Origin of the sequence: Aestuariivirga sp. (genome assembly GCF_020252395.1) — a bacterium.
GTDB lineage: Bacteria > Pseudomonadota > Alphaproteobacteria > Rhizobiales > Aestuariivirgaceae > Aestuariivirga.
In genome coordinates, this window is the sequence record NZ_JADCDB010000004.1 from 112,405 (window position 1) to 167,529 (window position 55,125).

Here is a 55,125-nt window from a genome sequence, read left to right on the forward strand (position 1 = left end):
ATGGGGCTGTTCAAAGCCGAGAAGCAGACGATGATGGCCTTCAACAGCCTCGCCGTGGCGGCCACGAGACCCGGAAAGATCTCCGCCGCGCTGAAGGAATTGACGGCGGTGGCCATTGCCGTCGCAAAGGGTTGCGAGGACTGCATCATTTATCATGCGTCCGCGGCCAGGAAGCACGGCGCCTCGCGCGAAGAGTTGATTGAGATGCTTGCGGTTTCGGTTGAGATGTCGGGAGGACCTGGTGCTGTCTATGCCGCAAAGGCGCTGGAGGCATTTGACCAGTTGACATGATTGTTTGATGTTCGCTCGTTCAGTCGCGCCCTTCGGCCGCGGGCAAGGGATATGGGCTTCCCGCGCTGGCCCGGCCGTTCAAGCGTTCCTCCCGTCGAGGGTCAGAGGGCCATGACGAACTGATTGCTGAAACCGGCAGATGAACCTTGAGCTTGGCGAAGGCCATTTCGATGGGATTGAGGTCGGGGCTGTATGGGGGCAGGAACACGAGCCGGGCGCCACATGCCTTGATGGCTGCTTCAGCGCGGGCAGTCTTGTGACTGGAGAGATTATCCATCGGTTGTGAACAATTCCCAAGCCGTTGATTTCGGACTTTGATCGCATCGCTTGAAGTCTTCGATTCTGCAGGAAAGCGGGGCGTCGATCGTGGTTTCCTTGCAAGTTTATTCTGCGATTCACTGAGGTCGCGATGCGTGATTCACTCTGCCGGCAGATCGGCGGAGGATTGGGCGATGAAGCCACGTGAGCGGCGCGGGACGGGCGAGATGGACTTGTTCCGGTCACGCCTCGGCCAGATCATCAACATTGAACCATGAGTTCGATCGAGCGGTCGAAGAAAGCCAAGGCCGAGGGCCACCGCGCCGCCGGGCAGGGTTGAGCCAGTTACCGGCCTGACGGAAGCTCAGCCTCCGCCTTGGTGAGCAGCCGCCAGCCGGCCACGGCAAAAATCAGTTCGATCACCGTATAGGCCACCAGAAGCGGGTGCGGCCAGCCGTCCACCAGAATGCTGAGGATGCGGCCAGCCGTCCACCAGAATGCTGAGGATGCGGCCCAGCGCCAGCCCAACCATGAACACAACGAGGCTCCAAAGGGCCGGAATACGCAAGCCCGGCATGAAGGCGCCTGCGGCCCAGAAGCAGGCAAGCGCCAGGTAGAGACCCATGACCGCACGGAAAACATGGCGGATGTTGACCGCCGAGGCATCGATGCCGAACAGCCACCCGAGGCTCCGCCCGGGGGACAGACCGTAGGACAGGGCAATCGGGGTGAGCCCGAGGGCGGTCACCAGCAGGAACAGACTCTGGGCGCGGCCTTTCTGCAACTTGCAGCCTCTTCACCGAACGGTTTCTCGGACCTTTCAGAACGCAAGACTGTAACGATGGACCCTTGCCAGCAACCTCTTTGCAAAGCTGCTCCGCACAAGGAAAATGAGCGGGGCGCGCCGGCGCATGAGCTTAGGCCCGCGGCGTCACGTTCCGATCCACGCCACGGCCAGCACCGCGCCGCAGGTGGGGCGCAGCAGGCGCGTGGCCTCCTCGATGTGGCTGCCGGAGGTGGCCACGTCATCGACGAGCAGCGCCGGACCGGAGATCGTCTCCGTCAGCGACATGCGCGCCCGGCGGACATTGTTCTTCGGGTGCGAACTGCCACCACCACGCGGCAGGCTGAGGCAGGACAGCACCGGCAGCCCGGTGAGCGAGCCCAGCGACCGGGCGATCTCGAGCGACAGGCAACTGTCACCGGCGCTGTTGCCGCAGGGCACGGGAACGATGAACTTGAACGCCGACAGGCCGACGAAATGATTGATTTCGCCAGCCATGCGCGATGCCACGGCGTGGCTCAGTTCCAGCGGAACATTCTGCTTCAGGGCCTTGAGCGCGGCGATCTGATAGGTGCGGATCGGCAGCCGCCAGCTTTCGAAGGTGAGATAGCTGATGCCGTTTCTTTCGCGCAGCGCGCGCCGCCGCACCAGCGTGTCGAGGAGGAAGCGCATCGATGGCTCCTCGAAACCGTGAACTTCCTGGTGGGTGGGCTTGAAACGGCGGCTCAGCGTCTCCGCGCGCCGGCTGATGGCGGTGACGTCGCGAGCCGAGAAGTAGACGAAGTACTGCTTCGTATCCATCGGGCTGAAGGGCGTGGCATTGACCACGAAGACCTGCATGCCGCCATCCGGATGCGGCCGGATCACCTCATAGGGCGGCGGCGAAATGCCGGTGTCGAGCGCCTTGCGGAACAGAAACGACGCGGCATCGCCCGACTGCAGCCCGATGTCGCCCACGCGTTGGCCGACGAGATCGGCCACCTTGCGGCCAACGGTTTCGGCAAGCGATGCGCTGATGGCGAGAATCTTCAGCCGGTCATCGACAAGCCCCACCAGGTTGGGCGATATCTCCACGCTGGCGGCCACCTCGGCCAGGGTGGCGACGGCGGACACATGCTCGCTGTCATCGTCGAGAGCCGCGAAATGCGGATCGAGCTTCTCCCGGCTCAGCTGCGCCGCCTCCCTTACCGCCCTGAGCCGCGCCTCGGAAAGCCGCTTCACGCCGGACGTGCCGAGAATGATGAGCGAGGTCGTGTGCCTCCCGGTCACCGAAACCGGCGCCCGCACGAACAGGGTGCAATTCGAAATCCCCAGCGATGCGGCGAAGTTCCGGTAGAACCGCTCGGTCCCGGCGGCATATTTCACCACGAACTGATCGCGCTCATAGGGGGCTTTTTCGAGATCGAATTCGAAGACCCGGAAGCGGTAATCGATGCCATAGCTGGCGAGGAGACGGGTCCGCCCCTCTCGGTGATAAGTGAGGATTGCCGCCTGCCCACCGCAGATTCCGGCCGCCGTCGCGCAGATACGCTCGAGAATGACAAGCGCGCTCTCTTCCGGTTCGACATCCTCCAGCTTCATTGTCGGCACTTTCCCCGAACCATTATGGGATTGATTACAATCAAAGGCTTCGCGTTGACGCAAGGCGCGATTATGGCGGGTGACGAAAAATCATGCAACGGCGCCGACAAGGGGCGGCAACCCGGCGCGCTGCCCGGAAGATGGTCATTTGCAACCCTCCTCCCCCGGTCTGGGAAAGGCGGTGCGGGCTACATCGCGGGCTGTTCGATGCCCCTGGCGGCGCAGGCGGCCTTGACGGTGTTGTAGAGCAGGCAAGCGATGGTCATGGGACCCACGCCGCCCGGCACCGGGGTGATGGCGCCCGCCACCTTTTCGCAGGAAGCATAGTCGCAGTCGCCCACGAGCTTGCCCTTGCCGTCGCGCTCGATACGGTTGATGCCCACGTCGATCACCGTGGCGCCCGGCTTGAGCCAGTCGCCCTTCACCATCTCCGGCCGGCCCACGGCGGCGATGACGAGGTCGGCGCGCCGCACCACGGCGGGCAGGTCACTGGTCTTCGAATGCGCGATGGTGACGGTGCAGTTCTCGGCCAGCAGCAGTTGCGCCACCGGCTTGCCGACGATGTTGGAGCGGCCGATGATGACGGCCTCGATCCCGTCGAGCTTGCCCAGCACGTCCTTGGCCAGCATCACGGAGCCCACCGGCGTGCAGGGCACGAGCGCGTCCTGGCCGGTCGACAGCTTGCCGACATTGACCACATGGAAGCCGTCGACATCCTTCGCCGACGAGATAGCGGCCAGCACCTTCATCGTGTCGATGTGCCTGGGCAGCGGCAACTGGACGAGGATGCCGTGGACGGCGGGGTCGTTGTTGAGCTTGTCGACCAAGGCAAGCAGGTCCTTTTCAGGCGTCCCGGCCGGGAGCTTGTGTTCCCAGGAGTTCATGCCGGCCTCGACCGTCTGCTTGGCCTTGTTGGCCACATAGACCTTGGAGGCCGGGTCCTCGCCCACCAGCACAACGGCAAGGCCGGGGGTGAAGCCATGCCTGGACTTCAGGCTGTCCACAGCCTTGGCGATGCGCCCCCTGAGGCCTTCCGCGAAGGCCTTGCCGTCAATAACTTTCGCCATATTCAATTTTCCTTCCCTGCATTCACTTTCCTGGCAATCCATGCCTCAAGTTCTGCAGGATTTCCAGTGACCAGAATTGTCTTGTTGCGCTCGGTTTCGCCCGAAACCAGTTCGAACGCCGACTTCGGCATCCGGCAGGCCTTGGCGAGGGTCTCGATAACCGCCTTGTTGGCACGCCCATTGTCCGGCACCGCCGTGACCTTCACGGCCAGCGACACCGTGCCGTCAGAGGTTACATGGAGGCCCGAAACCTCGTCCCGCGAGGATTTGGGCGTAACGCGCAGGCTGAGAAGCAGCCCGCCCTTGCCGGGGCGGAGCGGCGAGTTCACGGCGTGAACACACTCATAAACAACTCCGGGATGAACCTCTGGAGGAACAGAATACCCAAGAGCACGATCACCGGAGAAACATCAAGCCCCCCCAAATCGGGCAAAATCCGCCGGATGGGCCTGAATACTGGCTCTGTGAGCCTGTCAAGCACGTGACCGAATTGCCGGACATAAGGATTCGAGCGGTTGACGATCCCAAAGGCGACGAGCCAACTCATGACGACCATAGCAATGATGACGTAAATATAGAGCTGAAGGATCGTCATGATCAGCCACAGAATGGAACTCATCGGAAACAGCCTCTTCACCTAGTGTTGTTCAGATGTAGGCGCAGGGCCGCCTCCAAGCAAGCTTGACGCTGCCGCGGCTGCGGACTAGAACCCGCTCCGCCTGTGGACACAGCCTTGAAAAGGGGCGGTAGCTCAGTTGGGAGAGCGCGGCGTTCGCAATGCCGAGGTCAGGGGTTCGATCCCCCTTCGCTCCACCAGGCACTGCCCTGAAATCGGTTTGCAGCCGTTCCGTACCGGTTGGCCTGTGACAGCGGGAAGAGGGCATCGCGCGCGCCGGTGGCATCGCTTGCGGCGCCAGCAACCGTGCGCCAGATGCAGATACCCGCGCAGCTCTCCGCCCTCGGATGCCGATGACCGTGAGGTCCGGTTTCGCCGGACATGCAGTCCCCGGCGGCCGCCGGAAGCTCGGCAACGATCGCGGCTTCCTGTCCGAGACCTGGCAGCGCGAGCGCTTTGCGGCGGCCAGGATGGTGGACATGGGCTGGGTGCAGGAAAACCACTCCTATTCGGCCGACCATTTCGTGCTCAAAAGTTTGCATCTGAAGTGCGCGCCTGGTTTCGGCGGGTTTCGCGCATGGATTTCTGACGCTCGAACCCGGCGTGCAGGTGCTCTACAAGGCATCGGCGCCCTATGCGCCCGGCTGCGAGCGCAGTATCGCCTGGAACGACCCGGCGCTGGCCATCGACTGGCCGCTGCCGCTGGGCCAGCAGCCGCGCCTCTCCGGCAAGGATGCGGCAGCACCCGTCCTTGCCGCAGTCGCGGCCGGCCTCCGTTTCTGAGCCCGGCGATGGTTGCGAGAGCCCGCATCGCCGCCTTGTTTGCCAGGCAGCCGTACTGCCGGGGCCTTGCGGCCTGATGCGCCTGCTGGTCACGGGACGCTCCGGACAGCTCGCCATGGCCCTGGCGGAGCAGGCAGCGGCGCGCGGCGGTTTCGACCTGCTGGCCCTGGGCCGGCCTGAGTTCGACCTTGCCGCCCGGGGGCCGTCCAAGATGCGCATCCGCGTGGCGCATGACCGCCGTGACGGTGGAGGCCTGAAACTCAGCGGTTGTAGTCCGGCGGTTCCTTGTCCCAGGCGGCGGGCGTCTGGCCCATCTGATAGCCGCGATCGTAGAGCGCCCTCATGTAGGGGCTGTCGAACTCGCTCTTCGCCTTCATGGTGAAGTCCGCCGGGATCGAGGTGAGGTTGAAAACCACGCCGTCCTTCTGGGACTGCGCATACATGCGGTAGGCGTCGCCGATCGACTGGTTCTTGATCAGCGTCGAGATCGAGCGCGCGGCGATCGCCAGCGTCTTGGTCTCGGTCTTTTCCGCCTGCGGCGCGAAAGAGCCATTCATAATGATGTAGAGGCTGCGCTTGCGCGGGAAGTTCAGCGCCTTGTCCACCTCCTTCAGCGAATTCTGCGCCGAAACGAGGAAGGCCTGCGTGGTGGTGCCGCCGTCGACGTGAAGCTCTTCGTAAAGCTTTCCGTCGGCCGTCACCTTGATGAGCTGCGGCGGGAACACGCCGGGAATGGCCGCACTCGCCACCAGCACGCTGCGGAACAGCTGCAGCCGGTCCGGATTGCCACTCGCCGCGATCGCCGTCATGTCCCACACCACGGGGCGCTGGGCATCGAGATTGGTGGTGCCCACGAGCAGGCGGCGGCCCTTGCCGTGCTCGATGGCGATCTTGTCGAGCAGGTCCAGCGTCACGTATTTCGCCACCAGCGCCTTGAGCGGACTGTTGTCGGTCATCGACGAGCCGAAGACGCCGCTGATGGCGCCCTTTTTCTTCATCACGTCCTTGTCGTCGATGGTGGTGTAGATTTCTTTCAGCTTGCCGTCATAGGCGGAGCCGAGAAAGGCATAGGGTGCGGACAGCGCGCCGGTGCTGATGCCGGTGACCACCTCGAACTTCGGCCGGGTGCCGGCTTTAGTCCAGCCATTGAGAATGCCGGCCCCGAAGGCGCCATCACCGCCGCCGCCGGAAATCGCCAGATAATAGGCATGATCGAGCGGAATCGAGGGATCAGCTTTGTGCGCCACCTTCAATTCGGCGAGACGCTCCGCCGAGGCCTCGTTCAGCTTCTTTAACTCGGCATCGCCCCAGTAGCGGATGCCCTTGTAGCCGACGGGCGTCGCATAGGAATTGACTGGCGCATCGTCGAGGCGGGGAACACTGGTTCCGCAGGCAGTGAGCGTGAGCAGCAGCGCAGCGGCGAAGAGCAATCTCAAAGACCGGGTGATCATGATCTGGCCCTCTGTTGGAAGAGCTGTCACTTGTCAACCGGCAAATGACAGCGCCCGCACCGGCGCGCCGTATGGCGGAAAGGCGGGTCACAGCGGCTCGCTCGAGGTTTCATCGAGACCAATTTTCGGCTGAAGAGCGTTGGCGGCAGGCTTCGCGCCACGCCGCCCGGCTGCTTTTCCCGCTCCGCAAAGCCGCCGATTGCATGGGCGGGCAAGCTGCCCTATCATCAGGATTGGGTACCGAGGCCGCCCAACGACAAAAAAGAGGCGGCCCGACAGGGATGAGATGGCACAAGATCAGGAAGAGGCCGGCGGCTTGGCTTCCGTGAAGCCTGACTTTCTCTCCGGCGAAGAGGCCGGGGCCGGCGGCGGTTTTCTGCCGCCGCTCGAGATCACCGTCGACGTTCCCGAATTCCGTTATACCAAGCTCAGCAGGATCGTGGCCGAGCACGTGCTGCCCCAGCTGGTGGCGCTGCATGCGCCGCCCGAAGGCGAAGCGCCGGCCATTCCGCTGCGCACCGCCGAGATCGCCCAGCTGGCGCAGCTGCTGCTCGGCCCCGAGAATGACGACGCCGCCAATTTCGTACTGAAGCTGAAGGACGGCGGCGTGTCGCTCGACGATCTCCATGCCGAACTGCTGGAGCCCGCGGCCCGCCTGCTCGGCGAATTGTGGACCGACGACAAGGCTGATTTCCTAGACGTGACCATCGGCATGTCCAGGCTGCAGCGGCTGGTCCATGTGTTCGAGGGGCTGGGCCAGTTCCCGGATTACGACGAAAAGCGCCGCGTGCTGCTGGCCGCCGCACCGGGCGAGCAGCACAGCCTGGGCAGCACCATCGTGCAGAAGTTCCTGCGCGCAGGCGGCTGGCATGTGTGGAGTTGCCACACCCGCCAGATCGGCGAGCCCGCCGAGATCGTGGCGAAGGAGTGGTTCGGTGTCGTCGGTTTCTCGGTCGGCTCCGACGTGCATGTGCCCTCGCTGAAGGAGGCGATCGCACACGTGCGGGAACGCTCGCTCAACCCGAGGATCGGCATCATGATCGGCGGCTCCGCCGTGGCCCGCCACCCGGAACTGGTGGACGAAGTGGGGGCCGACGGCACGGCGGCCAATGGGCCCGCCGCGGTGATCCTCGCCAAGAAGCTGCTGGCCGGGGCACTCGTCTGAGCTTGCATCGGCCGCGCGATGCGGCATGCTTTCCGCTATGACCACGCGCCGCTTCACACCCACGGCACTCCACAACACGCTGGGCAGCCACCCGCCGGCCCTCGCCATTGCCAGCGGCGACACGGTGATCGCCGCCACCGCCGACGCCCATGGCTTCGACCGGCACGGCGGCAAGATCGCCGAAAAACCGAACCCGATGACCGGACCCTTCTTCATCGAGGGTGCGGAACCCGGTGATGCGCTGCTGATCGCGATCCGCGACATCGCCATGACGCGCGGCACGGGCTGGACCTTCGATGTGCTGAGCCCGAACGTGGTGGACCCCGCGGCGGTGCTGCGCTTGCGCGAGCGGCGCAAGGTGGACTGGCTGATCGATGCGGAGAAGGGTCAAGCCCGCTTGGCGGAGCCGCCGCCGGCGCTCGCCAACTGGTCCGTCGCAGTGGAGCCGATGATCGGCTGCCTCGGCGTTGCGCCCGATCTCGGGCAGGCGATCTCGACCGCCACCAGCGGGCGCCATGGCGGCAACATGGATTACCGCGGCTTCAAGGCCGGGGTCGAAGTTATGTTCCCCGTCGCCGTACCAGGTGCGCTGTTCTTCCTGGGCGACGTGCATGCCCAGCAATGCGACGGCGAGATCGTGGGCACCGGCATTGAGACGGCGGCGGAAGTGACCTTCACCGCGCGCGTGCTGAAGGGCCAGAAGATCGGCTGGCCGCGCGGCCTGAACGAGGCTGAGATCTTCACCATCGGCAACGCGAGGCCGCTGGACCAGGCGCTGCAGCACGCCACAACCGAGATGCTCGACTGGCTGATGGCGGATTACGGGCTCGACGAAGTGGCGGCGAGCCATGTGATGGGGCAGTGCGTGAGATATGACGTAGCGAATGTGTTCAACCCGGCCTATTCGGTGGCGTGCCGCGTGGCGCGGGCAGTGCTGCCGTAAATCATGGCCGGGACGCGCCCGGCCATCCATTGCCCGGCGGAAAGGGATACACGGGACAAGCCCGCGTATGATGAAATTCGGAGATTCGCCGCAGCGAGCCGCGCTCACCCCGCCGCGCTCATCAGCCCCTTCAGCGTCTCCAGCGTATCCGCCTCGTTGGCCGGCTTGTCCCATCTGATGCGGGACACGCGGGGAAAGCGCATGGCGATGCCCGACTTGTGGCGGGTGGACGGCTGGATCGCGTCGAAGGCGATCTCGAGCACCAGCTTGGGCGTCACCGAGCGCACGGGGCCGAAGCGGTCGATGGTGTTCTGGCGCACGAAACGGTCGAGCTGAACCAACTCTTCATCCGTGAAGCCGGAATAGGCCTTGCCGACGGGGACCAGCACCGCCTGCCCGTCCTTCTCCGTCCAGGCGCCGAAAGTGTAGTCCGAATAGAAGGAGGAGCGCTTGCCCGAACCCTTCTGCGCGTAAAGCAGCACGCAGTCGGCGGTGAGTGCGGCGCGCTTCCACTTGTACCAGTGGCCCTTGGGGCGGCCGGCGAGATAGGGGCTCGTGCGGCGCTTCAGCATCAGGCCCTCGATGCCCTCCTCGCGGGTGGCCTCCCAGCGCGACTTGAGTTCCTCCTTGCTGGCAAAGCTCAGGACTTCGGAGAGATCGCTGTGGGCGGGGCCGAACTGGCGGCGCCATTTCTCAAGGCGCCCGCGCCGGTCCGTGAAGGGAAGGCCGCGCAAATCCTCGCCGCCGATTTCGAGCGCATCGTAGAAGCGGACGTGAACGGGATATTTCGTGAGCATGGCGCGCGTCACAGTCTTGCGGTTGAGGCGCTGCTGCAGGTCGGAGAAAGGCGCCACCTCGCCGTTCCGCACCACCAGCAGCTCGCCGTCGAGCACGGCGTCGAATTTGAATTGGTCCACGAGTTCGGGGAAGCTCTGCCCGATGTCATCGCCGGTGCGCGAGAACAGCCGCGTGGCGCCGCCCTTGGCCGCGACCTGGATGCGGATGCCATCCCACTTCCATTCGGCGGCGAAGTCATCGAGGTTCATCGCCTGCCAGTCCGCCTCCTCCAGCGGGTGCGCCAGCATCAAGGGGCGGAAGATGGGCGTGGCGGCGAGCGGCGGGCGCCCGGCCTTCTGCTCCAGCCAGGCAAAGAGCTCCGTATACGGAGGAGCGACGCCGTGCCACAGCTCCTCGATGTCATCCACCGATTTGCCGAAGGCATCGGCCACCGCCTGCTTGGCGAGCCGGGCCGAGACGCCCACGCGCGGGGCGCCGCCGAGGAACTTGAGCAGTGCCCAGCGGCCCGTGGCATCCAGCCGGTCGAGCCATTGCGTGAGGAGCGCCGCGTGCCCGCCCCTGCCCGCCTTCGACAAGGCCGCGACGATCTCGGACAGGCGCGGCGCATCGCCCCCGGCCTCCGTCACCGGCCAGATGAGCGCCACCGTCTCCGCCGTGTCGCCCACGTCGTCGCGCGACATGCGGAAAAGTTCGGGGTCGAAACGGCTCGCGCCAATCTCGGTCAGCACGCGGCGCAGCGGGAAGGAGATGGGAAGGCCGTTGGTGAGCGCGGCAAGCGCATAGCCGCGGTCCGGATCGGGCGTCGCGAGGAAGTAATTGCGCATCAGCATCAGCTTGGCATTGCGCGCCGGTGTGTAGGTGAGGCGGTCGAGGAGCTGCGAGAAGGCCTTCATTCGGCATCATCCTCGCGGCCAACAAGGCGCAGCGCGCGCGCCACGATCTGGCGCTTGGACAGCTCATGCACCAGCGCCTCCTCGCGGCCATGGGTGACCCAGACCTCACGCGCGCCCGTCCCGGTGACGGTGCGGATCAGCTCCGGCCAGTCGCAATGGTCCGAGATGATGAGGGGAAGTTCGACTCCGCGCTGGCGCACGCGGCCCCTGATGCGCATCCAGCCCGAGGCGAAACCGCTGAGCGGATCGGCGAAGCGGCGCGACCAGCGGTCGCCCAGTGCGGAAGGCGGCGACAGCACGATCTCGCCCGCGAGCTTGCCGGGCGCATCGGCCGCATTCGGCACGTCGCCGAGATCGATGCCGCGCGAGACGTAATAGTCCGTCATGGAACGCAGCGCGCCGTGAAGCCAGATGGGGCGGTCATAGCCCGCCTGCCGGATAAGCTTGATCAGGCGCTGGCACTTGCCCAGCCCATAGACTCCGATCTGGTGCGTGCGCTCGGGGAAGTCAGCGAGCGAGGCGAGCAGCTTCTGCACTTCCGCCCAATCGGGCTCATGGCGGTAGACGGGAAGGCCGAAGGTGGCCTCGGTGACGAAGAGATCGCAGGGCACGAGTTCGAAGGGATCGCAGGTCGGGTCGGCGCGGCGCTTGTAGTCGCCCGAAATCACGGCGCGCTGGCCCCGGTAGTCGATGACGATCTGCGCCGAGCCCAGGATGTGGCCGGCGGGGACGAGCGTCACGGTGACGTCCTTCACGGTCAAGGGCTCGCCATAGGCCAGCGCCTGCGCCTGGCCGAGCTCGCCCAGGCGCAGGCGCATGATGGCGAGCGTCTCGGCCGTGGCCAGCACCGCGGCGTGGCCCGCGCGCGCATGGTCGGAATGGCCATGGGTGATGACGGCGCGCGGCGCCGGCCCCGCAGGATCGATGAAGAAATCGCCGGGCGCGCAATAGAGGCCCGAGGGGCCGGGCCGGAGCCAGCTTTCGAAGGGAGGGGACGCCATGACGCCGCAGTGTCACGTGGCGCGGGATATTTCGCAATGGGAAGGGCCAAATGAAACCGGGGGGCCCCGTCAGGGACCCCCCGCAGAAAAGGGTATCCGGGTACGCAGTACATGATCCCGGATCGCCGTGGCGCAAGTCCCACCCGGTCCCCGCTCGCCATATGCGGATCATGGGCCAATGCCGTTTCCAAACAGTTTCGAGTTTGCGAAGAAAGGCTTAACGGGCGCGGACGGGCGTTCCAGCCCGGCACAGCCTCAGGCAAGCCAGCAGTCGAGGAAGCGGGAGAGCCAGTCCTTCACCGGCGCATCATGCAGCAGATTGCCTTCGAGATGTGCTGCCGCATTTTGCGCATTTGGCAGCACGAAACGGTGCGCACCCGTGACACCCCAGCGGTGCATGGTGAGCCTGGTCACCTCCGGGTGGAACTGGAGGCCATAGGCCCTGCCGTTGAAGCGGAAGGCCTGGTTTTCGAAGATCTGCCCCGTGGCAAGCCTCACGGCATCCTTCGGCAGGGTGAGGCCTTCGCGGTGCCAGTGATAGACCTTCTGCGGCCAGGGGCCGTGGGCGCTCCCCTCCTCTGTCGGGATCAGGTCGTAGTAGCCGATCTCCACCAGGCCATCTGCATGAGGCCCGACGCTGCCGCCCAGATGTTTCGACAGCATCTGCGCGCCGAGGCAGATGCCGAGGAACGGCTTCTGCTCCTTCAGCGCCACGCCGATCCAGTCGATCTCGCGGGCAATCCAGTCATCGCTGTCATTGGCGCTCATCGGGCCGCCGAGGATCACCGCCCCGGCGTGGTGCTTCAGGGTTTCGGGCAGCGGGTCGCCGAGGGAATGGCGGCGGATGTCGAGGCGGTAACCCTTCTCCTGCAGCATGCGGCCGATGCGGCCCGGCATCGAGGCCTCGGTGTGGAGCAGGATGAGGACGTCAGGCATCGCGCTAAAGCTCCGCCGGAGCGGGCGCGCCCTGCCGGGTGCGGCCTTCCAGCAGGATGATGGCAAGTCCCGAGGCCATGATCAGCGCCATGCCGGCAATGGCCAGCCAGTTGGGGAACTGCCCGAAGACCAGGATGCCGGATAGGCCGGCCCAGATCATCACCGAATAGCTGAAGGGCGCCACCACGCGCGCCGGCGTGCGGCTGTAGGCCATGAAGACGAAGGAGTGCCCGCACATGAGGAAGAAGCCGGCGATGAACATCAGCCAGGCATGGCGGAATGTGGGCGCGACCTGCGTCTCGAACAGCAGCGACAGGGCGAGGCCGCCGAGCATGACAATCAGCAGGGTGGAGAAGGTGACGGCCAGCGCCGGCGTGCGCGGCGGCACCTTGCGCGAGAGGATGTCGCGGCCCGCAACGCCCACCGCGGTGAGGAAGCCGAAGACCGCGAAGGGCGAGGCCGCGACGCCGCCGGGCTGCGCCACCAGCAGGGCGCCGGTGACGCCGAAGCCGATCAGCAGAAGGCGGAGCCCGCCGACCTTCTCGCCGAAGAGGAGCCACATGCCGAGCAGCACGGCGAGCGGCGAGATCTGGGTGATGGCGGTGAGATCGGCGATCGGCATGTGGGCAAGCGCCGTGATGAAGCACAGGATGGCGAGGAGCTCGCTCGACGACCGCAGCACGACCCAGGGGTTGAAGGCCTTGGGCAGGTGGCGGATCAGCCCCATGAACCAGATCGCCGGCAGGCACCAGATGATGGCCGCGATGCCGCGCATGACGAGGACCTGGAAGGGCGGCGCATCGGCCAGCGCCAGCTTCATGCAGGTGTCATTGGCGACGAAGCCGCCGGTGGCCAGGATGATGGCGGCAATGCCGCGGAGGTTCTGGGAAATGGCCATACGGTCCGGACAGGCGTTTGAGTGATTCGGCGTAAGATAGAACAGAACGGCGGCGCGGGGCGCCGCATTTTCCGCAAACCGGCCCATCGGATGGATCAGATCGTCTTATATTAGGTAAATAGTCCTTGACAGCGCGCGCTCCCTATGCTAGAAAGGCGCATTCTTCCGAAATGGGCCAGCAGGCGGGCCTCAGACCGGAAGGGTAATCGGAACGCGCAGGTAGTGGACGCCGTTCGTGTCGGCCGGCGGCAGCCTGCCGGCGCGCATGTTGACCTGGATCGAGGGCATGAGCAGCGTGGGCGCGGAGAGGGTGGCGTCCCGCGTGGTGCGCATGTTCACGAAGTCGTCCTCGGAGATGCCGTCATGGACGTGGATGTTGTGGGCGCGCTCCTCGGCCACGGTGGTCTCCCAGGCAAAGTGCTTGCGGCCGTCCTTGGGAAGGTAGTCATGGCACATGAAGAGGCGGGTCTCCGGCGGCAGCGCCATGAGGCGGCGGATGGAGCGGTAGAGGATGCGGGCATCGCCGCCGGGGAAATCGGCGCGCGCCGTGCCGTAGTCCGGCATGAACAGCGTGTCGCCGACGAAGATGGCATCGCCGATGCGGTAGGAGACGCAGGCGGGGGTGTGGCCCGGCGTGGCGATGACCTCGCCTTGCAATGTGCCGATGGCGAAGCGGTCGCCATCCCAGAACAGGATGTCGAACTCGGAGCCTTCGCCCGACACATCGATAGCATTGAAGACCGGGCGGAAGATCTTCTGCACCTCCTTGATGCGCTCGCCGATGGCAACCTTGGCGCCGGTCTTGATCTTGAGGTAGGGCGCGCCGGAGAGGTGGTCGGCATGGACGTGGGTTTCGAGGATGAGGGTGATAGCGAACCCCTCCTGCTTCGCCCTGGCAAGGATGGCATCGGCGGAGGTGACATTGGCCTTGCCGGACTTGTGGTCATAGTCGAGGACGGGGTCGATGACGGCGGCCTGTTTCGTTTCGGGGTCGCCGACGAGATAGCTCACCGTGTTGGTTGGCTCATCGAAGAAGGCGTGGATGATGGGTTTCGGCATGACCGGCATCTCCTCGGACACGAAATTCCTTGACAGTATATTAGAGAATTCTAAATTATCAAGCATCGAAATGGAGGAACCGATGGGCACGCTGATGCTCGACCGCTCGCTGGAAGGATTCGCGGAAAAGGCCACGGAAGCCGCGCAGATGCTGAAGGCGCTGAGCAACGAGAAGCGCCTGATGATCCTGTGCAAGCTGCTGGAACACGGCGAAATGAGCGTCAACGCGCTTATCGGGCACGTGGGGCTCTCGCAGTCCGCTTTGTCGCAGCACCTTGCCCGCATGCGGGAGGAGAAGATCGTCGGCACGCGGCGCGACGCGCAGCAGATCTTCTACCGCGTGGCCGACCCCCGCGTTCGCAAAATACTTGGTACACTGAAGAATGCCTTTTGTTGAGGACCGATCGCATGCCGCCCAAGCCCATCACTCCCGCGGACGCCAAGAAGCTGGTTGACGCTGGCGCACTCCTTGTCGACGTGCGCGAAGTAAACGAATACACCGAAGAGAATATTCCTGGCGCGCGCAACGAACCGCTGTCGCGCATCGCAGGCAGGGAGATTACGGGCGCGCCCGCCGTGGTGTTCCACTGCACGTCGGGCGCACGCACGCGGATGAACGCCGCGGCGCTGGCGCGGGCGGCGGATGCGGAGGTCTATATCCTCGACGGCGGCATCGAGGCGTGGAAGGCGGCGGGGTTTCCGGTGCAAAGGGGGTAGCAGTTCCTCCGGCTACTGATGAAATGCCGCCTCAACCTTAAGGGTCAAAGGCTGCGAGTCAGGAACACGCTGTTCGGATCGGGCTTGTAGTCGCCGAAGGGCGGGCACTCGGTGAAGCCGTGCGATTTGTACAAGGCTACGGCGGGTTCGAAATAGCTGAAGGAGCCTGTCTCGAGGCTGAGGCGGGTCAATCCACGCGCGCGGGAGGTTGCGATGATGTGCTTCAGCATGGCGCTGCCCACGCCGCGGCGCCTTGCTGCAGACGCCGTGTGCATCGACTTTACTTCGCCGTGCGTGTCGCTGAGCGGCTTCATGGCGCCGACGCCGAGCAGCGTGTCGCCATTCCAGGCGGCCCAGAAGTCGATCTCCGGGGCCGCGAGCCGCGAGACGTCGAAGACGTGGGCGCTGCCGGGTGGCGTCACCTCGTGGCATTTGTCGAAGTGGTAGCGGAGGAGCGCGGTGATGCGGTCGTTGGACAGGTCACCTTTCAAGATCTTCATGGTCTGCGCCTCCCGGGAGGATGGTAACGTGGTGCCGCCGAAATTTCATTGCTGATTTTGGGGCTGGCTGATTCCTGTCTTGCGCGACGCCCCTCAATCTGGCATGAAGAGATAGGACAGCGACACTGTCCTTTCGCGGTGTTAACAAAGGCAAGTGGACCCCGGATGATCCGGAATGCGACCACCAAGACCCTGAAAGCGACGGCCAAACCGGCCGGCGATGCCGCCCGGCTGCCGCGCGCTACGCTCCGCAAAAGCAACTGAGGGCGAGCGCTCGGGGCCAGGATGCCCAGGAGTTCGATCGCCCAGAAGGGTCCGGCGCCACCCGAAGGCCCCGCCCTTAAGGCCCAAGATCGACACCCCTGCGTATCAGACGATTGAGACCTTCCGGGTTCATGACGGCCCGGGGGGCAAGAATGGGATGAGGACGAGCAAGGAGTTGGCCATGACCATTCAATACCGGCCAGAAGGACTTCCCGAGGCGCATGGGCTCTACGACCCGCGTAACGAGCATGATGCCTGCGGCATCGGCCTCATCGCCAATATCCACAATGTGAAAAGCCACCGCATGGTGGCCGATGGCCTGTCCATCCTCAAGAACCTCGAGCATCGCGGCGCTGTGGGCGCCGACCCCAAGGCCGGCGACGGCGCCGGGTTGATGCTGCAGATCCCGCATGCCTTCTTCGCGGAAGAGGCCGCGCGCATCGGCTTCGAACTGCCGGCCGCCGGGCATTATGGCGTGGGCCAGCTCTTCATGCCGCGCGAGCCCGTCTACCGCCAGGACATCGAGCGCATCTGGTGGGAAACCACGCGCGAGGAAGGCCTGAAGGTTGTGGGCTGGCGCGACGTGCCGGTCGATTCCTCCGTGCTCGGATATTCGGTGAAGGGCACCGAGCCCTTCCACCGCCAGGTCTTCATCGGGCGCGGCCCCACCATCCGCGACGAGGCGCATTTCGAGAGGAAGCTCTTCGTCTGCCGCAAGGTGGTGTCGAACCGCGTCCTCGAAGTGCTGGGGCAGAAGGCCAGGACCTACTACCCGGTCTCCGTCTCCGCCCGCACCATCGTCTATAAGGGCCTCGTGCTCGGCAAGGACCTGGGCGCCTATTACCGCGACCTGGAGGATCCACGCCTCGAATCGGCCTTCGCCATGGTGCACCAGCGCTTTTCGACCAACACCTTCCCCAGCTGGCCGCTGGCGCACCCATACCGCTTCGTCTGCCACAACGGCGAAATCAACACGGTGCGCGGCAACTATAACTGGATGGCCGCGCGCCAGGCCAACATGCGCTCCGACATCCTGGGCGAGGACCTCTCCAAGCTCTGGCCGATTTCCTATGAGGGCCAGTCGGACACGGCCTGCTTCGACAATGCGCTCGAATTCCTGACCATGGGCGGCTACTCCCTGCCGCATGCCATGATGATGCTGATCCCCGAGGCGTGGGCGGGCAACCCGCTGATGGACGAGGACCGCCGCGCCTTCTACGAATACCACGCAGCCCTCATGGAGCCATGGGACGGGCCGGCCGCCATGGTGTTCACCGACGGCAAGATGATCGGCGCCACGCTGGACCGCAACGGCTTGCGCCCCTCGCGCTACATGACCAGCGATGACGGGCGCATCCTGCTCGCCTCCGAAATGGGCTGCCTGCAATTCAACGAAGAGAACATCACCCACAAGTGGCGGCTGCAGCCCGGCAAGATGCTGTTGATCGACCTCGAACAGGGCCGCATGATCTCGGACGAGGAGCTGAAAAAGCAGCTCTCCACCGCGCATCCCTACAAGGAATGGCTGAGGAAGACGCAGATCGTGCTGCGCGACCTGCCCTCCTCCAAGACCAAGCGCGCGAAGTCCACCGTGGCGCTCCTCGACCGCCAGCAGGCCTTTGGCTATACGCAGGAAGACCTGAAGGTGCTGATGGCGCCGATGGCCCAGACCGGCCAGGAGGCCGTGGGCTCCATGGGCAATGACGCGCCGATCTCGGCCCTGTCCGACCGGCCCAAGCTGCTCGACACCTACTTCAAGCAAAACTTCGCCCAGGTGACGAACCCGCCCATCGACCCGATCCGCGAAGAGCTGGTGATGTCGCTCGTCTCCTTCATCGGGCCGCGCCCCAACCTGCTCGACCTCAAGGGCACATCGGCGCATATGCGGCTTGAAGTATCGCAACCGATCCTGACGAACGAGGAGCTGGAGCGCATCCGCACCATTGGCGCGGTGGCCAACAATCCGTTCCGCACGGCAACCATCGACATCACGTACGATGTGGCGAATGGCCATGAATACATGGAGGCCGCACTCGACTCCGTCTGTGCGCTGGCCGAGCGCGGGGTGAAGGACGGATACAACATCATCATCCTGTCCGACCGCGCGGTCTCCGCAGAGCGGGTGCCCATTCCGGCGCTGCTGGCGACGTCGGCCACGCACCACCATTTGATCCGCAAGGGCTTGCGCACCTCGGTGGGGCTCGTGGTCGAAACCGGCGAGGCGCGCGAGGTGCACCAGTTCTGCGCGCTCGCGGGCTATGGCGCGGAAGCCATCAACCCCTATCTCGCCTTCGAGACGCTGGAGGACATGCTCCCCACGCTCGAGGAGAAGATCACGGCCTATGAGGCGGTGAAGCGCTACATCAAGGCGGTCGACAAGGGCATCCTGAAGGTGATGTCCAAGATGGGCATCTCGACCTACCAATCCTATTGCGGCGCGCAGATCTTCGACGCGGTGGGCCTCTCGTCCGATTTCGTGAAAAAGTATTTCACGGGCACCTCCTCGCAGATCGAGGGCGTGGGCCTGCTGGAGATCGCCGAGGAGGCATTCCGCCGCCACGAGGATGCCTTCGGCGAGAACCCGGTGTTCCGCGCCGCGCTCGACGTGGGCGGCGATTATGCCCAGCGCATCCGGGGCGAGGCGCATGTGTGGAATGCCGAGACCATTTCCAACCTGCAGCACGCCGTGCGCGGCAATTCACAAGACAAATACATCGCTTTCGCCAGAGCGGTGAACGAGCAGTCCGAGCGGCTGAAGACCATGCGCGGGCTGTTCCGCATCAAGACGGCGGAGGAGATGGGCCGCAACCCCATCGATATCTCCGAAGTCGAGCCCGCGGCCAACATCGTCAGGCGCTTCTCGACCGGGGCCATGTCCTTCGGCTCGATCAGCCGCGAGGCGCATACGACGCTGGCGATCGCCATGAACCGCATCGGCGGCAAGTCGAACACGGGCGAAGGCGGCGAAGAATCAGACCGGTTCAAGCCGCTGGCCAATGGCGATTCGATGCGCTCGGCGATCAAGCAGGTGGCGAGCGGACGCTTCGGCGTGACGGCCGAATATCTCGTCAACTCAGACATGATGCAGATCAAGATGGCGCAGGGCGCCAAGCCCGGCGAAGGCGGGCAGCTGCCCGGCCACAAGGTGGATGCCACCATCGCCAAGGTGCGCCATTCGACGCCGGGCGTCGGCCTCATCTCGCCGCCGCCGCATCATGACATCTATTCGATCGAGGACCTGGCCCAGCTGATCTTCGACTTGAAGAACGTGAACCCGGCGGGCCAGGTCTCCGTCAAGCTCGTCTCCGAGGTCGGTGTCGGCACGGTCGCGGCGGGCGTCTCCAAGGCGCATGCGGATCATGTGACGATCTCGGGCTATGAAGGCGGCACGGGCGCATCACCGCTCACCTCCATCAAGCATGCGGGCCTGCCCTGGGAGATCGGCCTGGCCGAGACGCAGCAGACGCTGGTGGCCAATGACCTGCGCGGCCGCATCGCGGTGCAGGCCGATGGCGGCATCCGCACCGGGCGCGACGTGGTGATCGCGGCCTTGCTCGGAGCCGACGAGATCGGCTTTGCCACGGCCCCGCTGATCGCGGCCGGCTGCATCATGATGCGCAAGTGTCACCTCAACACCTGCCCCGTGGGTGTCGCCACGCAGGACCCGGAGCTGCGCAAGCGCTTCAAGGGCCAGCCGGAGCATGTGATCAACTACTTCTTCTTCGTCGCCGAGGAACTGCGCGAGCTGATGGCGGCGATGGGGGTCAAGAGCTTCGACGAGCTCGTCGGCGAGACCTCGTGGCTCGACCAGACCAAGGCCATCGCGCATTGGAAGGCGCGCGGCCTCGACTTTTCGAAGATCTTCGCGCGGCCCGACGTCAATGGCCCCATCGCCACCAGGAAGGTGAGCGCACAGGACCATGGCATCGACAAGATTCTCGACCGGAAGCTCATCGCCGAAGCTGCACCCGCGCTGGAGCGCGGCGAGAAGGTGGTGATCAAGGCGAAGATCCACAATTACGACCGCACGGCGGGCGCCATGCTGTCAGGCGAAGTCGCCAGGCTCCATGGCCATGCCGGGCTGCCGGAAGACACCATCACGGTGAAGCTCGACGGCATCGCCGGGCAAAGCTTCGGCGCGTGGGGCGCGAAGGGCGTGACGCTGGAACTGACCGGCGAAGCCAACGACTATGTCGGCAAGGGCCTGTCCGGCGGCAAGCTGATCGTGCGGCCCAAGGAGAAGATCGGCTTCGTGCCGGAGAAGTCCATCATCGTCGGCAATACCGTGCTCTATGGTGCGATCACCGGGGAATGTTATTTCCGCGGTGTTGCGGGCGAGCGCTTCGCGGTGCGGAACTCCGGTGCCATCGCGGTGGTCGAGGGTGTGGGCGACCACGGCTGCGAATACATGACGGGCGGCGTTGTCCTCGTCATCGGCGAGACGGGCCGCAACTTCGCGGCGGGCATGTCGGGCGGTGTCGCCTATGTGCTCGACCAGGCGGGCGACTTCGCCAAGCGCTGCAACCTCGCCATGGTCGACTTGCAGCCGGTTCCGGCGGAGGAGAGGGCCACCGAGAAGCTGCTGCATGCCACGGGTGACCTGCACAACCACGGCCTCGTCGACGTGACCTCGCACATGGACCGCATGGATGCCGAGCGCGTGCGCGAGCTGCTGACGCGGCATATGAAGTACACGGGCTCGACCAGGGCCCGGGACATTCTCGACAACTGGGGCCACTACCTGCCGAAATTCGTGAAGGTGATGCCGGTCGAATATGCCCGGGCGCTGAAGGAACTCGAGCAGGCGCAGAAGGACAGCGACGGCACGACGATCGGCGTGAAGAGGAGCGCATAAGATGGGAAAGATTACGGGTTTCCTCGAGATCGAGCGGCAGGACCGGAAGTATACGCCGGCCGCCGACCGGGTGCGCCACTATAACGAGTTCGTCATTCCGCTGTCGGCGGAAGCGGTGAAGAACCAGGCGGCGCGATGTATGAATTGCGGCATTCCGTTCTGTCACAATGGCTGCCCGGTGAACAACCAGATCCCGGACTGGAACGACCTCGTTTATCTCGGCGACTGGGAAGAAGCGTCGCGCAATCTTCACTCGACCAATAATTTCCCCGAATTCACCGGCCGCGTATGCCCCGCCCCCTGCGAGGCCTCCTGCACGCTGAACCTCGAGGACACGCCGGTCACCATCAAGACCATCGAATGCGCCATTGTCGACAAGGCGTGGGAGCATGGCTGGATCAAGCCTGAGTCTTACCGCGAGAAGACGGGCAAGAAGGTGGCGATCATCGGCTCGGGCCCTGCAGGCCTTGCCGCCGCGCAGCAGCTGGCGCGCGTCGGCCACAGCGTGCATGTGTTCGAGAAGAACGCCAAGGCCGGCGGTCTTCTTCGCTACGGCATTCCCGACTTCAAGATGGAAAAGCACCTCATCGACCGCCGCATCGCACAGATGGAGGCGGAAGGCGTGACTTTCCATTATGGCGTTCACATCGGCGTCACCCAGGATGCGCAGCAGCTGGTCGACAGCTTCGATGCGGTGATCCTGGCGGGTGGCTCCGAGACGCCGCGTGACCTTCCCGTGCCGGGGCGCGAGCTCGGCGGCATTCATTTCGCCATGGAATTCCTGCCGCAGCAGAACCGCCGCGTGGGCAAGGAGCCGCAGATCGACAACCGCCCGATCACGGCGGAGGGAAAGCACGTCGTGGTCATCGGCGGCGGCGACACGGGCTCGGACTGCATCGGCACCTCGGTGCGCCAGGGCGCCCTCTCGGTCGAGCAGCTGGAAGTGATGCCGAAGCCGCCGGAGAAGGAGAACAAGCTGCTCACCTGGCCGAACTGGCCCTTGAAGCTGCGCACGTCCTCCTCTCACATGGAAGGGGCGGACCGCGAATTCTCGGTGCTCACCAAGTCCTTCTCGGGCGAGAACGGCCAGGTGAAGACGCTCAACTGCGTGCGCGTCGATGGCGGCATGAAGGAGATCCCCGGCTCCGAATTCGAACTCAAGGCAGACCTCGTGCTCCTCGCCATGGGCTTCGTGCACCCCGTGCATGAGGGGCTGCTGAAGTCGCTCGAGGTGAAGCTCGACGGCCGCGGCAATGTCGATGCCAATGTGATGAATTACAAGACCTCGGCGCGCAAGGTGTTCTCGGCCGGCGACATGCGGCGCGGCCAGTCGCTCGTCGTCTGGGCCATCCGCGAAGGCCGCCAGGCCGCGCATGCGGTGGATCAATTCCTGATGGGATCGACAACGCTGCCGCGATAATTCCGCTTCTTCCGCGCATGCGGACGCAAAGCTGTGTCCCGGCCTGCGCCGGGACGCCGGCATCAGGGCGGCGGCGCGGTGAAATCATCCGCGCGGCCGGCCGGCGCGGCCTCGGGACTGCCCAGCTTGAAGAGCTTCTCCGCTCCGCTTCCCGTTGGCGCGATGTCGCGCAGCGTTTTCAGGGCCGCATCCGGCCCAAGCCCGGCTGCCGCCAGCAGGATGGCATTGGCGGTGACGCCCTCGGGCCGCACCATATAGGGCGCGCTGTCCATCACCGACTGGCCGAACAGCGGCACGGCATTGGACTTCGCCTCCAGATCGGTCTTGGCGGCCTCGGGCGCGTCGAACAGCGAGGTCTTGCCGCCCTGCGGAGTCTGATCGGCCCGTTCGGCGGCGTCGAGGGCAGCGAGCACTTTCCCGGCCATCAGGTTGTCGCCGGCCTTGAAGAAGGAGATGCCGTCACCCCCGCGCAGCTTGACGATGCTGGCGGCGCCGTCAGCAGCCGATTCCATATAGGGGCCGCCGGAGCTGGCGAGTTCCTTGCGCAGATCGAGGAAAATCATGCCGCGCTTTTCGACTTCGGCTTTCTGCGCGCCGGCGACCGTCTGCATCGCGGCATCGTAGTCCGGATCGCGCATCGGCGGCGGCGCCACCCAGATGACGCGCGCGTTGGACGCCGCCAGCTGGTCCAGCAGCAGGTTCACCTGTTTTGCATAGGCCGCTGTCCATTCCGGCGTGCCGAAATCATAACGGTTGCCGCCATCGCGGATCGTCTGCCGGTCATTGGCGCCGAGCATCACCACGATCGCGTCATAGGCATTGCCGTCGAGAATTTTCGGCAGGGTGGCGGCCCAGTCATAGACCTCCGGCCGCGCGAGACCCGATTCCTCGTTGACGCGGATCGAGACATCGTAATTGCCGCCGGGCTCGCTGACGCGGGCGAGGCCGGCGCCAAGGGCCCCGCTCAACGCATCGCCGATCGACAGCACCTCGACGATGCGATGGTCATCGGTGGGCGGCGGCTGGCCGGCGGCATCGGGCTGGTCCGTCCGGTCAGCCGGCGGAGGCAGGGCCGCCGCGGGCGCATCGGCCGGCTGCGAGCCGGTGGACCCCATGACCGGACCATCCGCCGTCTGCGCCGCGGCGGGCAGACCCCACAGCAGCAGCGCAGCAAGCCGGATGGCGATGCGTTTCATCAGCCGCGCTTCCCGATCGACTGCAGGAGCTTCAGCGACGGCACGCCATCGAGCGGCAGGCCGTTCTTTTTCTGGTAAGCGATGATCGCCTCATAAGTGCGGGCGCCGAAGCGGCCGTCATTGCCGCCCGTCTCGAAGCCCAGCGCGTTGAGGCGGTTCTGCAGCTCCACGCGCTGCTTGTAGGTGAGATCGTAACTGACCTCCGGCCAGGCCGCCACGAACTCGCCCTTTCCGCGGATGCGGTCCGCGAGGTGGCCCACCGCCAGCGCATAGGAATGCGAGAGATTATAGTCCATGATGGCGAGGAAGTTCTTCGTCACCAGGAAGCGCGGGCCGGAGACCCCCTGCGGCACCATGACGAAGGCCTGCGCATCGGGCGAACCGAGTTTCGCCCCATCGGCGCGCTTGACGCCGAGCTTCTGCCACTCCGCCACCGTCTTCCAGTGGCCGCGGCCGATGAGCGCCATATTGAAGCCCTTGGGCAGCGTCACCTCCCAGCCCCAGGGCCGGCCGCTTTTCCAGCCCGCCTCGGCGAGATAGTTGCCAGTGGAGGCCAGCGCGTCCTGATAGCTGTTCCAGATGTCCTTCTTGCCATCGCCCGTCCAGTCCACGGCATAGGAAATGTAGGAAGACGGGATGAATTGCGTGTGGCCCATGGCGGCGGCCCAGGAGCCATCGAAGTCATTGGGCTTCACGATGCCGGACTTCAGGATCCTGAAGGCGGCGGCCATCTGCTCATAGGCGTATTTCTTGCGGCTGCCGGAATAGGCCAGCGTGGCCAGAGAGCGCATGACGCTCATCGAGCCCTTGAGCTTGCCGAAGTTCGACTCCATGCCCCAGATGCCAAGGATAATGTAGCGGTCGACGCCGTATCTGGCCTCAATGGCGTCAAGCAGCTTCTTCTCGCTTTCCGCCTTCTGCTTGCCCGTGTCGATGCGGATCGGCGTCACCGCCTTTGCGAGATAGGCCGAGGTGGTTGAGGTGAATTCGGGCTGGTTGTCGGCGAGCTTCAGCACCACCGGGTCCGGCTCGGTGATGCCGGCAAAGGCGGCGTCGAAAAGCTGCTTCGACACGCCCGCCTTTTTCATGCGCGGCCAGAGGGTGTTCTGGATGAAGGCCAGGAATTCCGGGTCATCGGCCGCCGCCGGCCGCGCCAGCAAGGGTGCGAGCAGCAGAAGAGAGGCAAAGGTCCTTCGGTCCATGGAGTCCCCGTGATTCGGGCGCAGCCGCCCGGACGCTCTTCACTCTACAGGTAAGCGTTCCAGCCGCCAAATGCGGCCTCAATCGGGCATCAGGCCTGGCCGGTGGTGTTACGCCGGGCGAGCTTTCTCTCCCAGTTGAGCGCTGTCTCCACGATGAAATCGAGGTTTTCATGCTTGGGTTGCCAGCCCAGCACCTCGCGCACGCGCCTGGCACCCGCCACGATGGCCGGCGGATCGCCTGGACGGCGTGGGCCGTACTTGACGGCAAGCGGCGCGCCATTGACGCGCTCCACCGCACTGATGACATCGAGCACCGAATAGCCCTTGCCATAGCCGCAATTGAAGATGCCGCTGGCGCCGCCCTTGCGCAGATGCGCCAGCGCATCGACATGGGCAGCAATCAGGTCACTCACGTGGATGTAGTCACGCAAGCAGGTTCCATCCGGCGTGTCATAATCGGCCCCGAAGACCTCGAGCTCGCCACGCTGGCCGAGTGCGGTCTGGCAAGCGACCTTGATCAGGTGCGTGGCGCGTGGCGTGGACTGGCCGATGCGGCCCCCTGGGTCGCCGCCCGCCACGTTGAAATAGCGCAACGCCACATATTGCAGGCCATGGGCGATGCTCGCGTCCTTCAGCATCTGCTCGGTCATGAGCTTGGAGAAGCCATAGGGCGAGACGGGGGCCGGTGCACGGTCCTCGAAGACGGGTTCAGCGGGCACATCGCCATAGACGGCGGCGGTGGAGGAGAAGATGAAGCGCGGAATGCCCGCCTTCACCGCCGAGGCCATGAGCATGCGGGACTTGACCGTGTTGTTGAGGTAATAGCCGAGCGGGTCCTTCACCGAGTCCGGCACCACGATCGAACCCGCGAAATGAACCACGGCATCGAACTTGTGCCGTGACATCACGCGGTCGAGCAGCGCCTCGTCGCCGATGTCGCCCTCGATGAGCTTCGCCTGCGGCTGGATCGCCCACCACATGCCGGTCGAAAGATTGTCGATGACGACAACCTCCTCGCCGCGCTCCACCAGTGCCAGAACCATGTGGCTGCCGATGTAGCCGGCGCCGCCCGTGACGAGAATGGCCATTGAAAACTCCTGCGGGGTGAGTGTAGCGAAGTTCCGGAACTGTCCAAACCTGAACTTCTTTGGGGCGCAAGGTGGGAGTTCCGGTCAACGAGAGGTTACTCATGGTCCGTCCGATCAAGACTGCCGTCTTTCCCGTCGCCGGGCTCGGCACGCGTTTCCTGCCCGCCACCAAGGCGATGCCGAAGGAGATGCTGACCGTGGTGGACAGGCCGGTAATCCAGCTGGCGGTTGACGAGGCGCGCGAGGCGGGGATCGAGCATTTCGTGTTCGTGACGGGCCGCGGCAAGGCGGTGATCGAGGACCATTTCGACAAGGCCTTCGAACTCGACGCGACACTGGCCGCGCGCGGCAAGAAAGCGGAACTCGGCGCGCTGGCGAAGGACCTGCCCAAGGCCGGGCAGGCGAGCTTCACCCGCCAGCAGGAGCCCTTGGGGCTGGGCCACGCCGTGTTGTGCGCGCGCCAGCTCGTCAAGGACGAGCCCTTCGCGCTGCTTCTGCCCGACATGGTGATGCACGCGAGCCCCGGCTGCCTGAAGCAGATGATCGGCGTCTACCAGGCCCACGGCGGCGGCAACGTAGTGGCCGTAGAGGAGGTTCCGTGGGAGCAGGTGAGCCGCTATGGCGTGGTGGGGGCGAAGGACTGGACAGACAATTCCTTCACCATCACTTCCATGGTGGAAAAGCCGAAGACGCGGGAGCTGGCGCCGTCGAACCTGATCATCTCCGGCCGCTACATCCTGCAGCCCGAGATTTTCGGCGAGATCGAGAAACAGGAACCTGGCGCCGGCGGCGAAATCCAGATCACGGACGCGATGATCCGGCTCATGCAGCGCGAGCGCTTCTTTGGCCTCAAATATCGCGGCACGACCTATGACTGCGGCGACAAGGTGGGCTTCCTCGCCGCCAATGCCGCCTTCGCGCTGGACCGCCCGGACATAGGGCCGGGCTTCCGCGAGGCGCTGAGGAAGATATTGGCGGAGAAGGGCGGGTTGTAACTCTTCATTGCCGTCACCCGGCTTTCGCCGGAATGACGGTTTTAGGTGGGCGGCAGCAAGCTTTTGCACCCTCCGCCCAAAAGGTCTAGAAGCCCGGCCATGTCGAACCGGCACCTTAATCCCGTCCCGCCCGGGGCCCAGTGGCGCGAGTCCGCCAAACGGGCGCTCGTCACCGAAACCGAAGGCATGCGGCAGCTGATCGCGGCGCTCGATGGGCCCTTGGGCGATGCGCTGGCGCAGTCGGCCGAAGTCATCCGCAAGGCCAAGGGCCGCGTTGTGATGACCGGCATGGGCAAGTCGGGCCACATCGCGCGCAAGATCGCGGCGACACTCGCTTCGACCGGCACGCCAGCGAGCTTCGTCCACCCGGCGGAAGCAAGCCACGGCGACCTCGGCATGATCACGCCGGACGACGTGGTGGTGATGATCTCCAATTCGGGCGAGTCGCCGGAACTCCGCGACATCCTCACCTATGCCAGGCGCTTCGCGGTGCCGCTGATCGCCATCACCTCGGCGCCGGAGTCCACGCTCGGCAAGGAGGCCGACATCGTTCTGCCGCTGCCGCGCGCCAGGGAGGCCTGCCCCAATGGGCTCGCGCCCACGACATCGACGCTGCTGCAGATGGCGCTGGGCGATGCGCTGGCCATTGCATTGCTGGAGGACAAAGGCTTCAGCGCACATGATTTCCGCAAGTTCCACCCCGGCGGCAAGCTGGGCGCGCAGTTGAAGCATGTGCGCGACATCATGCATGCGCGGGAAGAACTGCCGCTTGGCCCCGAGAGCATGACCATGCCGGACGTGCTGATCGTAATGACGAGGCGCAGCTATGGCTGTTTCGGCGTGGTCGGCGCCGATGGCGCGCTGGTGGGTATCGTGACCGACGGCGACCTGCGCCGCAACATGGCGCCGGACCTCCTGAACCGCACGGCCGGCGCCGTGATGACCAAGGCGCCGAAGACCATCGGCCCCGATGCTCTTGCGTCAGAGGCGCTGGAGCAGCTGAACTCGCTGAAGATCACCAGCCTTTTCGTGATCGATGCGGAAAAGAGGCCGGTGGGCCTGGTGCATATCCACGACCTGCTGCGGATCGGGCTGGTTTAGTTTTTCCCCTTTAACCGTCACCCGGGCGAAAGCCGGGATGACGGAACTCAGGGATGAACCGCCACCACCAGCGTCATGTCATTGACCGCCGTGACCTTCACGCGGGCGCCCGCTTCCATGTCCGGTCCCTCGATCTGCCAGACCGTGTCCTCGATCGTCAGTTTGCCGCGGCCATTCACGATAGGCTGGCCGAGGGTGAAGCTGCGGCCCACATAGCCGTACTGCCGGCGGTTGAGGTGAGGATTGTCTTCCGGTTCCATCGCCGGGCCCTTGTAGAAACGGCGGCCAGCGATGACGGCGATGACCGAAAGAAAGGCGAAGACCACGAGCTCGCCCTGCCAGGCAAGGTCAAGAACATTGTCGATGACGCCGGTGAGGACGGCGGCAATTCCCAGCCAGATGAAAAACACGCCGGGCGACATAAGTTCCAGCATCAGGAAAATGCCCGCCGCCACGAACCACACCCAATTGCCGAGCATGGGGAATAGCTGTTCCATCGCGGCGGCCCCTACTTCCCTGGCCCAGTGACCGGAACGCTGCCGCGGCTGCGCGGAGGCTGCGAGGGCGCTCCGCCACCGAAGGCTTCCCTTGCGATTTCGGAAATGCCGGCAATCGAACCGATGACCGAGGCCGCCTCGACCGGCAGCATGAGCACCTTCTGATTGGGCGAGATGGCGATATGCTCCAGAGCCTTGATATAGTTGTTGGCCACGAAATAGTTGATGGCCTGCACGTCGCCCTCGGCGATGGCCTGCGACACCATCTGGGTGGCCTTGGCCTCGGCTTCCGCCGAGCGCTCGCGCGCCTCGGCATCGCGGAAGGCGGCCTCCCTCCGGCCTTCGGCCTCGAGCACCACCGACTGCTTCTCGCCTTCGGCTTTCAGGATAGCGGCCTGGCGCAGGCCCTCCGCCTCAAGGATGGCGGCGCGCTTGTCACGCTCGGCCTTCATCTGGCGGGCCATCGAGTCGATCAGGTCGCGCGGCGGGTTGATGTCCTTGATCTCGATGCGGTTCATCTTGATACCCCAAGGCTGGGTCGCCTGGTCGACGACATTGAGCAGGCGGTGGTTGATCTCGTCGCGCTGCGACAGCAGATTGTCGAGATCGAGTGAACCCATCACCGTGCGGATATTGGTCATCACCAGATTGATGATGGCGTTCTCGAGATTGCGCACCTCGTAGGCCGCGCGCGCCGCGTCGACGCATTGGTAAAAGGACACGCCATCGACCTTCACCATGGCGTTGTCCTTGGTGATAACCTCCTGTGAGGGAATGTCCAGCACCTGTTCCATCATGTTCTGCTTGGCGCCGACGCGGTCGATGAAGGGCACGATGATGCCGAGCCCCGGCTGCAGCGTGCCGATGTATTTTCCGAAGCGCTCGACGGTGTAGTTATAGCCCTGCGGCACGATGCGGATGGCGCGCAGAAGGTAGAAGATCACCACCGCAAGAAAAACCAGAACGAAAATGCTCAGGCCTTGATACATCATGCCGTCCGCCCCCTGATGCCGCCCATCGCCGGCAGGCCGGATATGGCGATATCGCCGCGGGAGTTCAAGGGTCTAGGCCCAGCCCTTGAGCTCGTTGCGGACGATCGCGTCAAGCATGGCGATGGAGGGTTCGCTGTCGTTGAGGCAGGGCGCCACCGAAAACTTTTCGCCGCCCGCCTCCTCGAAGGTTTCCTTGAGCCCGATGGCCACCTCTTCCAGCGTTTCCACGCAGTCGCTGGCGAAGCCCGGGCAGATCATCACAAGCTTCCTGACGCCCCTGGAGGGAAGCTCCTCCACCGTCTGCTGGGCATAGGGCTGCAGCCATTCGGCTTTGCCGAAGCGAGACTGGAACACGACCTGCAGCTTCTCGCGCGGAAGCCTGAGACGCTCGCCCAGAAGGCGCGCCGTCTTCATGCAATGGCAGTGATAGGGGTCGCCCGCCATGAAGTAATCCTTCGGCAGGCCGTGGAAGGAGGCGAGGATCACGTCCGGCTCCCAGTCCAGCGTCTTGAGGTGCGCCTCGAGCGAGAGGGCCAGCGCCTCGATATGGGCCGGGTTGTCGAAATAGGGCGGCACGGTGCGGATGGCGGGCTGCCAGCGCATGGTCTTCAGCGCGTCATAGGCCTTGTCGAGGGCGGTCGCGGTGGTCGAGGCCGAATATTGCGGATAGAGCGGGAACAGAAGGATGCGGTCGCAGCCCTGCTCCTTCAGCGCTTCGATGCGCTCCTTCGTCGGCGGCAGGCCATAGCGCATGCCCCAGTCAACGATGACATTGGGAAGATCCGCCAGGCGCGCCGCCAGTTTTTCGGCCTGCGAGCGGGTGATGGTCTTGAGCGGCGATTCGTTCCTCTCCCGGTTCCAGATCTGCTCATAGGCATGTCCGGATTTCTTGGGGCGGGTCGACAGGATGATGCCGTTCAGCAGCACCCACCACAGCACGGGGTTTACCTCGATCACGCGGCGGTCGGAGAGGAATTCCTTGAGGTAGCGGCGCATCGGCCAATAGGAGGTTCCCTCCGGCGTGCCGAGGTTGATCAGCAACACGCCGAGCTTGCCCACCTTGAACGGGGGGTGCCCCTGGGGAAGTACGTTCATGGAAATCTCGAAACCGTCCTTTCAGGCCGAAGGCTGCCGGCCGGGGCAGTGACTACCCTGCCGTTAACGGCTTGAAAATGCCAAAAGATCATATTGGGGCCGAATTTGCTTTCTGGCAGGGATATCACATCCATGCGCTTTCCAACCGGGATCAATCCGGGAAAACTGCCTGCTCTTGCAGCACTTGCGGCTGCCGGCGGCTTCACCCTGTTGCTGGCGGGCACGGTCGCCGTTTATGCCACGGTGGACGCGCTGGGTGTTTTGCTGGTTGCAGCTTTCATGGCGGCCGCACTGGGGCTCGCGGCATCGGGCTGGTACATGCATTGGCGCGCGCTCGCCTCCCCAGCGGCAGCGCACCCCAAGGTCGAGCGGCGCTCGACTTTGCGCAACGCCGGGCAGGGTTCGCCCACCCACCGGCTGCTGGAGGCGGTGGCGGTGGAGGTCAAGACCTGCGCCACCACGCTCGCCGGCTTTGCCGAACTGCTGCCGGCCGACACCGCGGACGAAGCGCGCCGCCACCTGCAGGACGGCAGCCGCAACCTGCTCGGCTTCGCCACCCAGCTGCATGACTACATCCGCTTCGAGCGCGGCCGGCTGCGGCTGAAGGAACAGCAGGTCGATGCCGGGGAACTGGTGGAGGCCGCCCTCGCTTCCTGCCGGATGCCGGCCGAGGAGGCAGGCACCACCATTGCTGCAGTCATTCCGGCCGGGATCGAAGTCTCCTGCGATGCCGACCGCATCCGCCAAGCGCTCGTCAGCCTTGTCTTGTGGGCAGTGCGCATCTCAACACCCGGTGGCATCGTCGACGTGAAGCTGCTGCGCCAGCCCGACCGGGGACTTGCCATCGACATCGTGAGCAGCACCGGGGCTAGTAGCGGCGGGGCGCAGCCCCACGACCGGCCGTTCGAGCCGCAACTGGCGCTCACCGGCCTCAAGGGCTTTGCCCTTCCCATTGCCAGGCGCGTGGCGCTTCTCCATGCTGGCGAGGTGACGGTGGCGTCGAGCCCAGGCGAGGGCGCCCGCGCCCGCCTCACGCTGCCGGCGGCGCGCGTGGCCTGGCCGGACCAGCACCGCACCGCCCGCGCCGCCTAAGGACCGAGCTTCGCCGAGCATGACTGCGCTGACCGCCGTTCCGCCCTTCATGGGCGCTATCCGCGCCGCGAGCCCCGAGGGCTTCGATACCGCCGTCTTCGGTGCACCGCACGGCACGCCCTACTCCGAGATCGACAATTCCGTCCACGCCGCCGCGCCGGACGCCTTCCGCACGGCGCTGGCGGCGGATGCCGAATGGCTGGACCACTGGGATTTCGACTTGGGGCGCCCGCTGTTGCGCCACGGCCAGAAAATCTGCGACCTCGGCAACCTGAAAACCCGCCCGAAGGACGGCGCGCACAACCGCGCCCTGATCGAACAGACGACCCGGCGGATTCTTCAGGCCGGCTCCGTGCCCATCATGTTCGGCGGAGATGATTCGGCGTCCATTCCCTTCCTCGCCGCCTATTCGGAGCAGCCTGCAATCGTCATCCTGCAGATCGACGCCCACATCGACTGGCGCCAGGAGCGGAGCGGCGAAGCCATGGGCTTTTCCTCCACCATGCGGCGGGCCTCCGAGCATGACCATGTCTGGCGCATCGTGCAGGCCGGGGCGCGCGGCATCGGCAGCGCCCGCGAACGGGAGGTGAGCGATGCGCTTGCCTGGGGGGCGCATATCGTCACGGCGCGCGAGGTGCACCACAACGGTGTTGCCGAGGTGCTGCGGCACATCCCGGAGGACTGCAACTGCGTCATCTCATTCGACTGCGACGCACTCGATGCGGCGGAAATGCCGGCTGTCGCCTACCCCACGCCCGGCGGGCTCAGCTATACCCAGGTGACCGACCTCATCGCGGGCGTGGCCGCCAAGGCCCGCATCGCAGGTTTCTGCATGGTGGAGTTCGTGCCGCTGCGCGACCGCTCGAAAATCGCCGCCTTCACCGCAGCCCGTATTGCAGCCAATGTGGTGGGGCGGATCGGACCACTCGGAGCGTGATCGGCCGGCTCAGTCCACCTTCTCGCCGGGGTAGATGCCCCAAAGCTGAGTCTGCTCCACGAAGCCGCTATAGCCGCCGGCGCTGAGCTCGCACCAGTCGCCGTCGCAGTTTTCCACTTCGGCCACGACGCCAGAGCCGACTTCGGCCACCACACTTGCCCCGTTCTTCGGGCTCTGCAGCAGCGCCACGTTCTGGCCCTGCTTCCACGGCGCGATCTCGGCCGTGCGTTTGCCGGCCAGCATGTTCTGCAGGATCCAGCCTTCCTCGCCGTCGGAATCGCGCACGCGGCGCCAGTTCTCGAATTCGGCGACGATTTCCACCGGCAGGCCCTTACGCTGGAACACCCAGGCAACCGGATGATCGCTGGAAGGGCCGCGGCGGACATTCACCTTCTCGGCCTTCAGCGACACGAAACGCGGGATAGGAAGCCCGGAGGCGCCCACCGGCCTAGCCACTTCCTCGCCGATCGAGCCCGTCACCGCGCCACGTTCGGCGCTGGCTTGCGACTCAAGGCGTTTACCGAACAGCGACCAGCCCACCGCCCCGGCCACGCCAATGCAGGCCAGACTCAGGATGATCGAGCCATATTGCCGCTTCTTGGCCGGACCTTCCGCCATGACAATCGATAATCCTCTCAACCGCCCGGGCGCTGGGCGCCGGCCATCGCGCCCGATACAACACAAAGACAGTTTACACCACCGGCTGCCCCGTGCAAACGAGAAGGCACGGGACCCGTGACCCCGCACGGACCGCTGACAGGATTGAACCTGAAGGATTAAAATTGTCTTAGAGATTGGGACTGGAGCCAGGATTACCGCATGAGCAAGCGCAAGCCCCTCGTCGTCGTCACCCGCAAGCTGCCCGACGCCGTCGAGACCCGCATGATGGAGCTGTTCAACACCAGGCTCAACACCACCGATGAGCCGATGAGCCGCGCCGCGCTGATCGAGGCGGTGAAGGCGGCCGAGGTGCTGGTGCCTACGGTGACCGACCGCATCGACAAGGCGGCGCTGATGCAGGCCGGCGACCAGCTGAAACTCATCGCCAATTTCGGCAATGGCGTCGACAACATCGACGTCGAGACGGCATTGTCGCGCGGCATCACCGTCACCAACACGCCGGGCGTGCTGACCGAGGATACGGCCGATTTCACCATGGCGCTGATCATGGCCGTCTCGCGCCGCATCATCGAGGGCGCCAAGGTGATCGGGGCCGACAACAGCTGGGCCGGCTGGTCGCCGACGTGGATGCTGGGCCACCGCATCTGGGGCAAGCGGCTCGGCATCATCGGCATGGGCCGCATCGGCGCGGCGGTCGCGCGCCGCGCCAAGGCCTTCGGCCTGCAGATTCACTATCACAACCGCAAGCCCGTCCACCCCCGGGTGGAGGAAGAGCTCGAGGCCACCTATTGGGAAAGCCTCGACCAGATGCTGGCGCGCATGGACATCGTCTCCGTCAACTGCCCGCACACGCCCGCCACCTATCACCTCCTGTCGGCGCGCCGCCTCAAACTGATGAAGCCCGAGGCCATCATCGTCAACACCGCGCGCGGCGAGGTGATCGACGAGAATGCGCTCGCGCGCATGCTGGAGGCGGGCGAACTGGGCGGCGCCGGGCTCGACGTCTTCGAGCATGAGCCCGCGGTCAACCCACGCCTGCTCAAGGCCAAGAAAGCGGTGTTGCTGCCGCACATGGGCTCCGCCACCATCGAGGGCCGCATCGACATGGGCGAGAAGGTGATCATCAACATCAAGACCTGGGTGGATGGGCACAATCCGCCGGACCGCGTGCTGCCGTCGATGCTGTGAGGTTTCTCGTGCTCTCCCGCCGAAGGAGCGGGAAAAGACTTCAGGCTTACGCCACTGTCCTGAGCGACTTCCCCCGCGCCGCCGCATAGGTCCGCACGGCATTGCCAAACGCCGTGAACAGCTTCACCGAATCCGGGTTGTTCAGCGCCTTGAATTCCGGGTGCCATTGCGTGCCGATGGCGAAGCTCTTCGCATCGCGCACCGAGACGGCCTCGATGATGCCGTCTGGCGCAGTGGCTTCGACGGCAAGCCCCTTGGCCAGCCGTTTGATGCCCTGGCGGTGGATCGAGTTCACCATGGTCTCGCGCTTGCCGAGGATCTGCTCGAGCAGGCCGCCGGAGCGGATGTTGATGGCGTGTGCGGGCGCATAGCGCACGTCGACGTCCTCATGCTTTGGCGCGCGGTGATCGAGCCGGCCCTCGATCTCCTGCAATTCGGTTTCGAGCGTGCCGCCCAGCACCACGTTCAGCTCCTGGAAGCCGCGGCAGATGCAGAACAGCGGCAGGCCCTTCTTCAGCACCTTCTCGATTAGCTTCAGCGTGGTGGCGTCGCGGGCATGGTCATAGGGCTCATGCGAAGGTGACGGCTGTTCGCCATAATGCGGCGGGTGCACGTTGGAGACAGCCCCAGTCATCACGATGCCGTCGAAATGCTCAAGCAGGTCATCGATCTGAAGCGCGTCGATCATGGAGGGGATCATCACGGGCGAACACAGCGCCACCTCGGCCACGGCGCGCACATATTTGTCGCCGATCGAATGATACTGAAAGCCGTGGCTTTCATAGGTATCGGCCGGCAGGCCGACGAGGGGAAGGTAGGACATTTCCGAACCTTGTGGGAAGGCTGATTTGCCGTCTAGATAGCAAGACCGAGGGGGAAAAGTCCAACCGATGAGCCAAATCACGCCCGCGCAACAGCTTTTCGACCTTACCGGGCAGGTGGCCCTGGTCACCGGCGCCTCCTCCGGCCTGGGGCGCCGCTTCGCCGAAGTGCTAGCCGCCCACGGCGCGAAGGTGGTGGCAGCGGGCCGCCGCACCAACAGGCTGAAGGACCTTGCTGCCTCTTCCCCCAACATCGCAGCCCTGGCGCTGGACGTCACTGACACCGCCTCCATCGGCCCGGCACTGGACGAGGCCGCGCGCGCCTTCGGGCCGCTGACGCTGCTCGTCAACAACGCCGGCATCGCCAGCGGCGGGCGCATCGTCGATACGCCCGATGCCGAGTGGAACCGCGTGATGGACACCAACGTCAATGCGGTGTGGCGCCTGTCGCGCGCCTTCGCGCAGCGCCTCATCGGCGCCAAGCGGCCGGGCGCCATCATCAACATCGCATCGCTCGTCGCGGGCCGCGTCGGCATGTCCTCGGCGAGTTATGCCATCAGCAAGGCGGCGGTGCTGCACATGACCAAGGCGCAGGCCATGGAATGGGCGCGCTTCGGCATCCGCGTCAACGCCATCTCACCGGGCTTCATCTCGAGCGAGATGACGGACGATTATCTGGCAAGCCCCGCGGGCCAGGAGATGATCAAGCGCGTGCCGCAGCGCCGCTCCGGCCACCCTTCGGACCTCGACGCCACGCTGCTGCTGCTCGCCTCACCGAAGGCGTCCGGCTTCATGACGGGTGCGGAGATCAACATCGACGGCGGCCACGCGCTGGCCTGAGGAAACAGTCATGGATTTCGCACTTTCACCCGACATTGACGCGCTGCGCCTGAAGGTCCGCGCCTTCGTGGCCGGGCACGTGATGCCCCTTGAGTCCGACCGCGCCAATTACAATAAGCATGAGAACATTCGCCTCGATGTCCTGAAGCCGCTGCGCGAGAAGGCCAGGGCCGCAGGCCTGTGGGCGCCGCAGATGCCCAAGGACCGCGGCGGGCTTGGCCTTCCGATGGTGGGCTGGGCCGCCTTCTACGAGGAGGCCAACCGCTCGATCTTCGGCCCGCTCGCCTTCAACTGCTCGGCCCCGGACGATGGCAACATGACCGTGCTCAACAAGGTGCTGAAGACGGATGCGCAAAAGGACCAGTGGCTGCAGCCCATCATCGATGGCAATATCCGCTCGTCCTTCGTGATGACGGAGCCGCACCCGGGCTCCGGCTCCGACCCCGGCGGCATGATGCTGACGCGGGCCGAGAAGCGCGGCGGAAAATATGTTGTATACGGACGAAAATGGTTCATCTCGGGCGCTGACGGCGCCACGCACTTTATTCTCGTCGCGCGCACGTCCGAGGACCCGCGCAATGGCCTCTCGGCCTTCCTCTATCACAAGGACCAGCCGGGCTGGCGCATTGTCCGCCGCGTGCCGACCATGGGGCCGGAGGAACTGGGCGGCACTTGCGAGCTCGACTTTGACGGTCTCGAGATTCCGGAGGAGAACCGGCTGATGGAGGAGGGCGATGGGTTGCGCCTCACCCAGATCCGCTTGGGGCCAGCGCGCCTCACCCATTGCATGCGCTGGACGGGGCTGGCCAAGCGCTGCCTTGAGATTGCGCAAGCCTATGTGAAGGAGCGAAGGGCCTTCGGTTCGGCGCTTGCCGGGCGCGAGAGTGTGCAGATCATGCTGGGGGAAGTGGCGGCCGAGATCGAGAAGGGCCGCCTCCTCACCATGCATGCCGCCTGGAAGCTCGACCAGGGCGAAAAGGCGCAGAAGGAAATCTCCATGGCCAAGATCCACGTGGCCGACACTTTGAACCGCGCGGCGGACGCCGGCGTGCAGCTCTGCGGCGCGCGCGGCTATTCGAAGGACACGGTGCTGGAATGGATCTACCGCTACGCCCGCTGCGCCAAGCTGGTGGACGGCGCGTCCGAAGTGCACAAGATGGTGCTGGCCAGAAGCCTCGCCAAGGAAGGCAATGATTTCTGGAGCTGGGGGTGAGGTTTGGCATCACCCATGTCCTCGTCACCCCTTGGGTTCACAGAACAAGCGCGACACTGCCAGGGTGAGTTGCGATAAGATCATGCGCTTAGAACGCCAGCCGCCACACCGCACCGATCACCGCGCATACCATCAGTGTACGGATGATTCCGAAGTGGAAGCGCAGCAGCACCACTGCCGCCAGAACGCTCAGGCCCAGCGCGAACCAGTCCAGATTGCCCCATGCCGGAACCCATGGCCTGAACCAGCCCTCGCGCCGCGTTACCTCGCCGAACAGCACATGCAGCCCGAACCAGAGTGAGAGATTGAGGATCACCCCCACCACCGCCGCCGTGATGGCCGCAAGCGCGCCTGAGAGCCTTGGCCGCTTGCCGATCGCCTCGATGTAGGGCGCTCCCACGAAGATCCACAGGAAGCAGGGAGCAAATGTCATCCACAGCGTTACCGCGGCGGCGGCAAGCCCGCCCCACACCGACCCCATTTCCCGGAGGCCCGCGAAATAGCCCACGAACTGCGTGACCAGGATCAGCGGCCCCGGCGTCGTCTCGGCAAGCGCCAGCCCGTCGATCATCTCGGCGGCCGAAAGCCAGCCCTCTCTCTCGACCGCGGCCTGCGCCATATAGGCCAGCACCGCATAGGCCCCGCCGAAGGTGACGACGGCCAGCTTGGAGAAGAACACACCCACTTCGGTGAGCACGTGATGGGGGCCCAGCAGCAGCGCCAGAGCTGCAAGCGGCGCCAGCCAGATCGCCCCCCAGACGGTCACCGTGCGGCTCAGCGCATGCCAGGACGGCAATTCGCCGGTATGCTCCCCCGCCACGCCGCGGCCCCGCCAGAAGCCATAGGCCGCGGCCGCGGCGATAATGAGGGGGAAGGGAAGCCCGAAGGCGAAGAGGGCCAGGAAGGCGAGGCCTGCGATGACCCAGTCGGCCGTTGTCTTCAGCGCGCGGCGGGCAACGCGCAGCAGCGCTTCCAGCACGATCGCCAGCACGGCGGCCTTCACGCCGTAAAACAGCGCCTCGACCAGCGGCAGCTTGCCGAAGCCCGCATAGAGCATGCTGAGCCCCAGAACGATGAGCGCCCCCGGCAGCACAAAAAGCAGCCCCGCCGCGAGCCCGCCCCTGACGCCATGCAGCTTCCAGCCTGCATAGGTTGCGAGCTGCATCGCCTCCGGGCCAGGCAGCAGCATGCAGAAATTGAGGGCGGAGAGATAGTCCTTTTCGCTGAGCCAGCCCCGCTGCTCAACGATTTCGCGGTGCATCAGCGCAATCTGGCCTGCGGGTCCGCCGAAGGAGAGAAGCCCGATCCGCGCCCACACCCTCAGCGCTTCGGCGAAGCTGACCCCCGCGGGGGAAGCGTTTGGATTATCCATCTGTTTCAGTATAGTTGAGCCCATGTCCAAGTCGACCCACAGCCTCGCCGACCTTTATGACCTTTCGATCACGCGCCTGTTCCTCACCGGGCCGCAGGCCATCCTGCGCATGGTGCTGATGCAGTCGGAGCGTGACCGGCAGGCCGGGCTCGACACCGCAGGCTACATCTCCGGCTATCGCGGCTCGCCTGTCGGCACGGTGGACAATCAGTTCCAGGCGGCGAGAAAGGTGCTGGAGCCGCGCAACATCGTGTTCCAGCCGGGCCTCAACGAGGACTTGGCCGCCACCGCCTGCTGGGGCACGCAGCAGGCCGAAATGCGCGGCGAGGGCAAGCACGACGGTGTCTTTGCCCTGTGGTACGGCAAGGGCCCGGGGGTCGACCGCACGGGTGACGTGTTCCGCCACGCCAACATGGCCGGCACTTCGCCCCATGGCGGCGTGCTCGCCATTGCGGGCGACGATCACTCGGGCGAATCATCGACCGTTGTCCATGCGAGCGACGTGGCGCTGATGGACGCGATGATCCCTGTCCTCTCGCCCGCAGGCGTGCAGGAGATCATCGACTTCGGCCTGCTGGGCTATGCGCTATCGCGCCACGCGGGCGTCTGGGTGGGCCTCAAATGCGTGCACGACACGGTCGAATCCGCCGCCGTCGTCGAGGCCGGGCCCGGCCGGGTGAACCCCGTTATCCCCTCCGAACCCGCGCCACCCTCCGGAGGCCTGTCGATCCGCCCCAGCGATGACCGCGTCGTGCAGGAAGAGCGCATCCACATGCACAAGCTTCCCGCCGTAAAAACCTTCGCGCGGGCCAATGTCCTCAACCGCATCGTGATGCGCGGCGGAGACAAGCCCACGCTCGGCATTGTCGCTGCCGGCAAGGCCTATCTCGATGTGAGGCAAGCGCTGGATGACCTCGGCATCGACGAGGTGAAGGCGGCAAGGCTCGGCATCCGCCTGCTCAAGATCGGCATGGTCTGGCCGCTGGAGGAGACGGTGGTGAAGGACTTCGCGAAGGGCCTGTCCACCATCATGGTGGTGGAGGAGAAGCGCTCGCTCATCGAAGCGCAGCTGCGCGGCATTCTCTATGCGGAGGACACCCGCCCCGCCGTCATCGGCAAGCAGGACGAGCACGGAAAAACGCTGTTCGCGCCGCATGGCGTGCTGGAGCCGAACCAGATCGCCTTCGCCATCGCCGCCCGCATCCAGGACCGCGCTACGTCAGACCGCGCCTCGGCGCTGCAGGATTTTTCCACCGGCTGCAACCAGGCCGACCTCGTCGCCCGCATTCCCTATTTCTGCGCGGGCTGCCCGCATAACTCCTCCACCGTGCTGCCCGATGGCGCGCGCGGCTATGCCGGCATCGGCTGCCACTGGCTCGCCCAGTTCGTGCCGGGCCGCAAGACCGAGGGCGCCACCCACATGGGCGGCGAGGGCGCCAACTGGGTGGGCGAGGCGCCGTTCTCGACGCGCAGCCACGTGTTCCAGAACATGGGTGACGGCACCTACAATCATTCCGGCCTCATGGCCATCCGCCACGCGGTGGCCACCTCCACCAGCATCACCTACAAGATTCTGTTCAACGATGCCGTGGCGATGACCGGCGGCCAGCGCAATGATGGCGGCCTGACGGTGGAGCGGATCGCCCAGCAGATGCGTGCCATCGGCGTTGAGCGCATTGCGGTCGTCTCCGACGAGCCGGACAAGTATCCCGCGCGCTCGGGTTTCCCGGCCCTCACCAGCTTCAACCACCGCAGCGAGTTGCAGGCGGTGCAGACGGAATTGATGGGTGTGAAGGGCGTCTCGGTGCTCATCTATGACCAGACCTGTGCCGCGGAGAAGCGCCGCCGCCGCCGCAAGGGCCAGTTCCCCGACCCGCAGAAACGCGTGTTCATCAACGAACTTGTCTGCGAGGGTTGCGGCGATTGCGGGGTGCAGTCCAACTGCGTGGCGATCCAGCCGGTGGACACCGAGTTTGGCCGCAAGCGCAAGATCGACCAGTCAAGCTGCAACAAGGATTTCTCCTGCCTAAAGGGCTTCTGCCCCAGCTTCGTGACGGTGGAAGGCGGCGAACTGGTGAAGGGCAGCAGCGGCCCGGCGGTCGACCCCGGGAAGACGCCCTTTCCGCCCGTGCCGGAGCCCGTGCTGCCCACGCTGGACAAGCCGTGGAGCATTCTCGTCACCGGCATCGGCGGCACGGGCGTGGTGACCGTTGGCCATCTGCTCGGCATGGCGGCCCACATCGAGGGCAAGGGTGCGGCCCTCATCGACATGGTGGGCATCTCGCAGAAGAACGGCACAGTGGTCACCCACCTCAAGATCGGCGCCACACCAGAGGCGATCTCCGCCGTGCGCGTGGCGCGCGGCCATGCTGACCTCATTCTCGGCTGCGATCTTGTCACCAGCGCCTCCGAACGCGTCCTCTCCGCCGCGTCGCGCGCGAAGACCCATGCCGTCGTCAACAGCCATGAGGTGATGCCGGCGAACTTCACCCATGATGCCAATTTCGACGTGCAGGGCCAGGCCCTCTCGCTGCGCATCGCGGCGGCAGCGAAGCAGGGCGGCTTCTCCGCCATCGACGCCACCGGGATCGCCACCAAGCTCATGGGCGATTCGATCGCCGCCAATCTCTTCACGCTGGGTTATGCCTGGCAGAAGGGTCTCGTGCCGCTCACGCGCGAGGCAATCGAGGCAGCGGTGCAGCTCAACGGCGTGTCGGTGAAGATGAACCTCGCCGCCTTTGCCTGGGGCCGCCGTGCCGCGGTGGATGAGGCCGCTGTGCGCGCGGTGATCGGCGCGAAGGTGGAGACGAAGGCGGAGACGCTGGACGAGGCGATCGCGCGCCGCGTGGAGTTTCTCACCGCCTACCAGGATGCGGTCTACGCTGAAAGTTACCGCAGCTTCGTCATGAAGGTGCGCCCCGTTTCCGAGCCGCTGGCGCTCGCCGTCGCGAAGAACCTGTTCAAGCTCATGGCCTATAAGGACGAGTATGAGGTCGCCCGCCTCTACAGCGACGGCAGCTTCGCGGAGAAGCTTTCGAAGCAGTTCACGGGTGACTTCACACTCAAGTTCCATCTCGCCCCGCCGATCCGCGGCCGCGTCGATGGCTTCACGGGCAAACCGATGAAAACGGAATATGGTCCGTGGATGATGAGCGCCTTCAGGGTGCTCGCGAAGATGAAGCGCCTGCGCGGCACGCGTTTTGATATCTTCGCCCGCAATCCGGAACGCCGCATGGAGCGCCAGCTCATCGCCGATTACCGCGCCCTCGTGGAGCGCCTCATTGCCACGCCGGAGCGCGCCCGCAGCAGCGTGGCGCTGGACCTCGCTGGCCTGCCGGACATGATCCGCGGCTTCGGCCACGTGAAGGAGGCGAACGCTGCTAAGGCAAAGGAACGCGAGACGGAGCTGCTGGACTTGCTTACGGGTGCTGGCCTGCAGAAGGCGGCGGAGTAGGCTTCCCCGGCGCCTTCAACGCATCATGCCCGGCACGCCGGCCGGGTATGATGAACAACCATGAGAGAGGCGGACCCTCAGCTGCCGAAGCCGTCCCAGAAGGCCCTGGCCTTGGCGAAGAAACCCTCCGACTCGGGGCTGTTGTTCTTCGCTTCCTTTTCGAACTCCTTGAGGAGTTCCTTCTGCCGGCGCGACAGGTTGACCGGGGTCTCGACCGCCACCTGGATATACATGTCGCCCATCTGCGACGACCGCAGCACCGGCATGCCCTTGTTCCTGAGACGGAACTGCTTGCCCGTCTGGGTGCCTTCAGGAACCGAGACGCGGGCCTTATTGCCGTCGATGGTGGGCACTTCGATTTCGCCGCCGATGGCGGCCGCCGTCATCGAGACTGGGACCTTGCAGAACAGGTCCGCGCCGTCGCGCTGAAAGAACTCATGCGGCTTGACGCTCAGGAAGATATAGAGATCGCCCGACGGCCCGCCGCGCAGGCCAGCCTCGCCTTCGCTGGCAAGACGGATGCGCGTGCCGTCCTCGACGCCTGCGGGAATGTTGACCGACAGCGTGCGCTCTCTGGTGACGCGGCCCTGGCCCGAACAGGCGCTGCAAGGGTCCGGGATCACCTGGCCCCGCCCCTGGCACGAGGGACAGGTGCGCTCCACCGTGAAGAAGCCGGACTGCGAACGGACCGCCCCCTGGCCGCCGCAGGCCGAGCAGGTCTTCGGGCTCGTTCCGGACTTGGCGCCCGAACCGCTGCACACCTCGCAGGACACCGAGGACGGGACGCGGATTTGCGCGGATTTGCCGGTGAAAGCCTCGGTGAGGCTGATCTCCATGTTGTAGCGCAGGTCGGAGCCGCGCGTGGCCCCGCTGTTGCGCCCGCCGCCGCTGCGGCGGCCACGTCCGCCGCCACCGCCGCCGCCCATGAAATCGCCGAACAGGTCCTCGAAGATGTCGGACATCGAGGAATTGAAGTCGGGGCCAAAGCCGGCGCCGCCGCGGGCGCCCATGCCGTTCTCGAAGGCCTGGTGGCCGAAACGGTCATAGGCCGCCTTCTTCTGCGGGTCCTTGAGCACGTCATAGGCCTCGTTCAGCTCCTTGAACTTGGCCTCGGTCTTGGCGTCGCCAGGGTTTGCATCGGGATGCAGCTGCTTGGCGAGCTTGCGATAGGCGGCCTTGAGTTCCTTCTCGTCGGCCGACCGGCCAACGCCCAGAACATCGTAATAGTCACGCTTGGCCATGAATGCTTACCGCTGTCGGTTTTCGTCCTGGCGCAAACGGCACGCCGGACCGGAAACAATTTGAAATGCGAAAGAGCGGAACCCCGCCCCGCGCGGCTGGCCCGCTGGGGGCCTGCGACGTGAAGCGGGGTTCCTGGTCATCCGGGGTCTCAGGACTTCCTGTTGTCGTCCTTCACTTCCTCGAAGTCGGCGTCGACCACGTCGTCGGCGCCGGCCTTCGGGGCGCCGGCATCGCGCGCCGCATCCGCCTCGGCCTGGCCGGCCTGAGCCTTGTACATGGCCTCGCCAAGCTTCATCGCGGCCTGCGACAGGGCGTTGGTCTTATCCTTCACGGCCTCGGCGCCATCGTTCTCCAGCGCGGACTTAAGGCTGGCGATGGCGCTTTCGATCGCCGACTTGTCGGCGGCCGAAACCTTGTCGCCGAATTCGCCGAGCGACTTCGACGTCGAGTGGATAAGGGCTTCGGCGTGGTTCTTGGCTTCCACCAGCTCCTTGCGCTTCTTGTCCTCGGCGGCATTGGCTTCCGCTTCCTTGACCATCTTGTTGATCTCGGCATCCGACAGGCCGCCGGAGGCCTGGATGCGGATCTGCTGTTCCTTGTTCGTAGCCTTGTCCTTGGCGGAGACATTGACGATGCCGTTGGCGTCGATGTCGAAGGTCACCTCGATCTGCGGCATGCCGCGCGGGGCCGGTGGAATGCCCATCAGGTCGAACTGACCGAGCATCTTGTTGTCGGCCGCCATTTCACGCTCGCCCTGGAAGACGCGGATGGTCACGGCCGTCTGGTTGTCGTCAGCGGTCGAGAACACCTGGCTCTTCTTGGTCGGGATCGTGGTGTTGCGGTCGATTAGGCGGGTGAACACGCCACCCAGCGTCTCGATGCCGAGAGAAAGCGGCGTCACGTCGAGCAGGAGAACGTCCTTCACTTCGCCCTTCAGGACGCCAGCCTGAATCGCAGCGCCGATGGCCACGACTTCATCGGGGTTAACGCCCTTGTGCGGCTCCTTGCCGAAGAACTGCTTCACCGTCTCGATGACCTTCGGCATGCGCGTCATGCCGCCGACGAGAACCACCTCATCGATCTGACCGGCCGTGATACCGGCGTCCTTGAGCGCGGCGCGGCAGGGCTCGACGGTCCGCTGGATGAGGTCTTCGACCAAGGCTTCGAGCTTGGCGCGGGTGAGCTTCAGGGTGAGGTGCTTGGGGCCCGTCTGGTCCGCCGTGATGAAGGGCAGGTTGATCTCGGTCTGCGTCGCGGACGACAGCTCGATCTTGGCCTTTTCAGCGGCTTCCTTCAGGCGCTGGAGCGCAAGCTTGTCCTTGCGCAGGTCGATGCCCTGCTCCTTCTTGAACTCATCGGCGAGGTAATCGACGATGCGCATGTCGAAGTCCTCGCCGCCAAGGAAGGTGTCGCCGTTGGTCGACTTCACTTCGAACACGCCGTCGCCGATCTCGAGGATCGACACGTCGAAGGTGCCGCCGCCGAGGTCATAGACCGCGATGGTGCCAGCTTCCTTCTTGTCGAGGCCATAGGCAAGCGCCGCGGCCGTCGGCTCGTTGATGATGCGCAGCACTTCGAGGCCGGCGATCTTGCCGGCATCCTTGGTGGCCTGGCGCTGGCTGTCGTTGAAGTAGGCCGGAACGGTGATCACGGCCTGGGTTACAGTCTCACCCAGATAGCGCTCCGCCGTTTCCTTCATCTTGGTCAGAGTAAAGGCGGAAATCTGCGAGGGGGAGAAGCGCTTGTCGCGGCTCTCGACCCAGGCATCGCCGTTGTCGGCCTTGATGATGGAATAGGGAACGAGCTTCTTGTCCTTGGCCACCATCGGATCGTCGAAGCGGCGGCCGATCAGGCGCTTGATCGCGAAGAAGGTGTTCTCGGGGTTGGTCACCGCCTGGCGCTTGGCCGGCTGGCCGACCAGGGTTTCGCCGTCTGCGGTAAACGCGACGATCGAGGGGGTGGTGCGGGCGCCCTCGGCATTTTCGATCACTTTGGGGTTCTTGCCTTCGATCACCGCAACGCAGGAGTTGGTGGTGCCGAGGTCGATACCAATCACTTTCGCCATCTTGATCCTCCAATTGGCAGGCGGAGCTTGGGAAAGCCCTTTAGGCACTTGCCCGACCCCCATTTGGCCAAGGGGGGTCCGCCTCCTGATTAAGATTAGGTCCCGGCTTCCCGATTCTTCGGGTCACCGGCGGTCGGAGGCTATATAGGCAGGGGGCTACGGCCTATCAAGCGGTTCGCCCACGCAAAAGTGATCGGAGTGAGGGCCGCCTCATCCGCCCCGATCCCCCCGGCCTTCCACCAGGTGGAGGAAATGGCTTGCCGGCGCTCGACCGGCAACGGAAAAGCGCTTGATGCAACCCGGACTGCGATATCTGCCCGGCCACCTTGGCCCCGAGGACCAGCGCCAACTGGTGGAAAACCTGCGCGCCGCCGTGGCGGAGGCCCCGCTGTTCACCCCCGTCATGCCGCGCACCGGCCGGCCCTTCACGGTGCGGATGACAAATCTCGGGCCTCTCGGCTGGGTGTCGGACCGGGCGGGCTACCGCTACCAGCCCACCCACCCAGGGACGGGCAGGCCCTGGCCGCCGATCCCTGGCACCCTGCTTGAGCTCTGGCGGGAGGTGTCGGGCTATCCGCATGACCCCGAGGCTTGCCTCGTCAATTTCTACAATGGCGGCGCCAAAATGGGCCTGCACCGGGATGAGGACGAGGAGGATTTCGCGGCCCCCGTGCTCTCCGTCTCGCTTGGCGATACGGCAGTGTTCCGCATCGGCGGGCCGGAGCGCGGCGGCAAGACGGGAACGCTGAAGCTCTCCTCCGGCGACGTTCTGGTGATGGGCGGAGCCTCCCGCCTCTGCTATCACGGCATCGACCGGGTGTTTTCCGGCACCTCCAGCCTGCTGAAGGACGGTGGGCGCATCAATCTCACGCTCAGACGGGTGAGGAGGCCATGACGGGCGCCGGTTTCATCCAGCCGATGACCGCGCCGGCCGGGTCCTGCACAATGGCGATCCGGCCCACTGACGGCACGTCGAACACCGGCGCCAGCAGCTTGCCGCCCACCGCCACAGCCTCGGCCACCCGGGCATCGACGTCATCGACCGCAAGATAGGTAAACCAGCCCATCGGGCTGCCTGGCCGGGAGGTCATGTCCATCAGGCCCCAGACGGACTCGCCGCCCGCCATGGCGACCCAGTAGTTGCCTTCGCCCGAAGGATCGAAAGCCTGAAAGGTGAGACCCAGCGTCTTGCCGTAAAAGGCCTTGGCTTTTTTCACTTCGGTGGTCATCAGTTCCGACCAGACCACGCTTCCTTGCTTTGCCATTCGCCATTACCCCGTTGACACTGCCGCAGCCTGCGGCGGCGGCAGTGACGGGGCCATGACTTGGGTCAAACGTAACAGATAAATACGGGGCCTTAGCCCTCCGCCTTCGCAACCCCCACCATCGCGGGCCTCAGGCAGCGGTCGCCGATGGCGAAGCCGGACTGCATTTCCTGCACCACCGTTCCTGGCGGATACTCGCTGGTGGGCATCTCGAACAGCGCCTGGTGGAAGTTGGGGTCGAACCTGGCGCCCACCGTCTCCACCTTGCGGATGTTGTAACGCTGGAAGACGTTGAGCAACTCGCGCTCCGTCATCTCAATGCCGGCGAAGAGGTTCTTGGTTTCCTCGCTGGCGGTTTCGGCCGGCTTGTGGGCCAGCGCGCGCTGCATGTTGTCGGAGACACTCAGCAGGTCACGGGCGAAATTGGTGGCGGCATAGAGCGTTGCCTCCGCCTTCTCGCGCTCGGCGCGCTTTCTCAGATTGTCCATGTCGGCGGCGGTGCGCAGCAGGCGATCCTTGAGGAATGCGGCCTCTTCCCTGAGCTTCGCGATCTCCAGGTCGCGCTCATCCAGTTCCTCGGCCAGCGCCTGCTCGAGGGCGAGGCCGATGTTCGGCTCGTCGGCGGAATTCTTGTCTTCGGCCATGCTGAAGGTTTTCCAGTCCCTGGGATCTGCGTGATGGCAGGCATATCGGCTGCCTGCCCGCAAAAATCAAGTGAGCAGCCGCCCGATGGCCTTGGCGGTGTAATCAACCATTGGGATGATGCGGGCATAGTTCATCCGGGTCGGCCCGATGATCCCCATGACGCCCACGATCTTCTCCTCGGAGTTGCGGAAGGGCGTGACGATGATCGAGCTCCCCGACAGGGAGAACAGGCGGTTTTCAGAGCCGATGAAGATGCGCACCCCCTCGCCCATTTCGGCGGCCCCCAGAAGCTGCACCAACTCCTTTTTGTTCTCGATATCCTCGAACAGCTTGCGGATGCGCTCCAGGTCCTCGGCCGCGGTGGCATTCTCGATCAGGTTGGCCTGGCCGCGCACGATCAGCGTCTTGTCCTCGCTGTCTCCCTCGCCGGACCACTGCCCGATCCCGGCCTCGACAACGCGGGCCGAAATCTCGTCGAGCTCCGTTCGCAGCTGCGCCATCTCGTCCCGCACGAAGCGCTGCACCTCGTCGATGGTCTTGCCCTGGAACCGCGCCGAGAGATAGTTCGACGCCTGGGCGAGGGTGGAGGGCGGAAGCCCGCGCGGCACCTCGATCACCCGGTTCTCGACGCTGCCATCCTCGCCGACAAGGATCACCAATGCCCGGCCGGGCCCCAGGTTGACGAATTCAATGTGCTTCAGGCGCGCATTCATCTTGGGCGCCAAGATCACGCCAGCGCAATGCGAGAGGCCGGAGAGCAGCGTGGTCGCCTCGCCCAGCAGGTCCTCCACCCTTCGCTGGCGGTTCGATGCGGCGATCTGCGCGTCGATTTTGGCGCGCTCGTCCGTGGGCATGGCGCCCACCTCCATCACGGCATCGACGAAGAAGCGCAGGCCTTGCTCGGTGGGCATACGGCCGGCACTGGTGTGCGGCGAGAAGATCAGCCCCGCATCCTCAAGGTCCATCATCACATTGCGGACGGAGGCGGGCGAGAGGTTCTGCGGCAGGATGCGCGAAATCGTGCGCGAACCCACGGGCTCGCCAGTAGCGAGATAGGTATCGACGAGGCGGCGGAAAATGTCGCGCGAGCGCTGGTCGAGCCCGGCGATGCCGGAAAGCCGCTCCTCGGTGAGGGGTTTAGGCGGGATCATACTCATGACACCGAATGTAGAAATCAAGTTGGCGCGGGTCAATCCGCGCGGTAGAAGGCCCGCTTTCAGACAAGGAATGACCAGAATGCGTCCCTCCGGACGGAAACCCGATGAATTGCGCTCCGTCAGCTTCACCCGCGGCTTCACCCGCCATGCCGAGGGCTCCTGCCTTGTCCGCTTCGGGGACACGCATGTGCTGTGCACCGCCTCGCTGGAAGAGCGCGTGCCCCCCTGGCTGAAGGGCGGCGGAAAGGGCTGGGTCACCGCCGAATACGGCATGCTGCCGCGCGCCACGCATGAGCGCACAAGGCGCGAGGCGGCGTCGGGCAAGCAGTCCGGCCGCACCCAGGAAATCCAGCGCCTCGTCGGCCGGTCCCTGCGCGCCGTCGTCGACCTCGTCGCGCTGGGCGAACGCCAGATCACGCTCGACTGCGACGTGCTGCAGGCCGACGGCGGCACCCGCACCGCCGCCATCACCGGCTCCTGGGTCGCCCTCTTCGATTGCCTGAAGTGGATGGAACAGCGCGCCATGTTCAAGACATGGCCCCTGAAGGACCATGTCGCCGCCATCTCCTGCGGCATCCATGGCGAAACCCCGGTGCTGGACCTCGACTATCCCGAGGACTCGTCTGCCGGCACCGACGCCAACTTCGTGATGACCGGCTCCGGCGGCATCGTCGAGATCCAGGGCACGGCGGAGGGCGAACCCTTCTCCGAGGCGACACTCGCCGAACTGCTGGCACTGGCCAAGAAAGGCATCGGCGAACTCGTGGCCAAGCAGAAGGAGGCCATCGCCTGATGCGCACGCTCCGCGATGCGAAGATCGTCATCGCCACCCACAACAAGGGCAAGCTTGAGGAATTCGCCGCGCTGCTGAAGCCCTATGGGGTGGAGGCAGTGAGCGCAGGAGCGTTGGGCCTGCCCGAACCGGCCGAGACCGAGAACACCTTCGCCGGCAATGCCCGCATCAAGGCGCTCTCCGCCATGACCGCGAGCGGGCTGATCGCCGTCTCCGATGACTCCGGCCTTTGCGTCGAAGCACTCGATGGCGAGCCCGGTGTCCATACCGCCGACTGGGCGGGGCCGGACCGCGACTGGAACCGCGCCATGCGCCTCGTCGAGGAGAAGCTGCAGGCCAAGGGCGCGACCACGCCGGACAAGCGCCGCGCCTGTTTCGCCTGCACGCTCTGCGTGATCTGGCCCGACGGCACGGAGCGCATCTACGAGGGCCGCGCACAAGGGACGCTCGCCTGGCCGCCGCGCGGGGCATTGGGCCACGGCTATGACCCGATGTTCGTGCCGGATGGCGAAACGCGCACCTTCGCGGAGCTGGCGCCTGAGGAGAAGAACCGCATCTCGCACCGCGCCCGCGCGCTGGAACTCCTCGTCCGTGATCTCTTCTGACGCTTTCGGTATTTACGTCCACTGGCCCTTCTGCAAGGCCAAGTGCCCCTATTGCGATTTCAACAGCCATGTGCGGCGCGAGGCGGTGGACACGATGTCCTTCGCGCAGGCGCTAGGCACGGAGCTCGCGTGGTTCGCGGAGCGCACGCCGGGCCGCACCGTCTCCTCGATCTTCTTCGGCGGTGGCACGCCCTCGCTGATGCCTCCGCAAGCCGTCGGCCATGTGCTCGATACCATCGCCAAGCTTTGGCCCGTGTCGCGGGATGTGGAGACCACGCTCGAGGCCAACCCGACTTCCATCGAGGCCGGGAATTTCCGCGGCTATCGCGCGGCGGGCGTCAACCGCGTGTCCGTCGGCGTGCAGGCGCTGAATGAAGGAGACCTCAAGGCGCTGGGCCGCCAACATTCCTCCGAGGAAGCCATCGCCGCCTTCCGCCTCGCGGCGAAAGTTTTCCCACGCTGCTCCTTCGACATGATCTATGCGCGGCCGAACCAGACGCCGGAACAATGGCGCGCCGAACTCACCCGCGCGCTGGCCGAGCAGCAGGGCCACATGTCGCTCTACCAGCTCACCATCGAGCCCGGCACCGCCTATTTCGATCTACACGAAAAGGGCCGCCTGCACACGCCGGGCGATGACCGCGCCGCCGACCTCTATGACATCACGCAGGAGCTGACCGAGGCGGCAGGCCTCGCGACCTACGAGATTTCGAACCATGCGCGGCCCGGCCAGGAGTCGCAGCACAACCTGCTCTACTGGCGCTATGGAGAATATGCCGGCGCCGGCCCCGGCGCGCACAGCCGCCTCGCTGAGGCCGAGAACCGCCGCGCGCTGATCGCCGAACGCCACCCGGAGACGTGGCGTGAACTGGTGCGCAGCCAAGGCCACGGCATCGTCTCCGACACCGCTGTGCCGCCCGCAGATCAGGCCAGCGAATATCTGCTGATGGGCATGCGCATCGCCGAAGGGATCGACATGGACCGCTATGCCACGCTGGCGGGACGCGAGATCGATTCGTCCAAGATCGCGGGCGTGGAATCCATGGGGTTGATCCGGCGCAACGGCCAACGGCTGATGGCCACTGCCGATGGCCGCAAGCTGCTCAATGCGGTGATTGCGGAACTGGCGGGCTGACACTACGGTAGACGTTAACTATTGTGTTCCTCTCCCTCTTCGGGGGAGAGGAATGGAGTGTGCGAGTGCAATGATCGACGCCGCGCCTACCTACATCATCGGCGCTCACCGTTTCGACGCGGAGCCGCTTGCGCCGGGGCTCTATGTGGTCGCCACGCCTATCGGCAACATGGGCGACATGACGGTCCGCGCGCTTGCCACGCTCGCCGCGGCGGAAACCGTGCTGTGCGAGGATACGCGCACCTCCGGCAAACTTATGGAACGCTTCGCGATCAAGACGCGCCTCGCCCCCTATCACGAGCACAATGCCCAGAAAGTGCGGCCAGAGATACTCGAACGCCTGAAGCAGGGCGCCACCATCGCGCTCATCTCGGATGCCGGCATGCCGCTCGTCTCCGATCCCGGCTACCGGCTGGTGAAGGAGGCAGTGGAACTGGGCATTCCCGTCACCGCCTGCCCCGGCCCATCGGCCGTGCTCACGGGCCTCGCCCTTTCAGGCCTTCCCACCGACCGCTTCCTCTTCGCCGGCTTCATGCCGCAGAAGCAGGGCGAGCGGAAGAAGCTGTTCGCGGAGTTCGCAAAACTCAAGGCCACGTTGATCTTCTTCGAAAGCCCGCACCGCATCGTCGAAACGCTGCATGATCTCTCCGCTGCGCTTCCGGGCCGCCACGTGGCGGTGACGCGCGAGCTCACCAAGCTGCACGAAGAGGTGCTGCGCGGCAGCGCGGAGGAGATCGCATCCCAACTCGGATTCCGCGCCAGCGTGAAGGGCGAGATCACCTTGCTCGTCGGCCCGCCCGAGGGCGAGGCGGAGGTCTCGGAGTCCGAGCTCGACGCCGCCATCTCCGGTGCTCTTGCCAGCATGCCAGCCAGCAAGGCCGCCTCCGAGGTGGCGAAGCGCTTCAGCCTTGGGCGCTCCGATGTTTACCAGCGCATTCTCGCCCGCAAGGATGGCGATGGCGAATGATCGCCGCACACGCGAAGAACAGGGCCGCACGGCGGAACTATTCGCGATGTGGGCGCTGCGGCTGAAGGGCTGGCGCCTGCTGGCCCGGCGTTACAAGGCGTACCAGGGCGAGGTAGACTTGATCATGCGCCGCGGCGACGTGACGGCCTTCATCGAGGTTAAGGCGCGGAAGACCCTTGATGACGCCCTTCTCTCCGTCACGCCCCGGCAGGCCCGGCGCATCGCCGCCGCTGCCCGCCAGTTCATGGCGGAGGACCGCAAGGCTGCAATGCAGGCCTGCCGTTTTGACATCGTCGCGGTGACCCCCTACCACTGGCCCCGGCATATCGAGAACGCGTTCGAGGGAGACGGCTAGATGGCCCTGAAGGTTGCAGTGCAGATGGACCCCATCCAGTCCATCAACATCGCGGGCGATTCGACCTTCGCCATGATGCTGGAAGCCCAGCGGCGCGGCCATCACCTGTTCTACTACCAGACCAAAACGCTGGCGCTGGGCGAGGGATCCCTCTTCGCCACCGGCCACGGCATCACCGTGCGCGATCAGAAGGACAACCACTACATGCTGGGCGGCGAACGCCGCTGCGATCTTGGCAAGGAGGACGTGGTGCTTATGCGCCAGGATCCGCCCTTCGACATGAACTACATCACCGCCACCCACATGCTGGAGACGATCCACCCGAAAACGCTGGTGGTGAATGATCCGGCGCAAGTGAGGAACGCGCCCGAGAAGCTCTTCGTCCTCAACTATCCGCAGTTCATGCCGGAGACGCTGATCACGCGCGACCCCGTGGAGCTCGCCGCCTTCCGCCGCGCCCACGGCGACATCATCCTGAAGCCGCTCTATGGCAATGGCGGTGCGGGCGTGTTCCGGCTGGGCGAGGGCGACCAGAATTTCTCTTCGCTTCTCGAACTCTTCACCCAGACCTTCCGCGAGCCGTTCATCGCGCAGAGATATCTGCCCGACGTGAGAAAGGGCGACAAGCGGATCATCCTGGCGGATGGCAAGGCGGCGGGCGCCATCAACCGCGTGCCGGCGGTGAACGAGAACCGCTCCAACATGCATGTGGGCGGAAAGGCGGAACCCACCAGCATGACCAAGCGCGAGCATGAGATCTGCGAGGCGCTGGGGCCGGACCTGAAGGCGCGCGGCCTGATCTTCGTCGGCATCGACGTGATCGGCGGCTATCTTACCGAGATCAACGTCACCTCGCCCACCGGCATCCGCGAAGTGAAGAGGTTCGGCGGCGCGGACATTGCGAGCCTGATCTGGGATGCGATCGAGGCGCGGCGTTAGGTCAGACGATCCCTGGCAGCTCGCTCAAGTCCTTCACCAGCGCCACCGGCTTTCCCGGCAGCCGATCGTCCTTCAGCCCGAAGCGGTCCACCCGAACCACCTGGAAGCCGAATTGCGCGGCGCCATGGCTGTCCCACGTATTTGACGTCACGAAGCAGACCGACGGCGTCTCGTGGATCTGCAGCTTCTGCATGGCGTGGCGGTAGACGCGGCGCGACGGTTTGTAGATGCCGACATCCTCGACCGAGAGCACCATGTTGAACAGCTTGTCGAGCCCCGCATGGCGCACCGCCGCATCCAGCATCGAGGGGCTGCCGTTGGACAGAATGGCGGTGAGCTTGCCCTTCGCCCTCACCGCGGCGAGCGCGTCTGCCACCTCCTCATAGACATCGAGCTTGAGATAGAGCGCCAGGATCTCGTCACGAATTCCCGGCTCGCTGACGCCATATTGGTCCAGCGCATAGTCCAGCGCATCGCCTGTCACGTGCCAGAAATCGGCGTGCACCCCCATAAGGCTGCGGAGCCAGCTGTATTCGAGCTGCTTCTGCCGCCACAGCCTGGAAATTTCTTCCGCGTGAGGGCCGATTTCCGGGGCCAGCTTGCGCATCGGGGCCCGAACGTCGAACAGGGTTCCATAGGCGTCGAACACGCAGGCCCTGATGCCCTCAAGCTTCTCCATGCCGCTTCCTCTCGCCGGATCTGCCATCTATGATGTAGCCAAACCGCAAGGCTTACAACATGGCGCATGATGGACACCGCCACGATCACGGGGAAGGCTCCGAACTCCCCCCCATCGCGCTGCGCGTAAAGGCCCTGGAATCATTGCTCGTTGAAAAGGGCTATGTCGATCCCAAGGCGCTCGACGTGCTGATTGACACCTACGAGGCCAAGATCGGCCCGCGGAATGGCGCGCGCGTGGTGGCGAAGGCCTGGACCGACGCGGCCTTCGCCGACTGGCTGAAGCGCGACGCCACCGCGGCCATCGCGTCGCTCGGCTATACCGGCCGCCAGGGCGAACACATGGTGGCGCTGTTCAACACGCCCGACACCCACAACATGGTCGTCTGCACGCTGTGCTCCTGCTACCCGTGGCCGGTGCTGGGCCTGCCGCCGGTGTGGTACAAGTCCATGCCCTACCGCTCCCGCGCCGTGATCGAGCCGCGCGAAGTGCTGAGGGAATTCGGCCTGAGCGTGCCGGAGGACAGGGAAGTCCGCGTGTGGGATTCGACGGCGGAAGTGCGCTACCTGGTGATCCCTGAGCGCCCCGAAGGCACCGAGGGCTTGAGCGAGGAACAACTTGCGGCGATCGTCACCCGAAATGCCATGATCGGCACAGGTGTCGTCACCGCATGAACGGCCCGCATGACATGGGCGGCTTCACCGGTTTCGGCCCGGTTGAGCACGCGGAGGACGAGCCCGTCTGGCATGCTGACTGGGAGCCGCGCGCTTTTGCCCTGGTGCTGGCCATGGGCATGACGGGGTCTTGGAACATCGACGAGGCCCGCCACGCCCGCGAGCGGCTGCCGGCCATGCAGTATTGGCGCTCAAGCTATTACGAAATGCGCCATTATGCGCTGATCCTGCAGTTGATTGAGCTGGGCCTGGTCACTGCGATGGAAGAAGAACAGGGCCGCATGGCCGTGGCGCCGAAGCCGGTGAAGCGCGTGGCGACGGCGGAGATGATCCCCGCCATCCTCGCCACCGGCAGCGCATACGACAGGCCGGGCAACCGGCCGCAGGGTTTCGACATTGGCGAAAAGGTCCGTGTACAGAATATCAACCCGGAAGGCCATACCCGGCTGCCGCGCTATGCGCGGGGAAAGAGCGGCGAGATCGTCGCGGTGCATGGCATGCATGTGTTTCCGGACTCGAACGCCCAGGCACAAGGCGAGGACCCGCAGTGGCTCTACACGGTGCGCTTCACTGGTGCTGAACTGTGGGGCAAGGACACGCGGGATTCCGTCTGCATCGAC

The 55,125-nt window shown here is 65.1% G+C and carries 52 protein-coding genes, 1 tRNA gene and 3 pseudogenes (2 of these 56 cut by a window edge); 27 read left to right on the top strand and 29 right to left on the bottom strand.

What is annotated here, in order from left to right:
• Positions 1-291, top strand: the 3' portion of a protein-coding gene (locus IOC82_RS03915) for a carboxymuconolactone decarboxylase family protein (protein ID WP_290544872.1). Its footprint begins 45 nt before the window's first position; 291 of the gene's 336 nt are visible here — the last part of the coding sequence; its start codon lies off the left edge, out of view; it ends in the stop codon at positions 289-291.
• A gap of 145 nt (positions 292-436) precedes the next feature.
• On the opposite strand, the pseudogene IOC82_RS03920 reads toward IOC82_RS03915, so the two are convergent.
• The 7 genes and pseudogenes from IOC82_RS03920 to IOC82_RS03945 form a co-directional block, all read right to left on the bottom strand.
• Positions 437-568 (bottom strand): annotated as a pseudogene (locus IOC82_RS03920) (transposase); the annotation flags it as partial.
• A gap of 326 nt (positions 569-894) precedes the next feature.
• Positions 895-1,182 carry a DUF4345 family protein gene (locus tag IOC82_RS17125; RefSeq protein WP_366935641.1) on the bottom strand — a complete coding sequence of 96 codons (288 nt, stop codon included), beginning with the start codon at positions 1,180-1,182 and terminating at the stop codon, positions 895-897.
• A pseudogene (locus IOC82_RS17130) lies at positions 1,082-1,297 on the bottom strand (DUF4345 family protein); the annotation flags it as partial. The pseudogene IOC82_RS17130 and the gene IOC82_RS17125, both read right to left, overlap by 101 nt.
• A 183-nt stretch (positions 1,298-1,480) precedes the next feature.
• Positions 1,481-2,914: a hypothetical protein gene (locus IOC82_RS03930; protein ID WP_290544874.1), complete on the bottom strand. Its 1,434-nt coding sequence runs from the start codon at positions 2,912-2,914 to the stop codon at positions 1,481-1,483.
• A gap of 188 nt (positions 2,915-3,102) precedes the next feature.
• Positions 3,103-3,987, bottom strand: a complete 885-nt coding sequence (locus tag IOC82_RS03935) for a bifunctional methylenetetrahydrofolate dehydrogenase/methenyltetrahydrofolate cyclohydrolase (protein ID WP_290544875.1) — start codon at positions 3,985-3,987, stop codon at positions 3,103-3,105.
• Positions 3,984-4,310, bottom strand: coding sequence for a DUF167 family protein (locus IOC82_RS03940; RefSeq protein ID WP_290544876.1), 327 nt, complete (start codon positions 4,308-4,310; stop codon positions 3,984-3,986). The genes IOC82_RS03935 and IOC82_RS03940 overlap by 4 nt, the downstream gene beginning before the upstream one ends.
• Positions 4,307-4,600 carry a YggT family protein gene (locus IOC82_RS03945; protein ID WP_290544877.1) on the bottom strand — a complete coding sequence of 98 codons (294 nt, stop codon included), beginning with the start codon at positions 4,598-4,600 and terminating at the stop codon, positions 4,307-4,309. Before IOC82_RS03945 ends, IOC82_RS03940 begins: the two co-directional genes overlap by 4 nt.
• A gap of 121 nt (positions 4,601-4,721) precedes the next feature.
• On the opposite strand from IOC82_RS03945, the gene IOC82_RS03950 reads away from it, so the two are divergent.
• The 3 genes and pseudogenes from IOC82_RS03950 (at position 4,722) to IOC82_RS17140 (ending at position 5,380) form a co-directional block, all read left to right on the top strand.
• Positions 4,722-4,797 (top strand) — tRNA-Ala (locus IOC82_RS03950).
• Positions 4,798-4,950: 153 nt separating this feature from the next.
• A pseudogene (locus tag IOC82_RS17135) lies at positions 4,951-5,091 on the top strand (hypothetical protein); the annotation flags it as partial.
• Positions 5,092-5,200: 109 nt separating this feature from the next.
• Positions 5,201-5,380, top strand: coding sequence for a dTDP-4-dehydrorhamnose 3,5-epimerase family protein (locus IOC82_RS17140; protein ID WP_366935640.1), 180 nt, complete (start codon positions 5,201-5,203; stop codon positions 5,378-5,380).
• Between the two features lie 260 nt (positions 5,381-5,640).
• Here IOC82_RS17140 and IOC82_RS03960 read toward each other — a convergent pair whose 3' ends face one another.
• Positions 5,641-6,831: a patatin-like phospholipase family protein gene (locus tag IOC82_RS03960; protein WP_290544878.1), complete on the bottom strand. Its 1,191-nt coding sequence runs from the start codon at positions 6,829-6,831 to the stop codon at positions 5,641-5,643.
• Positions 6,832-7,117: 286 nt separating this feature from the next.
• On the opposite strand from IOC82_RS03960, the gene IOC82_RS03965 reads away from it, so the two are divergent.
• Together IOC82_RS03965 and IOC82_RS03970 are read left to right on the top strand one after the other, a co-directional pair.
• Positions 7,118-7,996 (top strand): B12-binding domain-containing protein, encoded by an 879-nt coding sequence (locus tag IOC82_RS03965; protein ID WP_290544879.1) that lies wholly within the window; start codon positions 7,118-7,120, stop codon positions 7,994-7,996.
• A gap of 37 nt (positions 7,997-8,033) precedes the next feature.
• Positions 8,034-8,939, top strand: coding sequence for an acetamidase/formamidase family protein (locus tag IOC82_RS03970; protein WP_290544880.1), 906 nt, complete (start codon positions 8,034-8,036; stop codon positions 8,937-8,939).
• 104 nt (positions 8,940-9,043) lie between these two features.
• Here the strand turns inward: IOC82_RS03970 and IOC82_RS03975 are convergent, their stop codons facing one another.
• The 5 genes from IOC82_RS03975 to IOC82_RS03995 all read right to left on the bottom strand — a co-directional run bounded on the left by IOC82_RS03975 (position 9,044) and on the right by IOC82_RS03995 (position 14,524).
• Positions 9,044-10,630: a cisplatin damage response ATP-dependent DNA ligase gene (locus IOC82_RS03975; RefSeq protein WP_290544881.1), complete on the bottom strand. Its 1,587-nt coding sequence runs from the start codon at positions 10,628-10,630 to the stop codon at positions 9,044-9,046.
• Positions 10,627-11,631, bottom strand: coding sequence for a ligase-associated DNA damage response exonuclease (locus IOC82_RS03980; protein WP_290544882.1), 1,005 nt, complete (start codon positions 11,629-11,631; stop codon positions 10,627-10,629). Before IOC82_RS03980 ends, IOC82_RS03975 begins: the two co-directional genes overlap by 4 nt.
• A gap of 255 nt (positions 11,632-11,886) precedes the next feature.
• On the bottom strand, positions 11,887-12,567 hold the full coding sequence (locus IOC82_RS03985; RefSeq protein ID WP_290544883.1) for a glutamine amidotransferase: 681 nt from the start codon (positions 12,565-12,567) through the stop codon (positions 11,887-11,889).
• A gap of 4 nt (positions 12,568-12,571) precedes the next feature.
• Complete coding sequence (locus IOC82_RS03990) at positions 12,572-13,465, bottom strand: DMT family transporter (protein ID WP_290544884.1); 894 nt, start codon at positions 13,463-13,465, stop codon at positions 12,572-12,574.
• Between the two features lie 189 nt (positions 13,466-13,654).
• On the bottom strand, positions 13,655-14,524 hold the full coding sequence (locus tag IOC82_RS03995; RefSeq protein ID WP_290544885.1) for an MBL fold metallo-hydrolase: 870 nt from the start codon (positions 14,522-14,524) through the stop codon (positions 13,655-13,657).
• An 82-nt stretch (positions 14,525-14,606) separates the two neighbouring features.
• Here IOC82_RS03995 and IOC82_RS04000 point away from each other — a divergent pair, with 82 nt between their 5' ends.
• Together IOC82_RS04000 and IOC82_RS04005 are read left to right on the top strand one after the other, a co-directional pair.
• The gene (locus tag IOC82_RS04000) at positions 14,607-14,921 is read left to right on the top strand and encodes a metalloregulator ArsR/SmtB family transcription factor (protein ID WP_290544886.1); all 315 of its coding nucleotides are present in this window, start codon (positions 14,607-14,609) and stop codon (positions 14,919-14,921) included.
• A gap of 11 nt (positions 14,922-14,932) precedes the next feature.
• The gene (locus IOC82_RS04005) at positions 14,933-15,241 is read left to right on the top strand and encodes a rhodanese-like domain-containing protein (protein WP_290544887.1); all 309 of its coding nucleotides are present in this window, start codon (positions 14,933-14,935) and stop codon (positions 15,239-15,241) included.
• Between the two features lie 44 nt (positions 15,242-15,285).
• On the opposite strand, the gene IOC82_RS04010 is transcribed toward IOC82_RS04005, so the two are convergent.
• The gene (locus IOC82_RS04010; RefSeq protein WP_290544888.1) at positions 15,286-15,741 is read right to left on the bottom strand and encodes a GNAT family N-acetyltransferase; all 456 of its coding nucleotides are present in this window, start codon (positions 15,739-15,741) and stop codon (positions 15,286-15,288) included.
• A gap of 445 nt (positions 15,742-16,186) precedes the next feature.
• Between IOC82_RS04010 and gltB the strand changes: the two genes are divergently transcribed.
• Together gltB and IOC82_RS04020 are read left to right on the top strand one after the other, a co-directional pair.
• Positions 16,187-20,860, top strand: a complete 4,674-nt coding sequence (gene gltB, locus IOC82_RS04015) for a glutamate synthase large subunit (RefSeq protein WP_290544889.1) — start codon at positions 16,187-16,189, stop codon at positions 20,858-20,860.
• Between the two features lies 1 nt (position 20,861).
• A complete protein-coding gene (locus IOC82_RS04020; RefSeq protein WP_290544890.1) occupies positions 20,862-22,280 on the top strand; it encodes a glutamate synthase subunit beta in 1,419 nt (472 codons plus the stop codon).
• Positions 22,281-22,342: 62 nt separating this feature from the next.
• On the opposite strand, the gene IOC82_RS04025 is transcribed toward IOC82_RS04020, so the two are convergent.
• From IOC82_RS04025 to galE, 3 genes are all read right to left on the bottom strand, one after another.
• Positions 22,343-23,476, bottom strand: a complete 1,134-nt coding sequence (locus IOC82_RS04025; RefSeq protein ID WP_290544891.1) for a GDSL-type esterase/lipase family protein — start codon at positions 23,474-23,476, stop codon at positions 22,343-22,345.
• Positions 23,476-24,678 (bottom strand): lytic murein transglycosylase, encoded by a 1,203-nt coding sequence (locus tag IOC82_RS04030; protein ID WP_290544892.1) that lies wholly within the window; start codon positions 24,676-24,678, stop codon positions 23,476-23,478. Before IOC82_RS04030 ends, IOC82_RS04025 begins: the two co-directional genes overlap by 1 nt.
• Before the next feature lie 89 nt (positions 24,679-24,767).
• The gene (galE, locus tag IOC82_RS04035; protein ID WP_290544893.1) at positions 24,768-25,766 is read right to left on the bottom strand and encodes a UDP-glucose 4-epimerase GalE; all 999 of its coding nucleotides are present in this window, start codon (positions 25,764-25,766) and stop codon (positions 24,768-24,770) included.
• 101 nt (positions 25,767-25,867) lie between these two features.
• Here galE and IOC82_RS04040 point away from each other — a divergent pair, with 101 nt between their 5' ends.
• The gene (locus IOC82_RS04040) at positions 25,868-26,761 is read left to right on the top strand and encodes a UTP--glucose-1-phosphate uridylyltransferase (RefSeq protein ID WP_290544894.1); all 894 of its coding nucleotides are present in this window, start codon (positions 25,868-25,870) and stop codon (positions 26,759-26,761) included.
• A 99-nt stretch (positions 26,762-26,860) separates the two neighbouring features.
• Positions 26,861-27,862 carry a KpsF/GutQ family sugar-phosphate isomerase gene (locus tag IOC82_RS04045; protein WP_290544895.1) on the top strand — a complete coding sequence of 334 codons (1,002 nt, stop codon included), beginning with the start codon at positions 26,861-26,863 and terminating at the stop codon, positions 27,860-27,862.
• A gap of 47 nt (positions 27,863-27,909) precedes the next feature.
• On the opposite strand, the gene IOC82_RS04050 is transcribed toward IOC82_RS04045, so the two are convergent.
• From IOC82_RS04050 to hemH, 3 genes are all read right to left on the bottom strand, one after another.
• Positions 27,910-28,359, bottom strand: a complete 450-nt coding sequence (locus IOC82_RS04050; protein WP_290544896.1) for an NfeD family protein — start codon at positions 28,357-28,359, stop codon at positions 27,910-27,912.
• Between the two features lie 11 nt (positions 28,360-28,370).
• Positions 28,371-29,351 (bottom strand): SPFH domain-containing protein, encoded by a 981-nt coding sequence (locus IOC82_RS04055; protein WP_290544897.1) that lies wholly within the window; start codon positions 29,349-29,351, stop codon positions 28,371-28,373.
• Between the two features lie 72 nt (positions 29,352-29,423).
• Positions 29,424-30,446: a ferrochelatase gene (hemH, locus tag IOC82_RS04060; RefSeq protein ID WP_290544898.1), complete on the bottom strand. Its 1,023-nt coding sequence runs from the start codon at positions 30,444-30,446 to the stop codon at positions 29,424-29,426.
• Positions 30,447-30,578: 132 nt separating this feature from the next.
• Here hemH and IOC82_RS04065 point away from each other — a divergent pair, with 132 nt between their 5' ends.
• Both IOC82_RS04065 and IOC82_RS04070 read left to right on the top strand, forming a co-directional pair.
• Positions 30,579-31,538: a HAMP domain-containing sensor histidine kinase gene (locus tag IOC82_RS04065; protein ID WP_290544899.1), complete on the top strand. Its 960-nt coding sequence runs from the start codon at positions 30,579-30,581 to the stop codon at positions 31,536-31,538.
• Positions 31,539-31,557: 19 nt separating this feature from the next.
• Positions 31,558-32,475, top strand: a complete 918-nt coding sequence (locus IOC82_RS04070) for an arginase family protein (RefSeq protein WP_290544900.1) — start codon at positions 31,558-31,560, stop codon at positions 32,473-32,475.
• Between the two features lie 9 nt (positions 32,476-32,484).
• On the opposite strand, the gene IOC82_RS04075 is transcribed toward IOC82_RS04070, so the two are convergent.
• A complete protein-coding gene (locus IOC82_RS04075; RefSeq protein ID WP_290544901.1) occupies positions 32,485-33,093 on the bottom strand; it encodes an SH3 domain-containing protein in 609 nt (202 codons plus the stop codon).
• A gap of 201 nt (positions 33,094-33,294) precedes the next feature.
• On the opposite strand from IOC82_RS04075, the gene IOC82_RS04080 reads away from it, so the two are divergent.
• Entirely contained in the window at positions 33,295-34,284 is a 990-nt protein-coding gene (locus IOC82_RS04080; RefSeq protein ID WP_290544902.1) for a D-glycerate dehydrogenase, read from the top strand.
• Positions 34,285-34,330: 46 nt separating this feature from the next.
• Here IOC82_RS04080 and IOC82_RS04085 read toward each other — a convergent pair whose 3' ends face one another.
• Positions 34,331-35,107: a gamma-glutamyl-gamma-aminobutyrate hydrolase family protein gene (locus IOC82_RS04085; RefSeq protein WP_290544903.1), complete on the bottom strand. Its 777-nt coding sequence runs from the start codon at positions 35,105-35,107 to the stop codon at positions 34,331-34,333.
• A gap of 67 nt (positions 35,108-35,174) precedes the next feature.
• Between IOC82_RS04085 and IOC82_RS04090 the strand changes: the two genes are divergently transcribed.
• Positions 35,175-35,945, top strand: a complete 771-nt coding sequence (locus IOC82_RS04090) for an SDR family oxidoreductase (RefSeq protein ID WP_290544904.1) — start codon at positions 35,175-35,177, stop codon at positions 35,943-35,945.
• A gap of 10 nt (positions 35,946-35,955) precedes the next feature.
• A complete protein-coding gene (locus IOC82_RS04095) occupies positions 35,956-37,158 on the top strand; it encodes an acyl-CoA dehydrogenase family protein (protein ID WP_290544905.1) in 1,203 nt (400 codons plus the stop codon).
• An 88-nt stretch (positions 37,159-37,246) separates the two neighbouring features.
• On the opposite strand, the gene chrA is transcribed toward IOC82_RS04095, so the two are convergent.
• Positions 37,247-38,530, bottom strand: a complete 1,284-nt coding sequence (gene chrA / locus IOC82_RS04100; RefSeq protein ID WP_290544906.1) for a chromate efflux transporter — start codon at positions 38,528-38,530, stop codon at positions 37,247-37,249.
• A 22-nt stretch (positions 38,531-38,552) separates the two neighbouring features.
• Between chrA and IOC82_RS04105 the strand changes: the two genes are divergently transcribed.
• Positions 38,553-41,984, top strand: a complete 3,432-nt coding sequence (locus IOC82_RS04105) for an indolepyruvate ferredoxin oxidoreductase family protein (RefSeq protein ID WP_290544907.1) — start codon at positions 38,553-38,555, stop codon at positions 41,982-41,984.
• A gap of 77 nt (positions 41,985-42,061) precedes the next feature.
• On the opposite strand, the gene dnaJ is transcribed toward IOC82_RS04105, so the two are convergent.
• Both dnaJ and dnaK read right to left on the bottom strand, forming a co-directional pair.
• Entirely contained in the window at positions 42,062-43,225 is a 1,164-nt protein-coding gene (dnaJ, locus tag IOC82_RS04110; protein ID WP_290544908.1) for a molecular chaperone DnaJ, read from the bottom strand.
• Positions 43,226-43,374: 149 nt separating this feature from the next.
• On the bottom strand, positions 43,375-45,291 hold the full coding sequence (dnaK, locus tag IOC82_RS04115; protein ID WP_290544909.1) for a molecular chaperone DnaK: 1,917 nt from the start codon (positions 45,289-45,291) through the stop codon (positions 43,375-43,377).
• A gap of 292 nt (positions 45,292-45,583) precedes the next feature.
• Between dnaK and IOC82_RS04120 the strand changes: the two genes are divergently transcribed.
• A complete protein-coding gene (locus IOC82_RS04120) occupies positions 45,584-46,186 on the top strand; it encodes an alpha-ketoglutarate-dependent dioxygenase AlkB (RefSeq protein WP_290544910.1) in 603 nt (200 codons plus the stop codon).
• On the opposite strand, the gene IOC82_RS04125 is transcribed toward IOC82_RS04120, so the two are convergent.
• The 3 genes from IOC82_RS04125 to hrcA form a co-directional block, all read right to left on the bottom strand.
• Positions 46,164-46,556, bottom strand: a complete 393-nt coding sequence (locus tag IOC82_RS04125) for a VOC family protein (RefSeq protein WP_290544911.1) — start codon at positions 46,554-46,556, stop codon at positions 46,164-46,166. The two genes, IOC82_RS04120 and IOC82_RS04125, sit on opposite strands and share 23 nt — an antisense overlap.
• 92 nt (positions 46,557-46,648) lie before the next feature.
• Positions 46,649-47,200, bottom strand: a complete 552-nt coding sequence (gene grpE / locus IOC82_RS04130) for a nucleotide exchange factor GrpE (protein WP_290544912.1) — start codon at positions 47,198-47,200, stop codon at positions 46,649-46,651.
• A 66-nt stretch (positions 47,201-47,266) separates the two neighbouring features.
• Positions 47,267-48,358, bottom strand: a complete 1,092-nt coding sequence (hrcA, locus tag IOC82_RS04135) for a heat-inducible transcriptional repressor HrcA (RefSeq protein WP_290544913.1) — start codon at positions 48,356-48,358, stop codon at positions 47,267-47,269.
• Between the two features lie 79 nt (positions 48,359-48,437).
• Here hrcA and rph point away from each other — a divergent pair, with 79 nt between their 5' ends.
• From rph to gshB, 6 genes are all read left to right on the top strand, one after another.
• Positions 48,438-49,151 (top strand): ribonuclease PH, encoded by a 714-nt coding sequence (rph, locus tag IOC82_RS04140; protein WP_290544914.1) that lies wholly within the window; start codon positions 48,438-48,440, stop codon positions 49,149-49,151.
• Complete coding sequence (gene rdgB / locus IOC82_RS04145) at positions 49,151-49,756, top strand: RdgB/HAM1 family non-canonical purine NTP pyrophosphatase (protein ID WP_290544915.1); 606 nt, start codon at positions 49,151-49,153, stop codon at positions 49,754-49,756. The genes rph and rdgB overlap by 1 nt, the downstream gene beginning before the upstream one ends.
• Positions 49,743-50,891 carry a radical SAM family heme chaperone HemW gene (gene hemW, locus IOC82_RS04150; RefSeq protein WP_290544916.1) on the top strand — a complete coding sequence of 383 codons (1,149 nt, stop codon included), beginning with the start codon at positions 49,743-49,745 and terminating at the stop codon, positions 50,889-50,891. Before rdgB ends, hemW begins: the two co-directional genes overlap by 14 nt.
• Positions 50,892-50,961: 70 nt before the next feature.
• Positions 50,962-51,858, top strand: coding sequence for a 16S rRNA (cytidine(1402)-2'-O)-methyltransferase (gene rsmI, locus IOC82_RS04155; RefSeq protein ID WP_290544917.1), 897 nt, complete (start codon positions 50,962-50,964; stop codon positions 51,856-51,858).
• On the top strand, positions 51,848-52,213 hold the full coding sequence (locus IOC82_RS04160; protein WP_290544918.1) for a YraN family protein: 366 nt from the start codon (positions 51,848-51,850) through the stop codon (positions 52,211-52,213). The genes rsmI and IOC82_RS04160 overlap by 11 nt, the downstream gene beginning before the upstream one ends.
• Entirely contained in the window at positions 52,214-53,152 is a 939-nt protein-coding gene (gshB, locus tag IOC82_RS04165; protein WP_290544919.1) for a glutathione synthase, read from the top strand. It begins immediately after the preceding gene.
• A gap of 1 nt (position 53,153) precedes the next feature.
• Here the strand turns inward: gshB and IOC82_RS04170 are convergent, their stop codons facing one another.
• The gene (locus tag IOC82_RS04170; RefSeq protein WP_290544920.1) at positions 53,154-53,831 is read right to left on the bottom strand and encodes a haloacid dehalogenase type II; all 678 of its coding nucleotides are present in this window, start codon (positions 53,829-53,831) and stop codon (positions 53,154-53,156) included.
• Between the two features lie 59 nt (positions 53,832-53,890).
• Between IOC82_RS04170 and nthA the strand changes: the two genes are divergently transcribed.
• Together nthA and nthB are read left to right on the top strand one after the other, a co-directional pair.
• Positions 53,891-54,505, top strand: a complete 615-nt coding sequence (nthA, locus tag IOC82_RS04175) for a nitrile hydratase subunit alpha (protein WP_290544921.1) — start codon at positions 53,891-53,893, stop codon at positions 54,503-54,505.
• Positions 54,502-55,125 carry the 5' portion of a nitrile hydratase subunit beta gene (nthB, locus tag IOC82_RS04180; protein ID WP_290544922.1) on the top strand. 30 nt of this gene lie beyond the right edge of the window, so the window shows 624 of its 654 coding nt (coding positions 1-624); it begins with the start codon at positions 54,502-54,504; its stop codon lies beyond the right edge, outside the window. Before nthA ends, nthB begins: the two co-directional genes overlap by 4 nt.

Excerpts from the sequence above, each read along its gene's own strand:
- IOC82_RS03930 (WP_290544874.1), bottom strand. The coding sequence starts at position 2,914 with ATGAAGCTGGAGGATGTCGAACCGGAAGAGAGCGCGCTTGTCATTCTC.
- IOC82_RS03945 (WP_290544877.1), bottom strand. The coding sequence starts at position 4,600 with ATGAGTTCCATTCTGTGGCTGATCATGACGATCCTTCAGCTCTATATT.
- IOC82_RS03960 (WP_290544878.1), bottom strand. The coding sequence starts at position 6,831 with ATGATCACCCGGTCTTTGAGATTGCTCTTCGCCGCTGCGCTGCTGCTC.
- IOC82_RS03965 (WP_290544879.1), top strand. The coding sequence starts at position 7,118 with ATGGCACAAGATCAGGAAGAGGCCGGCGGCTTGGCTTCCGTGAAGCCT.
- IOC82_RS03970 (WP_290544880.1), top strand. The coding sequence starts at position 8,034 with ATGACCACGCGCCGCTTCACACCCACGGCACTCCACAACACGCTGGGC.
- IOC82_RS03975 (WP_290544881.1), bottom strand. The coding sequence starts at position 10,630 with ATGAAGGCCTTCTCGCAGCTCCTCGACCGCCTCACCTACACACCGGCG.
- IOC82_RS03980 (WP_290544882.1), bottom strand. The coding sequence starts at position 11,631 with ATGGCGTCCCCTCCCTTCGAAAGCTGGCTCCGGCCCGGCCCCTCGGGC.
- IOC82_RS03985 (WP_290544883.1), bottom strand. The coding sequence starts at position 12,567 with ATGCCTGACGTCCTCATCCTGCTCCACACCGAGGCCTCGATGCCGGGC.
- IOC82_RS03990 (WP_290544884.1), bottom strand. The coding sequence starts at position 13,465 with ATGGCCATTTCCCAGAACCTCCGCGGCATTGCCGCCATCATCCTGGCC.
- IOC82_RS03995 (WP_290544885.1), bottom strand. The coding sequence starts at position 14,524 with ATGCCGAAACCCATCATCCACGCCTTCTTCGATGAGCCAACCAACACG.
- IOC82_RS04000 (WP_290544886.1), top strand. The coding sequence starts at position 14,607 with ATGGGCACGCTGATGCTCGACCGCTCGCTGGAAGGATTCGCGGAAAAG.
- IOC82_RS04005 (WP_290544887.1), top strand. The coding sequence starts at position 14,933 with ATGCCGCCCAAGCCCATCACTCCCGCGGACGCCAAGAAGCTGGTTGAC.
- IOC82_RS04010 (WP_290544888.1), bottom strand. The coding sequence starts at position 15,741 with ATGAAGATCTTGAAAGGTGACCTGTCCAACGACCGCATCACCGCGCTC.
- gltB (WP_290544889.1), top strand. The coding sequence starts at position 16,187 with ATGACCATTCAATACCGGCCAGAAGGACTTCCCGAGGCGCATGGGCTC.
- IOC82_RS04020 (WP_290544890.1), top strand. The coding sequence starts at position 20,862 with ATGGGAAAGATTACGGGTTTCCTCGAGATCGAGCGGCAGGACCGGAAG.
- IOC82_RS04025 (WP_290544891.1), bottom strand. The coding sequence starts at position 23,476 with ATGAAACGCATCGCCATCCGGCTTGCTGCGCTGCTGCTGTGGGGTCTG.
- IOC82_RS04030 (WP_290544892.1), bottom strand. The coding sequence starts at position 24,678 with ATGGACCGAAGGACCTTTGCCTCTCTTCTGCTGCTCGCACCCTTGCTG.
- galE (WP_290544893.1), bottom strand. The coding sequence starts at position 25,766 with ATGGCCATTCTCGTCACGGGCGGCGCCGGCTACATCGGCAGCCACATG.
- IOC82_RS04040 (WP_290544894.1), top strand. The coding sequence starts at position 25,868 with ATGGTCCGTCCGATCAAGACTGCCGTCTTTCCCGTCGCCGGGCTCGGC.
- IOC82_RS04045 (WP_290544895.1), top strand. The coding sequence starts at position 26,861 with ATGTCGAACCGGCACCTTAATCCCGTCCCGCCCGGGGCCCAGTGGCGC.
- IOC82_RS04050 (WP_290544896.1), bottom strand. The coding sequence starts at position 28,359 with ATGGAACAGCTATTCCCCATGCTCGGCAATTGGGTGTGGTTCGTGGCG.
- IOC82_RS04055 (WP_290544897.1), bottom strand. The coding sequence starts at position 29,351 with ATGATGTATCAAGGCCTGAGCATTTTCGTTCTGGTTTTTCTTGCGGTG.
- hemH (WP_290544898.1), bottom strand. The coding sequence starts at position 30,446 with ATGAACGTACTTCCCCAGGGGCACCCCCCGTTCAAGGTGGGCAAGCTC.
- IOC82_RS04065 (WP_290544899.1), top strand. The coding sequence starts at position 30,579 with ATGCGCTTTCCAACCGGGATCAATCCGGGAAAACTGCCTGCTCTTGCA.
- IOC82_RS04070 (WP_290544900.1), top strand. The coding sequence starts at position 31,558 with ATGACTGCGCTGACCGCCGTTCCGCCCTTCATGGGCGCTATCCGCGCC.
- IOC82_RS04075 (WP_290544901.1), bottom strand. The coding sequence starts at position 33,093 with ATGGCGGAAGGTCCGGCCAAGAAGCGGCAATATGGCTCGATCATCCTG.
- IOC82_RS04080 (WP_290544902.1), top strand. The coding sequence starts at position 33,295 with ATGAGCAAGCGCAAGCCCCTCGTCGTCGTCACCCGCAAGCTGCCCGAC.
- IOC82_RS04085 (WP_290544903.1), bottom strand. The coding sequence starts at position 35,107 with ATGTCCTACCTTCCCCTCGTCGGCCTGCCGGCCGATACCTATGAAAGC.
- IOC82_RS04090 (WP_290544904.1), top strand. The coding sequence starts at position 35,175 with ATGAGCCAAATCACGCCCGCGCAACAGCTTTTCGACCTTACCGGGCAG.
- IOC82_RS04095 (WP_290544905.1), top strand. The coding sequence starts at position 35,956 with ATGGATTTCGCACTTTCACCCGACATTGACGCGCTGCGCCTGAAGGTC.
- chrA (WP_290544906.1), bottom strand. The coding sequence starts at position 38,530 with ATGGATAATCCAAACGCTTCCCCCGCGGGGGTCAGCTTCGCCGAAGCG.
- IOC82_RS04105 (WP_290544907.1), top strand. The coding sequence starts at position 38,553 with ATGTCCAAGTCGACCCACAGCCTCGCCGACCTTTATGACCTTTCGATC.
- dnaJ (WP_290544908.1), bottom strand. The coding sequence starts at position 43,225 with ATGGCCAAGCGTGACTATTACGATGTTCTGGGCGTTGGCCGGTCGGCC.
- dnaK (WP_290544909.1), bottom strand. The coding sequence starts at position 45,291 with ATGGCGAAAGTGATTGGTATCGACCTCGGCACCACCAACTCCTGCGTT.
- IOC82_RS04120 (WP_290544910.1), top strand. The coding sequence starts at position 45,584 with ATGCAACCCGGACTGCGATATCTGCCCGGCCACCTTGGCCCCGAGGAC.
- IOC82_RS04125 (WP_290544911.1), bottom strand. The coding sequence starts at position 46,556 with ATGGCAAAGCAAGGAAGCGTGGTCTGGTCGGAACTGATGACCACCGAA.
- grpE (WP_290544912.1), bottom strand. The coding sequence starts at position 47,200 with ATGGCCGAAGACAAGAATTCCGCCGACGAGCCGAACATCGGCCTCGCC.
- hrcA (WP_290544913.1), bottom strand. The coding sequence starts at position 48,358 with ATGAGTATGATCCCGCCTAAACCCCTCACCGAGGAGCGGCTTTCCGGC.
- rph (WP_290544914.1), top strand. The coding sequence starts at position 48,438 with ATGCGTCCCTCCGGACGGAAACCCGATGAATTGCGCTCCGTCAGCTTC.
- rdgB (WP_290544915.1), top strand. The coding sequence starts at position 49,151 with ATGCGCACGCTCCGCGATGCGAAGATCGTCATCGCCACCCACAACAAG.
- rsmI (WP_290544917.1), top strand. The coding sequence starts at position 50,962 with ATGATCGACGCCGCGCCTACCTACATCATCGGCGCTCACCGTTTCGAC.
- IOC82_RS04160 (WP_290544918.1), top strand. The coding sequence starts at position 51,848 with ATGGCGAATGATCGCCGCACACGCGAAGAACAGGGCCGCACGGCGGAA.
- gshB (WP_290544919.1), top strand. The coding sequence starts at position 52,214 with ATGGCCCTGAAGGTTGCAGTGCAGATGGACCCCATCCAGTCCATCAAC.
- IOC82_RS04170 (WP_290544920.1), bottom strand. The coding sequence starts at position 53,831 with ATGGAGAAGCTTGAGGGCATCAGGGCCTGCGTGTTCGACGCCTATGGA.
- nthA (WP_290544921.1), top strand. The coding sequence starts at position 53,891 with ATGGCGCATGATGGACACCGCCACGATCACGGGGAAGGCTCCGAACTC.